Source organism: Mesorhizobium sp. WSM4844 (assembly GCF_055811775.1).
The window spans coordinates 1-55413 of sequence record NZ_JBVVQB010000036.1; the positions used below are offsets into that span (position 1 = coordinate 1).

At 62.4% G+C, this 55413-nt stretch carries 56 protein-coding genes, 1 tRNA gene and 3 pseudogenes (1 of these 60 only partly in view); 24 read left to right on the forward strand and 36 right to left on the reverse strand.

Translation table 11 applies throughout. From position 1 onward, the window contains the following. Window positions 1-150: 150 nt before the first annotated feature. Both AC0L2A_RS24070 and AC0L2A_RS24075 read right to left on the reverse strand, forming a co-directional pair. Window positions 151-366, reverse strand: coding sequence for a hypothetical protein (locus AC0L2A_RS24070; RefSeq protein WP_473515448.1), 216 nt, complete (start codon window positions 364-366; stop codon window positions 151-153). A 148-nt stretch (window positions 367-514) separates the two neighbouring features. Beyond that, on the reverse strand, window positions 515-1051 hold the full coding sequence (locus tag AC0L2A_RS24075; RefSeq protein ID WP_091593200.1) for a TetR/AcrR family transcriptional regulator: 537 nt from the start codon (window positions 1049-1051) through the stop codon (window positions 515-517). 151 nt (window positions 1052-1202) lie between these two features. On the opposite strand from AC0L2A_RS24075, the gene AC0L2A_RS24080 reads away from it, so the two are divergent. After that, window positions 1203-2456 carry an efflux RND transporter periplasmic adaptor subunit gene (locus tag AC0L2A_RS24080; protein ID WP_473610964.1) on the forward strand — a complete coding sequence of 418 codons (1254 nt, stop codon included), beginning with the start codon at window positions 1203-1205 and terminating at the stop codon, window positions 2454-2456. Then, window positions 2453-5536: an efflux RND transporter permease subunit gene (locus AC0L2A_RS24085; protein ID WP_473610966.1), complete on the forward strand. Its 3084-nt coding sequence runs from the start codon at window positions 2453-2455 to the stop codon at window positions 5534-5536. The genes AC0L2A_RS24080 and AC0L2A_RS24085 overlap by 4 nt, the downstream gene beginning before the upstream one ends. Window positions 5537-5620: 84 nt before the next feature. Here AC0L2A_RS24085 and AC0L2A_RS24090 read toward each other — a convergent pair whose 3' ends face one another. Continuing rightward, on the reverse strand, window positions 5621-6106 hold the full coding sequence (locus AC0L2A_RS24090; protein ID WP_473610967.1) for a L,D-transpeptidase: 486 nt from the start codon (window positions 6104-6106) through the stop codon (window positions 5621-5623). 322 nt (window positions 6107-6428) lie between these two features. Between AC0L2A_RS24090 and AC0L2A_RS24095 the strand changes: the two genes are divergently transcribed. Both AC0L2A_RS24095 and AC0L2A_RS24100 read left to right on the forward strand, forming a co-directional pair. Further along, window positions 6429-6728, forward strand: coding sequence for a hypothetical protein (locus tag AC0L2A_RS24095; protein ID WP_473515452.1), 300 nt, complete (start codon window positions 6429-6431; stop codon window positions 6726-6728). Window positions 6729-6751: 23 nt separating this feature from the next. Beyond that, entirely contained in the window at window positions 6752-6919 is a 168-nt protein-coding gene (locus AC0L2A_RS24100; protein WP_473515453.1) for a hypothetical protein, read from the forward strand. 30 nt (window positions 6920-6949) lie between these two features. Here AC0L2A_RS24100 and AC0L2A_RS24105 read toward each other — a convergent pair whose 3' ends face one another. After that, a complete protein-coding gene (locus AC0L2A_RS24105) occupies window positions 6950-7636 on the reverse strand; it encodes a winged helix-turn-helix domain-containing protein (protein WP_473610969.1) in 687 nt (228 codons plus the stop codon). Window positions 7637-7682: 46 nt separating this feature from the next. Here AC0L2A_RS24105 and AC0L2A_RS24110 point away from each other — a divergent pair, with 46 nt between their 5' ends. Both AC0L2A_RS24110 and AC0L2A_RS24115 read left to right on the forward strand, forming a co-directional pair. Further along, window positions 7683-8465: a response regulator gene (locus tag AC0L2A_RS24110; protein ID WP_473512176.1), complete on the forward strand. Its 783-nt coding sequence runs from the start codon at window positions 7683-7685 to the stop codon at window positions 8463-8465. Window positions 8466-8531: 66 nt separating this feature from the next. Further along, entirely contained in the window at window positions 8532-10616 is a 2085-nt protein-coding gene (locus AC0L2A_RS24115; protein ID WP_473610970.1) for a GAF domain-containing sensor histidine kinase, read from the forward strand. Between the two features lie 130 nt (window positions 10617-10746). Here AC0L2A_RS24115 and AC0L2A_RS24120 read toward each other — a convergent pair whose 3' ends face one another. The 6 genes from AC0L2A_RS24120 to AC0L2A_RS24145 all read right to left on the reverse strand — a co-directional run bounded on the left by AC0L2A_RS24120 (window position 10747) and on the right by AC0L2A_RS24145 (window position 16014). Then, window positions 10747-11157 (reverse strand): hypothetical protein, encoded by a 411-nt coding sequence (locus AC0L2A_RS24120; protein WP_091593207.1) that lies wholly within the window; start codon window positions 11155-11157, stop codon window positions 10747-10749. 265 nt (window positions 11158-11422) lie between these two features. After that, the gene (locus AC0L2A_RS24125; RefSeq protein WP_473515456.1) at window positions 11423-12709 is read right to left on the reverse strand and encodes a flavin monoamine oxidase family protein; all 1287 of its coding nucleotides are present in this window, start codon (window positions 12707-12709) and stop codon (window positions 11423-11425) included. A gap of 132 nt (window positions 12710-12841) precedes the next feature. After that, complete coding sequence (locus AC0L2A_RS24130) at window positions 12842-13900, reverse strand: dipeptidase (RefSeq protein ID WP_473610971.1); 1059 nt, start codon at window positions 13898-13900, stop codon at window positions 12842-12844. A gap of 245 nt (window positions 13901-14145) precedes the next feature. Next, on the reverse strand, window positions 14146-14445 hold the full coding sequence (locus AC0L2A_RS24135) for a GNAT family N-acetyltransferase (RefSeq protein WP_023797123.1): 300 nt from the start codon (window positions 14443-14445) through the stop codon (window positions 14146-14148). Window positions 14446-14448: 3 nt separating this feature from the next. Further along, window positions 14449-15072 carry an alpha/beta hydrolase gene (locus tag AC0L2A_RS24140; protein ID WP_473493779.1) on the reverse strand — a complete coding sequence of 208 codons (624 nt, stop codon included), beginning with the start codon at window positions 15070-15072 and terminating at the stop codon, window positions 14449-14451. 9 nt (window positions 15073-15081) lie between these two features. Continuing rightward, on the reverse strand, window positions 15082-16014 hold the full coding sequence (locus AC0L2A_RS24145; RefSeq protein WP_473610973.1) for a VOC family protein: 933 nt from the start codon (window positions 16012-16014) through the stop codon (window positions 15082-15084). Window positions 16015-16246: 232 nt separating this feature from the next. Between AC0L2A_RS24145 and AC0L2A_RS24150 the strand changes: the two genes are divergently transcribed. Further along, window positions 16247-17827 carry an alkaline phosphatase family protein gene (locus AC0L2A_RS24150; protein ID WP_473610974.1) on the forward strand — a complete coding sequence of 527 codons (1581 nt, stop codon included), beginning with the start codon at window positions 16247-16249 and terminating at the stop codon, window positions 17825-17827. Window positions 17828-17876: 49 nt separating this feature from the next. On the opposite strand, the gene AC0L2A_RS24155 is transcribed toward AC0L2A_RS24150, so the two are convergent. After that, window positions 17877-19331: a PRC-barrel domain-containing protein gene (locus AC0L2A_RS24155; RefSeq protein WP_473610975.1), complete on the reverse strand. Its 1455-nt coding sequence runs from the start codon at window positions 19329-19331 to the stop codon at window positions 17877-17879. 292 nt (window positions 19332-19623) lie between these two features. On the opposite strand from AC0L2A_RS24155, the gene AC0L2A_RS24160 reads away from it, so the two are divergent. Continuing rightward, a complete protein-coding gene (locus AC0L2A_RS24160; protein WP_473610977.1) occupies window positions 19624-20544 on the forward strand; it encodes a diacylglycerol/lipid kinase family protein in 921 nt (306 codons plus the stop codon). Between the two features lie 29 nt (window positions 20545-20573). Here the strand turns inward: AC0L2A_RS24160 and AC0L2A_RS24165 are convergent, their stop codons facing one another. Beyond that, the gene (locus AC0L2A_RS24165; RefSeq protein WP_023797117.1) at window positions 20574-20774 is read right to left on the reverse strand and encodes a hypothetical protein; all 201 of its coding nucleotides are present in this window, start codon (window positions 20772-20774) and stop codon (window positions 20574-20576) included. Between the two features lie 182 nt (window positions 20775-20956). Between AC0L2A_RS24165 and AC0L2A_RS24170 the strand changes: the two genes are divergently transcribed. Continuing rightward, window positions 20957-22489, forward strand: a complete 1533-nt coding sequence (locus AC0L2A_RS24170; RefSeq protein WP_091593222.1) for a sensor histidine kinase — start codon at window positions 20957-20959, stop codon at window positions 22487-22489. A gap of 108 nt (window positions 22490-22597) precedes the next feature. Here the strand turns inward: AC0L2A_RS24170 and AC0L2A_RS24175 are convergent, their stop codons facing one another. Together AC0L2A_RS24175 and AC0L2A_RS24180 are read right to left on the reverse strand one after the other, a co-directional pair. Next, on the reverse strand, window positions 22598-23062 hold the full coding sequence (locus AC0L2A_RS24175) for a hypothetical protein (RefSeq protein WP_091593224.1): 465 nt from the start codon (window positions 23060-23062) through the stop codon (window positions 22598-22600). A gap of 11 nt (window positions 23063-23073) precedes the next feature. Then, entirely contained in the window at window positions 23074-23400 is a 327-nt protein-coding gene (locus AC0L2A_RS24180; protein ID WP_091593226.1) for an ElaB/YgaM/YqjD family protein, read from the reverse strand. A 501-nt stretch (window positions 23401-23901) separates the two neighbouring features. Between AC0L2A_RS24180 and AC0L2A_RS24185 the strand changes: the two genes are divergently transcribed. Then, entirely contained in the window at window positions 23902-24222 is a 321-nt protein-coding gene (locus AC0L2A_RS24185; RefSeq protein ID WP_473611003.1) for a response regulator, read from the forward strand. 72 nt (window positions 24223-24294) lie between these two features. Here AC0L2A_RS24185 and AC0L2A_RS24190 read toward each other — a convergent pair whose 3' ends face one another. Together AC0L2A_RS24190 and AC0L2A_RS24195 are read right to left on the reverse strand one after the other, a co-directional pair. Then, window positions 24295-24846, reverse strand: a complete 552-nt coding sequence (locus tag AC0L2A_RS24190; RefSeq protein WP_023797110.1) for an RNA polymerase sigma factor — start codon at window positions 24844-24846, stop codon at window positions 24295-24297. Between the two features lie 3 nt (window positions 24847-24849). Further along, complete coding sequence (locus AC0L2A_RS24195; protein ID WP_473610978.1) at window positions 24850-25053, reverse strand: NepR family anti-sigma factor; 204 nt, start codon at window positions 25051-25053, stop codon at window positions 24850-24852. A 236-nt stretch (window positions 25054-25289) separates the two neighbouring features. On the opposite strand from AC0L2A_RS24195, the gene AC0L2A_RS24200 reads away from it, so the two are divergent. The 6 genes from AC0L2A_RS24200 to AC0L2A_RS24225 all read left to right on the forward strand — a co-directional run bounded on the left by AC0L2A_RS24200 (window position 25290) and on the right by AC0L2A_RS24225 (window position 29059). Beyond that, on the forward strand, window positions 25290-26084 hold the full coding sequence (locus tag AC0L2A_RS24200) for a response regulator (protein WP_287290208.1): 795 nt from the start codon (window positions 25290-25292) through the stop codon (window positions 26082-26084). Between the two features lie 230 nt (window positions 26085-26314). Further along, window positions 26315-26482 carry a DUF1328 domain-containing protein gene (locus AC0L2A_RS24205; RefSeq protein WP_023797107.1) on the forward strand — a complete coding sequence of 56 codons (168 nt, stop codon included), beginning with the start codon at window positions 26315-26317 and terminating at the stop codon, window positions 26480-26482. A 150-nt stretch (window positions 26483-26632) separates the two neighbouring features. Further along, window positions 26633-27682, forward strand: a complete 1050-nt coding sequence (locus AC0L2A_RS24210) for a sensor histidine kinase (protein WP_473610979.1) — start codon at window positions 26633-26635, stop codon at window positions 27680-27682. A gap of 176 nt (window positions 27683-27858) precedes the next feature. After that, on the forward strand, window positions 27859-28041 hold the full coding sequence (locus tag AC0L2A_RS24215; RefSeq protein ID WP_473512184.1) for a hypothetical protein: 183 nt from the start codon (window positions 27859-27861) through the stop codon (window positions 28039-28041). A 367-nt stretch (window positions 28042-28408) separates the two neighbouring features. Continuing rightward, window positions 28409-28735: a hypothetical protein gene (locus tag AC0L2A_RS24220; RefSeq protein ID WP_473610980.1), complete on the forward strand. Its 327-nt coding sequence runs from the start codon at window positions 28409-28411 to the stop codon at window positions 28733-28735. 81 nt (window positions 28736-28816) lie between these two features. After that, window positions 28817-29059, forward strand: a complete 243-nt coding sequence (locus tag AC0L2A_RS24225) for a YMGG-like glycine zipper-containing protein (protein ID WP_027153471.1) — start codon at window positions 28817-28819, stop codon at window positions 29057-29059. Window positions 29060-29181: 122 nt separating this feature from the next. Here AC0L2A_RS24225 and AC0L2A_RS24230 read toward each other — a convergent pair whose 3' ends face one another. The 4 genes and pseudogenes from AC0L2A_RS24230 to xylF all read right to left on the reverse strand — a co-directional run bounded on the left by AC0L2A_RS24230 (window position 29182) and on the right by xylF (window position 34321). Then, on the reverse strand, window positions 29182-30825 hold the full coding sequence (locus tag AC0L2A_RS24230) for a CHASE domain-containing protein (protein WP_473610982.1): 1644 nt from the start codon (window positions 30823-30825) through the stop codon (window positions 29182-29184). 113 nt (window positions 30826-30938) lie between these two features. Continuing rightward, window positions 30939-31728 (reverse strand): annotated as a pseudogene (locus tag AC0L2A_RS24235) (ATP-binding cassette domain-containing protein). A gap of 93 nt (window positions 31729-31821) precedes the next feature. After that, window positions 31822-33140 (reverse strand): annotated as a pseudogene (locus tag AC0L2A_RS24240) (sugar ABC transporter permease). A 140-nt stretch (window positions 33141-33280) separates the two neighbouring features. Next, window positions 33281-34321, reverse strand: coding sequence for a D-xylose ABC transporter substrate-binding protein (xylF, locus tag AC0L2A_RS24245; protein WP_091593248.1), 1041 nt, complete (start codon window positions 34319-34321; stop codon window positions 33281-33283). 266 nt (window positions 34322-34587) lie between these two features. Between xylF and AC0L2A_RS24250 the strand changes: the two genes are divergently transcribed. Then, the gene (locus AC0L2A_RS24250; protein ID WP_091593251.1) at window positions 34588-35835 is read left to right on the forward strand and encodes an ROK family protein; all 1248 of its coding nucleotides are present in this window, start codon (window positions 34588-34590) and stop codon (window positions 35833-35835) included. Between the two features lie 131 nt (window positions 35836-35966). On the opposite strand, the gene phoB is transcribed toward AC0L2A_RS24250, so the two are convergent. The 6 genes from phoB to AC0L2A_RS24280 form a co-directional block, all read right to left on the reverse strand. After that, window positions 35967-36656, reverse strand: coding sequence for a phosphate regulon transcriptional regulator PhoB (phoB, locus tag AC0L2A_RS24255; protein WP_031254097.1), 690 nt, complete (start codon window positions 36654-36656; stop codon window positions 35967-35969). A gap of 16 nt (window positions 36657-36672) precedes the next feature. Beyond that, entirely contained in the window at window positions 36673-37380 is a 708-nt protein-coding gene (phoU, locus tag AC0L2A_RS24260; protein WP_023797095.1) for a phosphate signaling complex protein PhoU, read from the reverse strand. 35 nt (window positions 37381-37415) lie between these two features. After that, window positions 37416-38231 (reverse strand): phosphate ABC transporter ATP-binding protein PstB, encoded by an 816-nt coding sequence (pstB, locus tag AC0L2A_RS24265; RefSeq protein ID WP_091593253.1) that lies wholly within the window; start codon window positions 38229-38231, stop codon window positions 37416-37418. 12 nt (window positions 38232-38243) lie between these two features. Beyond that, the gene (gene pstA / locus AC0L2A_RS24270) at window positions 38244-39857 is read right to left on the reverse strand and encodes a phosphate ABC transporter permease PstA (protein ID WP_473610983.1); all 1614 of its coding nucleotides are present in this window, start codon (window positions 39855-39857) and stop codon (window positions 38244-38246) included. Further along, on the reverse strand, window positions 39850-41238 hold the full coding sequence (pstC, locus tag AC0L2A_RS24275) for a phosphate ABC transporter permease subunit PstC (RefSeq protein WP_473512191.1): 1389 nt from the start codon (window positions 41236-41238) through the stop codon (window positions 39850-39852). The genes pstA and pstC overlap by 8 nt, the downstream gene beginning before the upstream one ends. A 119-nt stretch (window positions 41239-41357) precedes the next feature. After that, entirely contained in the window at window positions 41358-42362 is a 1005-nt protein-coding gene (locus AC0L2A_RS24280) for a PstS family phosphate ABC transporter substrate-binding protein (protein ID WP_091593258.1), read from the reverse strand. An 815-nt stretch (window positions 42363-43177) separates the two neighbouring features. Between AC0L2A_RS24280 and AC0L2A_RS24285 the strand changes: the two genes are divergently transcribed. The 3 genes from AC0L2A_RS24285 to AC0L2A_RS24295 all read left to right on the forward strand — a co-directional run bounded on the left by AC0L2A_RS24285 (window position 43178) and on the right by AC0L2A_RS24295 (window position 45461). Further along, window positions 43178-43504 carry a hypothetical protein gene (locus AC0L2A_RS24285; RefSeq protein ID WP_473610984.1) on the forward strand — a complete coding sequence of 109 codons (327 nt, stop codon included), beginning with the start codon at window positions 43178-43180 and terminating at the stop codon, window positions 43502-43504. 316 nt (window positions 43505-43820) lie between these two features. Beyond that, the gene (locus AC0L2A_RS24290) at window positions 43821-44036 is read left to right on the forward strand and encodes a hypothetical protein (protein ID WP_473610985.1); all 216 of its coding nucleotides are present in this window, start codon (window positions 43821-43823) and stop codon (window positions 44034-44036) included. A gap of 540 nt (window positions 44037-44576) precedes the next feature. Further along, the gene (locus tag AC0L2A_RS24295) at window positions 44577-45461 is read left to right on the forward strand and encodes a hypothetical protein (protein WP_473610986.1); all 885 of its coding nucleotides are present in this window, start codon (window positions 44577-44579) and stop codon (window positions 45459-45461) included. A gap of 464 nt (window positions 45462-45925) precedes the next feature. Here the strand turns inward: AC0L2A_RS24295 and AC0L2A_RS24300 are convergent, their stop codons facing one another. The 5 genes from AC0L2A_RS24300 to AC0L2A_RS24320 form a co-directional block, all read right to left on the reverse strand. Further along, a complete protein-coding gene (locus AC0L2A_RS24300) occupies window positions 45926-46822 on the reverse strand; it encodes a glutathione S-transferase family protein (protein WP_091593264.1) in 897 nt (298 codons plus the stop codon). A gap of 27 nt (window positions 46823-46849) precedes the next feature. Then, window positions 46850-47431, reverse strand: a complete 582-nt coding sequence (locus AC0L2A_RS24305) for a VOC family protein (protein ID WP_091593265.1) — start codon at window positions 47429-47431, stop codon at window positions 46850-46852. 215 nt (window positions 47432-47646) lie between these two features. Next, window positions 47647-47721 (reverse strand) — tRNA-Glu (locus tag AC0L2A_RS24310). Window positions 47722-47811: 90 nt separating this feature from the next. Next, window positions 47812-48219: a VOC family protein gene (locus AC0L2A_RS24315; protein ID WP_473610988.1), complete on the reverse strand. Its 408-nt coding sequence runs from the start codon at window positions 48217-48219 to the stop codon at window positions 47812-47814. Continuing rightward, a complete protein-coding gene (locus tag AC0L2A_RS24320) occupies window positions 48216-48593 on the reverse strand; it encodes a fimbrial protein (protein ID WP_091593269.1) in 378 nt (125 codons plus the stop codon). Before AC0L2A_RS24320 ends, AC0L2A_RS24315 begins: the two co-directional genes overlap by 4 nt. Before the next feature lie 26 nt (window positions 48594-48619). Between AC0L2A_RS24320 and AC0L2A_RS24325 the strand changes: the two genes are divergently transcribed. Both AC0L2A_RS24325 and rpoH read left to right on the forward strand, forming a co-directional pair. Further along, entirely contained in the window at window positions 48620-49687 is a 1068-nt protein-coding gene (locus tag AC0L2A_RS24325; protein WP_473610989.1) for an RluA family pseudouridine synthase, read from the forward strand. Window positions 49688-49894: 207 nt separating this feature from the next. Further along, a complete protein-coding gene (gene rpoH, locus AC0L2A_RS24330; protein WP_023797074.1) occupies window positions 49895-50806 on the forward strand; it encodes an RNA polymerase sigma factor RpoH in 912 nt (303 codons plus the stop codon). A gap of 103 nt (window positions 50807-50909) precedes the next feature. Here rpoH and AC0L2A_RS24335 read toward each other — a convergent pair. Further along, window positions 50910-50999 (reverse strand): annotated as a pseudogene (locus tag AC0L2A_RS24335) (DUF2274 domain-containing protein); the annotation flags it as partial. A gap of 117 nt (window positions 51000-51116) precedes the next feature. Between AC0L2A_RS24335 and AC0L2A_RS24340 the strand changes: the two are divergent. Then, window positions 51117-51710: a hypothetical protein gene (locus AC0L2A_RS24340; protein WP_473610990.1), complete on the forward strand. Its 594-nt coding sequence runs from the start codon at window positions 51117-51119 to the stop codon at window positions 51708-51710. Window positions 51711-51740: 30 nt separating this feature from the next. On the opposite strand, the gene AC0L2A_RS24345 is transcribed toward AC0L2A_RS24340, so the two are convergent. The 4 genes from AC0L2A_RS24345 to AC0L2A_RS24360 form a co-directional block, all read right to left on the reverse strand. Then, window positions 51741-52613: an MBL fold metallo-hydrolase gene (locus AC0L2A_RS24345; protein ID WP_473610992.1), complete on the reverse strand. Its 873-nt coding sequence runs from the start codon at window positions 52611-52613 to the stop codon at window positions 51741-51743. Window positions 52614-52758: 145 nt separating this feature from the next. Next, entirely contained in the window at window positions 52759-53418 is a 660-nt protein-coding gene (locus AC0L2A_RS24350; RefSeq protein WP_077380501.1) for a peroxiredoxin, read from the reverse strand. A gap of 211 nt (window positions 53419-53629) precedes the next feature. Next, window positions 53630-53995 carry a cell division protein ZapA gene (locus AC0L2A_RS24355; RefSeq protein ID WP_023797070.1) on the reverse strand — a complete coding sequence of 122 codons (366 nt, stop codon included), beginning with the start codon at window positions 53993-53995 and terminating at the stop codon, window positions 53630-53632. Between the two features lie 11 nt (window positions 53996-54006). Beyond that, window positions 54007-54279, reverse strand: a complete 273-nt coding sequence (locus AC0L2A_RS24360) for a DUF4164 domain-containing protein (protein WP_023797069.1) — start codon at window positions 54277-54279, stop codon at window positions 54007-54009. 303 nt (window positions 54280-54582) lie between these two features. Here AC0L2A_RS24360 and tkt point away from each other — a divergent pair, with 303 nt between their 5' ends. Then, window positions 54583-55413: the beginning of a transketolase gene (tkt, locus tag AC0L2A_RS24365; RefSeq protein ID WP_473610993.1), read on the forward strand. 1161 nt of this gene lie beyond the right edge of the window; the window shows 831 of its 1992 coding nt (coding positions 1-831); its start codon is at window positions 54583-54585; its stop codon lies beyond the right edge, outside the window.

Here is a 55413-nt window from a genome sequence, read left to right on the forward strand (position 1 = left end):
AAAGAAAGGGCGTTGTCGGTGAAGCTGCCAATCTCCCCCCGTGTGGGGGAGATGTCCGGCAGGACAGAGGGGGGCGCCAAGGATCGCTACAGTCTTCATTCTGCGCCGCTGCATCGCCCGACTGCGCTGGCGGGCGCCGCAGCCGGCCGCCTACTTCCCGCAATGGTGATCGTTGATCTTGTTCAAGGCATTCGCGTCGGGTCCGACCCTGTGGTAGGAGCAGGCTCCTGCGGCTGTCGTGAACAACTGCCGATCATAGTAGCGCGGGCCGCCGAACAGAATGTCGATGATGTTGCCTTCGGCGGGGACGTAGCGATCACGGTCAGGCTGATCATCGCGATCTCCAGCCAAGGCCGCGGCAGACATGCTGCACCCCATTGCGAAAACGAGAGCGCGGATCGCAAAACGTTTTGTTGTCATCGGGGAATGCCTTTCTGGCCGTTCGGCTTCTCACCATACATCCAAAATCGCGAGGCGGACAAAGGTTCCCTGAACGGCACTCCTGCGCGGCAATCTATCCCGCAATCTCCAACAAGGACGATATCAGCAACCGGCGTTCGTCGACCGAAAGAACATCCGAATCGAAGAGATTCATGCTGCGAAGTCCTTCGATGGCGAGGTAGCAGACCAGCAGCGCCTTGAGGTCCGGCGTTTCTCCCTTGAGCCGTTCGAAAACCTGCCGCCTGAACGCTTTTATCGGCGTCAGGAAATCGGGATCCTCGGCGATCGCCGAAAATATCCAGGAAGCCGACGGTTTCGATTCCGCGGCATGTTCGGCCGAAAGCTTGATGTAGGTTGCAAGCGGGCTCTCGCCCGCGACGCCGGCAGTGCGGGCGGCGTCCAGCGCCTGCTCGAAGGCGCGCAGATAATCCTCAACCAGCGCCTGCATCAGCTTCGCCTTGGTCGGGAAATTGTACAGCAAGCCGCCTTTCGACACCCCGGCCCGGCTGGCGACGGCGTCCAGCGACAGGCTGCCGGGTCCTGTCTCGCGTGCCACATCGGCGGCGGCGGCGAGAATTTTATCACGCGAATTTGCTCTGCGGGCTTTCATCAATCGCTCCCCCATACATTAGCCTACGCGGAATTGACAAGACCGTCCAGACGGTACAGTAAGGTCGCCGTCATTTGATATCGGGACCAGTCACAGCTATGTGTTTGGGTCATCCGACTGTTGTGCCGGGCCATGGCCAAGGGGACTGTTCGTGATCAAGCGTTTCATCATCGCCTTCATTCTGCTCGTGGTGGTCTGCGGCGGCATCGTCGGCTTCAACTTGTTCCGCGACAATGCAATGCAGGAATTCTTCGCCACGATGAAGCCGCCGGCGGCGACCGTGTCGACGATGACCGTCAAGCCGACGGGGTGGACGCCGGGCGTCGAGGCGATCGGCACTGTCAGTGCGGTCCGCGGCGTCGACCTGACCGTCGAGACCGCCGGCATCGTCAAGGACATCCTGTTTCAGGCCAATCAGAAGGTTGAAGCCAACGCGGGTCTGCTTCAGCTCGACGATGCCGCAGAGCGCGCCGATCTCGATGCGACGAAGGCGCAAGCAGCGCTCGACCAGACGGCGTTGACACGCGCCCTTGAATTGCAGAAACGCGATGTCGGCTCGGAATCGACGCTCGATTCAGCGCGGGCAGCCGCATTGGCTTCCGCTTCGCGGGTCAACAGGCTGCAGGCGGTGCTCGAGCAGAAGCTGCTGACAGCGCCCTTCAGCGGCACCATTGGTATCCCCAGGATCGATCTCGGCCAGTATCTCTCACCCGGCACTTCCGTAGCCACCCTGCAGGATCTGGAGACGATGCGAGCCGATTTCTCGGTTCCCGAACAGCAGCTTCCGCTGCTGAAGATCGGCCAGACGCTGCGGCTGGGCATTGGCGACGGCGAGCTTCCGTTCGCCGGCACCATCCGCGGTATCGACCCGAAGATCAATCCGACCAGCCGGATGGTGACGGTCAGGGCCGAGGTCGCCAACCCCGAAGGCAAGCTGACGCCTGGCCAGTTCGTGCAGGTGCGCGTCGAACTGCCCGAGGAAAACAACGTGCTGACGGTGCCGCAGACCGCGCTGACCTCCAGCCTCTACGGTGATTTCGTCTACGTGGTGCGTCCGGCAAAGCCAGCCGCGGCCAACGGCGCCGCCCCTGCCGCTGCGGAGCCGGAAGAAAAGCCGGCCACGGACCCCGCGGCCGAAGCGTCCGCGGCAAAACCCGAGGAAAAACCAGCTGCTGCGCCGGCCGAACCGACGGCGGGAGAACAGAAGCCGCAGCTCGTGCTCGCCCAGGTGTTCGTCAAGCCAGGCCGCCGCAACGCCGGCCTGGTTGAGATCCTGGAAGGCATCGCCCCCGGCGACGAAGTCGTTACCGCCGGCCAGAACCGCCTTTCCAACGGCATGTCCGTTGCCGTCGACAACACCATCGATCCGACCAAGCCGGCAAACCAGCAGGCAGCCCAGAAATGAGCTTCTCCGACATCTTCATTCGCCGTCCGGTCCTTTCGACCGTGCTCGCCTTGATGATCCTGCTTCTGGGTTTCCAGGGCATCTTCAGCCTCTCGATCCGGCAGTATCCGGAGGTCGAAGAAACGGCCATCACGATCACCACAGCCTATCCCGGCGCCAGCGCCGACCTGATCCAGGGGTTCATTTCCGCGCCGATCGCCCGTGCCGTCGCTTCGACCGAAAACATCGACTATGTCACGTCGGCAAGCCGGCCGTCCTCCAGCACCGTGACGGTGCAGATGAAACTCGGCTCCAATCCCGACGTCGCGCTGAACGAAGTCCTGTCGAAGGTACAAAGCGTGCGCGGCGACCTGCCGGACGAGTCCGAAGACCCGGTGATCGTCAAAGGCACCGGCGAGCAGTTCGCGATGATGTATATCTCGATGCAGAATCCGAACATGACGCCGGAACAACTCACCGAATATATCGAGCGCGTCGTGCGGCCGCGCATGTCGACGGTCGAGGGTGTCGCCGACGTGCAGATTTTCGGGGCCGCCGAATATTCGATGCGCGTCTGGATCGACCCGATCAAACTGGCGGCGCGCGGCGTGACGGCGTCGGACGTGCTGACCGCCATCAACGCATCGAATTTCCTGTCGGCACCCGGCAATACCGAAAACGAGTACGTCGCCTCCTCGATCACCGTCCGCTCGACGCTGCAGACGCCGGAGGCTTTCGCCGCTCTTCCGCTTCGTTCCACAGACGGCAATGTGGTGAGGCTGCGCGACGTGGCGCGCGTCGAGCTCGCCGCGGCGAACACCGACACCAGGGTTACTTTCAACGGCAAGCCCGGCATCTTTCTCGCCATCTTCCCGACGCCGGCCGCCAATCCGCTGACGACAGCGGAGGCCATCCACGAAATCGTGCCGACGATCCAGGAGACGCTGCCGCAAGGCATGACGATCGAGATCGTCTACGATTCGACCGAGCAGATCAGCGCCTCGATCGAGGAAGTGTTCAAGACCATCGGCGAAGCGGTCGCTATCGTCATCGTCGTCATCCTGCTCTTCCTCGGCTCGTTCCGCTCGGTGCTGATGCCGATCGTGACCATTCCGCTGTCGCTGATCGGCGTCTGTTTCCTGCTGTTTTCGCTAGGCTATTCGATCAACCTCTTGTCGTTGCTGGCCATGGTGCTGGCGATCGGCCTCGTCGTCGACGATGCCATCGTGGTGGTGGAAAACATTCACCGCCATATGGAGGAAGACGGCTTGTCGCCGATGCAGGCGGCCTTCAACGGCATGCGGGAGATCTCGTCCGCCGTCATCGCCATGACGATAACGCTGGCCGCCGTGTTCGCGCCGCTGGCCTTCACCGGCGGCCTGACCGGCGCACTGTTTCGCGAATTCGCGGTAACGCTTGCCGGCTCGGTGGTGCTTTCGGGTGTCGTTGCCCTCACCGTCACGCCGATGATGTCAGCACGCATCCTGAGGGCCGGCTCGCACAGCCGCTTCCAGCGTATTGTCGACAACACGTTCAGGCGCGTCGAAAACGTCTATGAGCGGCTGGTCAGCGGCTCGCTAAAATATCGTCCGGTGACGCTGATGATCGTCATCGCACTGGTCGCCACGACCGGCTTCATGTTCACCAAGACCGCCAGCGAACTGGCGCCGGAAGAAGACCAGGGCTTCTTGCTGTCTCTTGTGAACGCGCCGCGCTACGCGACGTCGGACTATACCGAGACCTATGTGAACCAGATTCTCGGGCTGATGAACGATATCCCCGAAACCAGGGCGCGGTTCTCCGCCGTCGCCTTCGGGGGCCCGACGAACAGCGCCTTCGTCGGCTTCGCATTCAAGGACTGGGCCGAGCGCGAGCGCAGCTCGAAGGAGCTTCAGGAAGACATCACGGGTCGCCTTACCAAGGTGGCGGGCGTCGAGGCTTTCGTCTTCGCCCCACCGACGCTGCCCGGCTCCGGCGGCGGCCTGCCGGTCACGATGGTGGTGCGCTCGACCGGCGATGCCTCGCAGGTGTTCGAGGCGGCCGAGGACATCAAGAACAAGGCGCAGGCCTCCGGTCGATTCCTCGCAGTGCAGAATTCGATGTCCTTTGACGCACCGCAAGTGACGGTGACGATCGACCGCGACCGCGCCGCGGCGCTCAACCTGCCGATCGCCGACATCGGCCGGACGCTGACCCTTTTGGTCGGCGGTGCCGAAGTGGCGCAGTTCGACCGCGAATCCAACAGCTACGACATCATCCCTCAGGTGCCGCAGAACTTCCGCGACAACCCTGAAAAGCTGGCCGAGTATTTCGTCCGCAGCGCGTCGGGCGAGATGGTGCCGCTCTCGGCAGTGGTGAAGATCTCGACGAACGCCTCGCCGGCCGTGATCGAGCAGTTCAACCAGTTGAACTCCGCCACGATTTCCGCTCTGCCATTGCCCACCCTGACCACCGGCGACGGGCTGAGGACCATCGAGGACATCGCCCGGGAAAGCCTGCCCGACACGTTCTTCATCGACTATACCGGGCAGTCGCGACAGGAGAAGGAACAGGGCTACACGATCATCATCGCCTTCGCGGCAGCCGTTCTCGTCATCTATCTGGTGCTGGCGGCGCAGTTCGAAAGCTTCCGCGATCCGTTGATCATCATGATGTCGGTGCCGCTGTCGATCTTCGGCGCAATCGTGCCGCTCAATCTGGGGCTGGGAACGCTCAACATCTACACGCAGGTCGGGCTGATCACGCTGATCGGCCTGATCACCAAGCACGGCATTCTTCTGGTCGAATTCGCCAACCAGCAGCGCGAGCTGCACGGGATGCGGCGGCGCGATGCGATCGTCGCCTCGGCCAGGGTGCGGCTGAGGCCGATCCTGATGACGACCGCGGCGATGGCGCTCGGGGTGGTGCCGCTGATCATCTCCAGCGGCGCGGGTGCGGCGGCGCGCTATTCGATGGGCCTGGTGATCTTCACCGGCATTCTGGTGGGAACCATGTTCACCCTGTTCGTGGTGCCGATGTTCTACACCTTCATCGCCAGCAAGGACCTGCCGCATCACGCCGAGAAGCCGGACCCGAAGCTGATGCCGGCGCCGGTTGATTGATTGACAAAAGGCCGGAATTTCCGGCCTTTTTCTTGGGCAGAAATGTCCTACCGCAACGTATTTGGAAGCGGATCGTCTAGCTTTCTATTTGACGATGAGGATCCTGGTGTTGGCCGGGCCGAAAATATCGACAAGCTGGTAGAAGTCGGCGGCATTGTCCGGATGCAGCCGCACGCAGCCATGCGAGGCCGGCTGTCCCAAGCGCTTGACGAAATTGGTCGCATGCACGGCGTAGCCACCCTTGAAGAAGACCGAATGCGGCATCGGCGCGTTGTCATACTTCCTCGAATACCACATCTGGTGCATGCGGGTCGGCTTGAACGAGCCGATCGGGGTGACATGCCCCTTGCCGCCGGTCGAGACTTTCCACGCGAAGGTCGGCCGCCCGTCGACGAGGACTTCCATCGTCTGCTGCGAGAGCGAAATCCGCGCCACGATCTGATTGGCGGCCCGATTGGCGGCCCCATTGGCGGCATCGGCGACGCCGTTGCCGGCGCCGAACAAAAGAGCCGCGCCCGCGGTGACGGCGGCGGCGATGTTGATGAGCTTGGCGGAAATGGCCGTGTGCATGTTGTCCCCTGTCTGCCGGGCATGGCCGGCTCCAATTCGATGACTGGCTTGTCGTCGGGTCACGTTTCGAATTGATTTCGCACGGCGGATTTTTCTGTTTCGAATCTGTTTCCTCTGGTTAACGGCCGCAGGCCCATTCCGAGGCGTTTGCAAGGGTGAAAGCAAGAACAGGACGGTCTGCCCGGTCGAGCCCAGACCGGAAAAGCTACTGCCATCTCCTGGCGGAAGCGCGGTCTTCCCTCACATGAAAGAAAGCTCGAAACCAATCGGCAACAAAGCGCGGACTCGAGCGGCATGATGTTGATACAGGCCACCGGCAAAGTTGACCCAACGAAAACAGCCGGCACAAACCAAGATGAACATGCAATCGAACGTGATCTCCTGGTTCAGGATAAGCATAGAAGCAGCGTTGATTTGCATGCCGCACTGTTTTCGCCACGGTCTGGATCGTGTCCAGCCTGCGCATAACCGGCTCAAGGCCCTCTGGCGGGTCGGTTTTGGGCTGAAGAAGATGCGCGGCACCTCCGGCAACTTGCAGCCGAGAGGACCGAAGGCCCGCGCCGCGACGGGGGGCTCCGCAGGCGGCGCGGGCACTTCGGGGTTTTCCCTGAAGCGAACCTGAAACCAAATTTGGGGACGAAAACGATGGACGCGAAATTTGCAGCTTCGGTGCTTTCCGCACTGCTCTACGCACAGGGCCTGCTCGGCTTTGCCGGCCTCGCCACCGTGCTTCTCAGGGATCGTGCCCATGCGAGTGAATTCGTCGCGGCCAGCGAAATGCCGTCAGGTCCATCTCTTCTCGTGGTGCGCTGAACGCCTGGGCCTGCGGTGAGAGCCCCAGCCTCAGTCGGCGAACTGCGTCGGCGGGTCGAACCGGTAGCCCGCACCCCTTATGGTGGTGATGGTTTCGGTGTCGAGCTTGCGGCGCAGTCGCACAATGCGCGAATCGATCGAGCGATCGAAGGCATCGGCATTTTCGGCTGGCGCGGCGGCAATGATGTCGTCGCGCGTCAAGACCTTGCGCGGACTGGCCAGGAACAATCTGAGCAGCGCCACCTGGCCCGGCGACAATTGTTCTTCCGTGCCGGAGCGATGCATGACCATGGCCGACCGGAGGTCGACCGTCGCGTTCTCCAGCACGACCAATTCCCCGGCGTTCCGGCCGCGCCGTGCCAGCAAGCCGCCGATACGGGCGGCGAGTTCCCTGACGTTGAGCGGGCTCTCGACGACGTCGGCGGCGCCGAGCTCGAGCGCCAGCACCTTGTCGACGAGATCGGCCGGCGGGCAGATCAAGATGAAATCCGGCCCGCCCTCGCCGCCATGGCGCTTGAGCATATCACGCCCTTCCGCCTGGCTGAGGCTGTCGCCGACGACGACGACATCGATGCCGTTTCCGGAAAGCAAGGATTCGGCCTCCCACGGCTGCCGCACTGCGCGCACGTCATGACCGCGCCGTTCGAGATGGTCGGCGAGATCGGTCGCGACCACTTCGGCGACGGAAACAAGCGCGATGATGGATCGTGCAGCCATTTTTTTCCACCCTGCAACCGGCAACCCAAGATGAGTGCTGGACATGATGTTTATACCCAATCTACTTTCCGCTGAAAGCGGGAGCGAAAACATAGTGCGGGCACGAATTGTCGTCGTCGAGGACGAGCCGGATCTGAGGGACGCGGTCGCCGAGTATCTCGGCGCCAGCGGCTACGATGTCGCTACGGCCGAGAGCGCCAGCGCTGCTCGAACCTTGCTGGAAACGCAGTCGTTTCAACTGGCCATCCTCGACATCGCCATGCCGGGCGAGGACGGCCTGTCGCTTGGCCGCTGGATGCGCTCGAAAACGCCGATCGGCATCATTTATGCCACTGCCGCCGGCACCGCGCTCGACCGCATCGTCGGGCTGGAACTCGGCGCCGACGACTACATTGTCAAGCCTTACGAATTGCGCGAGGTGCTGGCTCGGGTCCGCAGCGTGCTGCGCCGCGTGCCGCCGCCGGCCGAGCCGCAGGCCGCCAAGGCCGAAACAACTGCCAACAACCGCCGTTCCATGAGCTTCGGCCCTTTCCATGCCGATCTCGACGGTCGGTTCGTCACCGGCGCCAATGGGACGGTCATCGACCTGGCCAAGAGCGAGTTCGACGTGCTGGAGGTCTTCCTGACGCGTGCCAACCGCTTGCTGACGCGTGCGGCGATCTCCGAGGCGATCGGCTTCGTGGAAGATCCTGACTCCTCACGCGCGGTCGATATCCGCATCATGCGGCTGAGGAAGAAGATCGAGGCGGACCCGGCCAATCCGAAATTCCTGCGCACAGTCCGCGGCGAAGGCTATATCTTCTCGCTGCCGACCGGCGAAGGCAACTGAGCGGCGCGACCAACCACTCTCGGTGGCACGACTGTGAAATGACGGCTGACCCCATGACGGTTGACCATGACGGCTGAAGCACGCAGCGATAGGCACGGCGTCAGGCAGGGCACGGCGATGGCCGCTGTTCACATCGTTCGCCGGCTTCACGAAGCTGGCGACTGGCAGCGCGACATGGGCAGCATCCTTGAAACGCTGTGCGGGGCCATGGATTGCCAGCGCGGCATCCTGTTTCGGCTGCGCGAGCTGCCCGGCCAAGGCTTTGCCCAATCGGTGGCGGCCTACTGGATCGACCCCCGATATGGTGGCGAGTTGGCATCGCCGACGGTGATCATGCAGTCGGTTGTCAATTCGGACCCACTGCTGGAACGGTTGGCGGAGGACGAGCGGCAAGGCAAGATCTTCGCGGGACACACGCGCAACCTCGAAGGCTTTCTGAGAACCGACTTCGAAAAGCAGCACATCAAGTCGTTCCTGTCGGTGTCGGTCTTTGCGCATGGCCATCTGTGGGGCACGCTGGCGGTCAACGACTGCGTGAACGAGCGCGAATGGACCAACGAGGAAGAGGCAACGCTGCACATCGTGGCGCTGGCCATCGGCGACGCCATCGAACGATCGCTTTCCGATGCCCACGCCAGCGAAGTCATCCGCCGCACCATGCTGCAGGCCTCGCTCGACGCCATCATCGTCATCGACGAGACCGGCTCGATCATCGAATTCAATCCGGCCGCCGAAAAGATGTTCGGCTACCAGCGCAGCACCATCCTCGGCAAGGACCTGCTCGACACCGTCGTTCCGGACTATTATCGCAAGGGCTATGTGTCGGGCGCCGAATACATGTCGGGCCGCGGCGCGCCGATGGTCGGGCAGCGGATCGAGACCGTCACCCAGAACGCTGCCGGCGAGGTCTTTCCGATCGAATTGACGGCAACCGAGATGCGGGTCGCCGACCGCCGCCTGATCTTCGGCTCGATCCGCGACCTCCGCGACAAATTGCGTGCCGAGGAGGAGATCGGCCGCCAGCGCGAAAAGCTGCACCAGAACGAGAAGATGGCGGCGATGGGCTCGCTGCTTGCCGGCGTGTCACACGAGCTCAACAACCCGCTTGCCGTGGTCGTCGCCCAATCGACTTTGTTGCACGAGTTCGCTTCAGACCCGCAGACCAAGGTGCGCGCCGAAAAGGTGCGCGCCGCCGCAGAGCGCTGCGGCCGCATCGTCAAGAGCTTCCTCTCGATGGTCCGCCTGCATCCGGCGTCGCAGGCCGAGACTGACCTCAACCAGGTGGTCCGCGCGGCGCTCGAAGTGACCGCCTACGGCGCCAGGTCGACCGGCATCATTATCGACACCGATTTCGCCAGCGGCCCGCTGCTGGCCATGGCCGACGCCGACCATGTGACGCAAGTGGCCGCCAACTTCCTCATCAACAGCCAGCACGCTCTGGCCGGCATCGGCGGCGACCGGCTGATCAAGGTTCGCACGTTTCGCAGCGATCGCGGCAATCCCTGTTTCTCGGTCGAGGACAACGGGCCGGGCGTGCCGGAAGCGATACGTTCTCGCATCTTCGAGTCGTATTTCACCACCAAGCCGGTCGGCGTCGGCACCGGCATCGGCCTGTCGATCTCGAAATCGATCATCGAACGGCACAATGGCAATGTCTGGTTCGAGGAAGTTCTGCCGAGAGGCGCCCGTTTCGTCGTTCAGTTGCCGGCGATCGCCGGCGGCGCGGCCGCCGCCGGCGAAAGCCCGTCGCGCTCGAGCGGATTGCGCCATGCCCTGATCATCGACGACGAGCCGGATGTCGCCGCCTCGCTGTCCGACATTCTGGAGTTGATGGGCATCAAGTCGCGGATCGTGCCGGCCTGGGCGTCGGCCGCCGCGACCTTGTCGGGCCATATGTCGCCGGACATCGTCTTTTCCGATCTGCGCATGCCCGGCACCAGCGGCATATCGATCTATCGCGAACTGCTCGCCGAAAAGCCTGATCTGGCGCGGCGCTTCGTTCTGGTCACCGGCGACCTGATCGGCGCGAAAGCCGAAATCGAGGCATTGCCGGCGCCGCAGCGGCCGCAGATCCTGGAAAAGCCGTTCAGCACGCTGGACGTGCGCGGGGTGCTGTCGGCCATCGCCGAGCAGGCCGCATTGGGCAGCTAGGACTTCGGACCGGTGGAAATCGATTTTTGAAAAAATCCGATGCTCAACAAAGGGCTTTCCAGAGAAAAAAGACTCCCGGCCGAGGATGCGGCGGGAGCCTGCCTGGAGCGCTGGAGGGGTCGCTCGGGCATCAAAAAACGTTCGGGATATCGGTCAGCGGCGCGGCATTGGCGATCACGCGAACCGCGCGGGCCTTGTGAATGCCGGATTGCTCGGCAATGACGCGCAGGCAGTCCGCACTCTCGGCGCCCCAGGCCTGCCCCTTGCAGACAAAATCGATCTCCGGCATCGGCAGCCGCGCGGTCTTGGTCGTGGTCGGCGCGCCCTTGACGATGTTTGCCGGCGGGTTCAGCGAAGCAAAGGCGGGACCAACCGTCGGCGCGAACGCCATGCCGACGAATGCGGCGGCGCCCAGCACCACGAACAGCGCCATCGGATGGTCGTTGGCGCGCTGGCGCAGCGCCAGCTTCGGCCGCCGGTCGTTGCGCTCCGGCGCCTGCAGGCGGCGGTCATTGCCGGCAGTCCGGATTTTCGTATACATCGTGCTTCCCTTCGTCGATCTTCTTTTTCTGTGGAAACGAACATAGCCGCACCCTGTAACGTACGAACGACGCACGCAAACTGACCGTGTAACAGCTTTGAAACGGGAATTCGGCGGGCGGTCATGCAGGGGCGATGGCGTTCGTTGCCGAACTGTTTTCGTCCAGATGCGTGTTCACGGGATCAAATCGCGCCGCCGCTCTGGCCCGGCGACGTCCGGTCGTCACCTTGAGACGCCCCCGCCTGCGACGATGAGGCGCTGGTGATTACTGCGGATTAAATTCCCTCAGGATTTTCTGTGCCGCAATGCGCCCAGCCACGATTGCGCCTTCGACATAGCCCGGAAACGACGGCGACAATTCCGAGGATGCGAAATACACCGGCGGCGCGCCGGCCAGGATGGTTTTTTCGGCCTCGGTGGCGCTCGTATCGATGATGAGATCGGCGTAGCCGCCACCGCTCCAGCGATCGTCGGTCCAGTCGCGACAGCTGAAGTCGATGAAGTCGTCCGCGTCCGTGCCGAGCGCCTGCCTCAGCCGCGCCATAACCTCGGTGCGCAACGCGGCATCTCCCAGTTCCCGCCAGCGGAGGGCAAGCGGCCCGCCGACGAAGACGACCAAGGCAGGGTGGCCACAATCCTTGCTGACGTCACAGGCAAAAAGTGCCGGCGGATCGCGCCACATCACCATGCCGCTCAGGCCCTTGGCGCGCCAAAAGGCGGTGGCATAGCGCAGCTGTATTTTGATCACCGCGCCGCTTTGCCAGACGCCGAGAGCCTTTTGCAAGACAGTCGGCAGCGGCGGCGCGAAGTCCAGCTTCGAAGCCATCATCGGCGGCATGGCGATCAGCGCTATTCGAGCCGTGATCGAGCCCGTCCTCGACGCGAGACGAACGCCTCCCGGTCTGCGGTCGATCGTTCTGACCGGCGTGTTCAATCGCAGGCGGTCGCCGAGATCGCCAGCCAGATCATCCGCCAGAGACTGCATGGTTTCGAGCACGAAATACTGCAGTTCCGACACCTCGTTGGTGATACGCCGGTCATTGTCGATGAGGTGCCAAAGCGGCAGTTTTTCGAGCGCTTGGCACCACAAGCCCTCGATCATCGAGCGGAAAGCCGCCTTGGCCTCGCCGGGATCGTTCTGGCGATCGAGCCATGCGGCGACGGTCAAGCCGGCGATAGCCGGATCGCCCGGTGCGATCGCGTTCATGCGGTCGCGGATCGACATCGAGGCGTGGTAGATTCGCTCGACTTGCTTTGCGCCGGTCAGCGGCTGGGCAACGAACTCGCCCTTAGCATAGGTCTCGACCAACGTCTTGCCGCGCGTTCGCACCAGGGCCATCAGTTCCGGCATGTCCTCGCACAGGAACTGACCGCCGCTGTCGATCCGCTCGCCAAGCCCGTTCCACTGGGACTCGACCCGCCCGCCGACGCGGCCGCGCGCCTCGAGCAGCGCAAGATCGATGCCGGCCTTGCTCAATTCATGCGCGGCTGACAGGCCGGTAAAGCCGGCGCCGACGATGGCGACATCGGTTCGCACGGTCTGGCGCTTCAAGAGCCGGCCCTGAAGGTCTCGAAGTCCGCTATCATCCGCGGCTTGTGCTTCGGAGACAACGGTCCTGTCGAGATCATCAAACCCCGCTCGATCGAATTGCAGGTTGCTGGCTGCTCCGCCGGGCGACCCGCTTTAGCCAATGGTCTTTTCCAGCATGCTTATCCAGTTGCGGTAGGCGATCTTCTCGATCAGCGCGCGACCGAAGCCGCGCGCGGCGAACGCGTCGAGCAGCTTCGGCAGGCCGGTGACGTCGCCGACCACAGCCGGGATCATGGCGCCGTCGAAGTCGGACCCGAGCCCGACGCCGTCTTCGCCCAAAGCCTGCAGCAGTGAATCGACATGGCGCACCATTACGTCGAGACTGGTATCGGCATTCATCCTGCCGTCTTCGCGCAAAAACCCGGTCGCGAAATTCAGCCCGACCATGCCGCCCGAGTCGCGGATCGCGCCGAGCTGCCATTCGGTGAGGTTACGCGAATGGCCGCAGATCGCATGGACATTGGAATGGGTCGCGACCAGTGGTGCGTCGCTGATCTCGGCGACGTCGCGAAACCCCTTCTCGTTGAGGTGCGAAAGATCGACCATGATGCCGAGCTGGTTGCAGGCCTTGACCAGCGCCTTGCCGGCATCGGTCAGGCCAGGTCCGGTGTCGGGCGTCGACGGGAACCGGAACGGCACGCCATGGCCGAAAGCGTTCGGGCGGCTCCAGACGATGCCGAGCGAGCGCAAGCCGGCCGCATGCAGCACGTCGAGCATGGTCAGTTCGGGGTCGATCGCCTCGACGCCTTCGATATGGAACACCGCTGCGATCGACCCTTGCGCCATCGCGTTTCGCACATCGCCGGCGCTGCGGCAGACGGTGAGCGCCGACGCTCGTTCCAGCCTGAACAGGATCGAGGCCATGGCGATGGTGGAAGCAAGCGCGTCGGCGCGCGGAATTTCGGGCGGCAAGGGCTCGATATCGCTTGGCGCGGGAGGAACCGCACCGCGCTTGGATTTCTCGACCGGCGGCGGAAAGATTGCGAACATGCCGCCGGCAAAGCCGCCCTGTTTCGCACGCGGCAGGTCGATGTGGCCACCCGATGTTCCCTCGATGAACAGCTTTTCGACATCCGCGTCTTTCGACTGATAGAGCCTGAGCAGCGTGTCGTTGTGGCCGTCGAAAACGGGAACAAGATCGGTTTCGGTCATCAAGGGATCATTTCGGTTCGATTGGTCGGGCGGGCAATATCCTACTTAGGCAAGGCAATACCCACTAGGCAAGTCGAGCGCGGTCTTGCCTTCTCCCCTTGTGGGAGAAGGTGGATTGGCGCGTAGCGCCAAGACGGTTGAGGGGTGCTGCACGGAGTGCTGTTGGTGCCAAGCTGGAACACCCCTCATCCGGCCGCTTCGCGGCCACCTTCTCCCACAAGGGGAGAAGGGGGAGCCACGACCGACTATTGCTTCAGCACGTCGGCCCATTCCTGGTGACGCCGGAACTGGGCGTTGGCGAACGGGCAGAGCGGAATGATCTTCTTGCCCGCCGCGCGCGCGTCCTCGACGGCGCGGGTTACGAGCCTGAGTCCTGCGCCCTGGCCGCGAAACGCATCCGGCACTTCGGTGTGGTCGATGATGATCTGGTGCTCGCCGACCTTGGTAAAAGTCATCTCCGCCTCGGCGCCGTCAGGCCCGCGCAGGAGATAACGGCCCTTGGAACCGCGATCCTCCAGTTCGACCTCCGGCAATTGGTCAGGCATTGCTTACGCTCCTTCTGCCGGCGTAGCGGACAGGAACCGCCGCGCCGCCTCGATCTCGTTCGACTGCACCTCATGGCCGCCGTCGTGCCACTCCACTGTGACATCGGCGCCATCGGCGCGCAAATGGGCTTCCAGCCGCGACGTCAGGTTGGGCGGACAGATCGGATCGCGCCTGCCTGCTGTGACCAGGATGCGGCGGCCGGCCAAGCTGCCCTTCACCTCCGGTTCGAATGGAATCAGCGGATGCATCAGCACCGCCGCATCGAACAGAGAGGGCGCCGCGAACATCACCGAGGCCAGGATGTTGGCGCCGTTGGAATAGCCGAGGCCAAGCACCGACGCGGGCTTTGCCGCCTCGATATGCGCCTTGACGAAGCCAATCATCTTGTCCGTCGCCCGCGCCAGGTCGTCCATGTCGTAGACGCCCTCGCCGGTGCGGCGAAAGAAGCGCGCAGCACCGTCTTCCGAGACATCGCCGCGCGGCGAAACGATGGTCGCCTGCGGCGCGAGATCACGCCCGAGCGACAGAAGCTGGTTCTCGTCGGCCCCGGTGCCGTGGAAGACGAAGAGCAGCGATCCATCAGGCGAACCCGGCAGTGTCTTGTAGGTGTAAGCGTCCTTGCTCATGACTTATCCTCAGTCTTCCAGCTTTTGCAGATGTTGCTCGAGATATGGCCTCAGATGCTGGTGCTGCGACGGCAGCTTCAGCGCCTCGCCGAGATGGGCTGCGTCCTCGTCGCGGTCGAAGCCCGGCTCGTTGGTGGCGACTTCGAACAGCACGCCGCCCGGCGTGCGGAAATAGATCGCCCAGAAATAATCGCGGTCGATCACCGGCGTCACCTGGTAACCGGTGTCGATCAGCGCCTTGCGCACTTCGAGCTGCTTGGCGCGGTTTTCGACAGCGAAGGCGACGTGGTGGACCGAGCCGGCGCCGAGATCGGCAAAAGCGGCGCCCGGCAGCGATTCGATATCGACGATGTCGGCGCCGTTGCCGTCCTTCAGCGCCAGCCTTTTTACAGTTCCGGACGTGTCGACTTCCTCATAGCCCATGAATTTCAGCAGCTCTTCCGTGGCGCCGCCATCCCTGAGCCTGAGCGACACCGAGTGAAAGCCGCGGATCGCCTCGTCGGACGGAACATCGCCCTTCGCCCATGGCGCACGGGTGTCGGCCTTGTCCTCGACCAGCGCAAACCCGTCGCCATCGGGACCGGCGAAGCCAAGGCGCTTGTCGCCGAAGCTCTCTTCGCGCGACAGCCCGGCGACGCCCTCATCGGCAAAACGCTTTTCCCAATAGGCAAGCGTGCCTTCGGGCACCGAATAGACCGTGGTGCCGACCTCGCCAACGCCGTGGCGGCCCTTGCCGATGTTGGGGAACGGAAAGTAGGTCATCACCGAACCGGGCGTGCCGAGCTCGTCGGCATAGTAGAGATGGTAGACATCCGGCGCGTCGAAATTGACGGTTTTCTTGACCCGGCGCAGGCCGAGCTTTTTTGTGAAGAACTCGTTGTTCTGGCGCGCATCCCTGGCCATCGAGGTGACGTGATGCAGACCCCTGATCTGGTTGAGCATTTTCCTGCTCCTTCCTTGTCCTGTGCGGCCCATGCCGCGGTCCACGCCAATATGAGGAGCCGCCAGCCGGCGGCAAAGGCCGCAAACACAGAATAGACTGTGCTCTATAAGTGAACAATAAAGCGACTTTTGTTCACCATTTTGCGAACACCTGAGGCTTGTGTCGCAACAAAAATTCGGCTCCCGTGATCGGCAGGTATTCGCGACAGGTTTTCAATGAAGGACACCCGCATTGGTCAGAAAAGACAGACGCCCGAATGTTCTCCTGATCACCTGCGACCAGTGGCGCGGCGACTGCCTGTCGGCGGCAGGCCACAAGGTGGTGCGAACGCCGAATGCCGACGCGCTCGCCGCCGAGGGTGTGCTGTTTCGACAGCACTTTGGCGGGGCGGCGCCCTGCTCGCCGGCACGCGCCTGCCTCTACACCGGCCTTTACCAGATGAACAACCGCGTCTGCCGCAACGGCACGCCGCTCGACGCCCGCCATGGCAACATCGCGCTCTCGGCACGCAGTCTCGGCTATGATCCGACGCTGTTCGGCTATACCGACGTGTCGCCCGATCCGCGCACGCTGACGCCAGGCGACCCGCGGCTGAAAAGCTATGAAGGCGTGCTGCCCGGCTTCACCGTGCGCCAACTCCTGCCGGAGCACCAGAAACCGTGGCTGTCATGGCTCAAGACGCGCGGTATCGATAGCAGCGCCGGTTTTCCCGATATCCATCGCCCAGCGGACGAAATCGTTGGTGCCACGACGGACGGCGCAGTGACCACCTCACCGCCCGTCTACTCGAAGGACGAGACCCCAGCCGCCTTCCTGACCGGCGAATTCGTCCGCTGGCTTGGCGAACAGGAGCGCGGTACACCGTGGTTCGCGCATCTTTCCTTCCTCAGCCCGCATCCGCCCTTCATCGTGCCGGAGCCTTACAACAGCATGTATGGCCCTGCCGACGGAACAGCCTTCCGCCGCGCCGCGAACTGGCAGGCCGAGGCGCAGAGCCACCCCTACCTCGCCTATGAACTTGACCAGCAGCAGCGGGCAAATTTCCGCCCCGGCGCCGAGGGCAAGGTGCGCGATTGGGGCGACGGCAATTTTGGCCGCATCCGCGCGCTTTATTACGGCATGATCTCGGAAGTCGACGCGCAGCTTGGCCGCATCTGGCAGGCGGTCAAGGCGGCGGATGCCTGGGACGACACCATCATCGTGCTGACCTCTGACCATGCCGAGATGATGGGCGACCATTTCATGCTGGGCAAGGGCGGCTTCTTCGACGGCAGTTTTCATATTCCGCTGATCATCCGCGACCCGCGTCGCCGCAAGGCGGCCGGCGCCAGCGTCGACCGCTTCACCGAAGCGGTCGACATAGCGCCGACATTGCTCGATCTGCTTGGCGAGGTATTCCCGCCGCATCTCGACGGACAATCGCTGAAGCCGTTCCTGGATGCCGGGGAGCCGGGCAACTGGCGCGAGGCCGCGCATTGGGAGTTCGATTTCCGCTCGGTTGCCGACAGTGATGCCGAGCGCCATTTCGGCATCGGTCCGCGCCAGTGCAATCTGGCCGTCATCCGCACGAAACAATTCAAATATGTACATTTCGGCGGCGGCCTGCCGCCGCTGCTGTTCGACCTGGAGAAGGATCGGGACGAACTGACCAATGTCGCTGCCGATCCGGCCTATCTGCCGGTCCGGCTGGAGCTTGCCGAAAGGCTGCTTGCCTGGCGGGCCGAACATCTCGATCAATCGCTGGCGCTTGCCGAACTGACCGAGGATGGGGTTGCCGGCCACGTCGCAGGCCTGCCACCTTTCCAGTCATGAAAAGACCCGCGCCGTTGCCGGCGCGGGTCTTTTTCGTCGTTGGCGCAAGCTAGCGCATGATCATGCGCTGGGTGTCGCGGTTTTGCGTATATGTGGCCTTGTCATAGGGGGCCTGCGCCTCGAGCTGCTCCTTGGTGAAGTTCGTGTAAAGATAGCGTTTGCCATCCTTGTCGGTCATGAATTTCAGGTTTTCCATGCCGATTGCCACTTCCTTCTCGCCAACCCCGAGGAAACCGCCGACGTCGATGATGACGGCGTCGACCTTCTTGTCGCCCGTCAGCACGACGTCACCAATCTCACCGAGGTTGACATCGTTGGCGCCATAGACGGTGGTTCCAACCAGGTCCTCGGAGCGGATTTTGTCGACCGGCATTTCGGTCAGCGCCGACTTGTCGATCGCCGCGGTCTGCGTCTGGTCGGGGGTTGCGTCAGGCGTTGCTGCAGCCGGAGCCTCGGCCGTCTTGTCCGCCGGTGCCGGAGCAGTGGTGTCAGGCATTGCCGCCGGGGCCTCGGCCGTCTTGTCTGCCGGTGCCGGAGCAGCGGGTTCAGGCGTTGCCGCCGGAGCTTCCGCGGTCTTCTCCGCCGGGGCTGGAGTGACAGCAGGGGTGGTGGTCACTGGCGCCGGCGTCGCCGCGTCAGTCGATGCGGTTGTCGCCGGGGCGGGATCATAAGGCCTGCGGTCGAACTCCGGCAACGCCTCCAGGTCTTCCTTCGTGGTCTCGGCCACCAGCCAGCGATCGCCATCCCTCTCCGCCCACTTGGCCTTGTCGAACTGATAGGCGACATTCTTTTCGCCAACCTCAAGGAAGCCGCCGACGCCAATGATCAGCGACTCGGCCTTGCCATCCTTGGCCAGGACGATGTCGTTCACGTCGCCGATGTTTTGTGCATCGTCGCCGGTGCCGTTGTAAACGGTTTCACCGATGATGTTGGTGGCAAGGTTCCCGTCAGCGTGCTTCATGGGTTCGGCCGGAGCCGGTTCGGCCGGAGCCGCCGGAGCGTTCTGTGCGGTGGTGTCGGTCGAGCCAGAAGGGGCTGGAGGAGCCGTAGCCGTGGTGTCGGTGGCCGCAGGAGCCGGATCGTATGGCGTGCGGTCGAAGTCCGGCTGAGCCGTCAGCTCATCCTTTGTGGTTTCGGCAATCAGCCAGCGGTCGCCACCCCGTTCGGCCCATTGCAGCTTGTTGTAGTCGAAAGCGACATTCTTGGCGCCAACGCCAAGAAAGCCGCCGACGCCGATGACGACGGATTTCGCCTGACCGTTTTCATCGAAGACGACATCACTGACCTCACCGATGTTCTCGGCATCGTCGCCGGTGCCGTTATAGACGGATTCACCAATGATATTGGTCATCAGGCTGCCCTCGGCCCGCGCAACGGGAGCCGCCGGAGCGGTCTCCTGGACCGCCGGGTCCTGGGTAGGCGCCGGTGTTGTGGCTTCCTGCGCATACGCACCAGTCGCAATCAACGCTGCCAGTGCGGTGGTGGATAAAAGGGTGCGGATCATCGTAATCTCTCCTCGTGCGTTATTTCTTCACGCCACAAGCCGCCGGTGGAGATTGGTCGCGGCGTTACACATTCACAACGTCGTGACCGCGCGGTTGTTCCGACACCATGGCGAGCGTTCTGCAAAAACCACCCGAATCGCGCTCAATTATGCGTTTGGCCGGGTGAGATTGGCTCCTGTATTTTCGTTAGAGCTGCGGAACTTTTTTTCAACCGCCCCGTTTCGGCCCATGGCTCGGTCTGTTACGGCCGATGATTATCCAATGGTAGCCAAGAAAAATCGGAGCGGGGGAATGCGATTTGCGGCGGTGCTGAACCAGGAGGGCGGCACCCTGCGAACGGTTGATCTCTCCGCCTTCACCGACCGAATGCGCCAGACATTGGAGGCCGCAGGCCACCGCATCGATATCGAAATCGTTGCCGGCAGGGACATTGTCGCAACGCTGGACCGCATCGCTTCCAGGCATAGTGTCGACATTGTGCTGGCCGGTGGCGGCGACGGCACCATTTCGGCCGCGGCGGCTCGGGTGATGGGCAGCAAGAAAGCGCTTGCCATTTTACCGGCTGGCACGATGAACCTGTTCGCGCGCGGGCTCGGCATTCCACAAACCCTTGACGCGGCCGTGAAATCCTTTGCCGACGGTGAGGTTATTGCAGTCGATATGGCAACCGCCAACGGCAAGCCATTCGTGCATCAATTCTCGATCGGCATGCATGCCAGGATGGTCCAGCTTCGCCAAGCCATGGAGTATGGCTCGCGGTTGGGAAAGATGCGGGCCTCGGCAAAGGCTGCCTGGGCGGCGATCAACAACCCTTCGGCGATGAAGGTGACGCTGACCATCGGCGAGGCCGAGATCGTGACGCGCACCACTGGCATCGGCATCACCAACAATCTGTTCGGTGAGGGTCATCTGCCCTATGCCGACAATCCCGCCGGCGGCGTGCTCGGCATCTATGTCACGGTGGCGCGGCGGCGTGGCGAACTGGTCAGGGTCGTCTTCGACATGGCGCGCGGCAAATGGCGCGACAGCGAGCATGTGGAGATCCACCAGGCTGACCGGGCCGTTTTGAAACTCCACTCGGCTGCGAAGAAATTTCGCGCCGTCATGGATGGCGAACTGGTCAGGCTTGACCGCGAAACGACGATCGAAATTCATCCTGGTGCGCTGAACGTTCTCGTCCCGGCGCGCGCCGTCCAAGCGAGGGCAGCGTGATGCATCCCGGCACAGTCGATCGGAAGGCTTCAGCCTCTGGGAATCTCGCCCTGCTCGTTCCTGGGAAGCTCGCCCTGTTCGGTTGTCGGCGTCCGGTCTATCATGTTGCCGTAGATCTCGGCGATGCCCCAGGCGATAAACGCCAAAAGCAGCGCAGCGATCAAGATACGGAAAGTGTGCCACCCCCAGCGTCCCTGCCGGGCTTTGTCTTCAGGAACGATCTTGGGCATGATCGGCCTCCATTTCGGTTGGCGCTGGCATTTCGTTTGGCGCTGGCATGTCGGTTGGCGGCTGGCGGCGCGGCTGGCAAAATGTGGTTGGGTAACGGTTCCTCAGGGCGAAGGTTCCGGTTTCAGGGCCCGGCAACTGGGCCCAGCGCGGATGGCTGCAAGCCGATGCATCTGGGGGACTTGTGGATAGCAGGGTAGTGACAAAGCCGAATCTGCCGGTCGATGTCCTTAGCGTGGTAACGGCGCAGGATCGGCTTGCCGTGCTCCATGATCTCGATGCAATCGACACGGCGGCCGATCCTGACTTCGACACTATCAGTGGGCTCGCCGCCGCGGTGATGCAAACACCTGTCGCGCTGGTGACGGTCGTCGATGTCGAGCGGCAGTGGTTCAAGTCCTGTGTCGGCCTGGACGAGACCGAGGCCGCGACCGATACATCCTTCTGCGCCCACACCATTGCTGCCGGCGACCAGCCGATGGTGGTGACGGATGCGACCATGGATTCACGCTTCAACGCCAGCCCGCTGGTCACTGGCGAGCATCATTTCCGTTTCTATGCGGGTGCGGCGATTGTGGTGGCCGGCGCCCGGATCGGCACGCTCTGCGTGCTCGACCGGAGGCCGCGCGGGTCGCCGTCTGCCGCGCAGCTCGAACAATTGACGGCGCTCGCCAGCCTCGCTGCCAGCCTGTTCGCATTGAAGGACGCCACCCGCAACGCCGCCAGCGCCGCTGCGGCACTGGCGCGCGAGGAAAAGCGGCGCGGCATTGCGCTCGATGCCGCATCGCTCGCGAGCTGGGCATGGGATATCCATAGCGATATGATCGAATGCGATGCCCGATTGTCCGAGCTGTTCGACCTGCCGCGCTCGACCCGGCTGAGAGCACGCGATATCCTCGCCGCCATCGACCCGCGTGACGCCTACCAGACCGAGACGCGCTTTCGCGACGTGCTGAGCGGCGGCGACGATTATTTTGGCGAATACCGCGTGAAGGGCCTCAGCCCCCCGCGCTGGCTCGCTACGCGCGGCCGGGTCATCGAGCGTGACGGCGACGGCAAGCCGACGCTGATCTTCGGCGTCAACTACGACATCACCGAACGCAAGCTCGGCGATGAGCGGCAGCGGCTGTTGCTGCGCGAGCTGAACCATCGCGTCAAGAACACGCTGGCCACCGTCCAGGCGCTGGCGACGCAGACAGTTCGCCATGCCCGCCAGCCGAGGGATTTCCTCGACGCCTTCAGCGCCAGGCTTCAGGCGCTGGGCGCCGCCCACAGCCTGCTGTCCGACCGCGAGTGGCGCGGCATTGGCATCCGCGAACTCGTGCAGATCGAGGTCAAGCCGTTCGACACCGCCGATCAGCCGCGCATGACGATCTCAGGCGCCGATCTGCTGCTTTCGCCTGACCAGGCAGTCGGGCTTGGCCTGATCCTGCATGAACTGGCCAGCAACGCGCTGCAACACGGAGCGCTGTCGGCGGCCTCGGGCAAGGTCGATCTCGACTGGAAGGCACAGGTTAGGAAAGGCGCTCGGCGCCTGGTCCTGACCTGGCGCGAAAGCGGCGGGCCTGAAGTTGCCTCGCCCGAACGCCACGGCTTCGGCTCGATCCTGATCCGCCGCAGCCTGGCCAAGGTCATCTCCAGTGAAGTGACCCACGAATTCCGGCCGGAAGGCGTATTCGCCGAAATATCGATGCCGCTGGAGGATCTGCCGAAGTGACGGCTCGACCATGGATCTCGAACCAAAGGTCCATGTCAGCGAAAAGTGGAACCCGGTTTTTCGGATCATTGCCAACACGATGCCAACCCGAAGAAGAACCACTTCGAGCTATTTCGCTTCGCCGGCATCCGGATCGTCGGCATCGGGCTTTGTGTTCTCGCGGTAGATTGCGTAGGCGGCGAGTGCAATCGCCGGGGCGAGTATCGTGCCCAAGCCGCCTTTCCCCTTGAGTAGCGCCGGCAGCACGGCGAGCGCTGCCGTGATGCCGACCGCCTTCATATCGGCATTGCGCCTCCGCGCCCGGCGTCGGGCGCGCGCGCCAGCCGACAGCTGATGGATGAGCAGGAGGAGCCCTGCGATCAGCAGGAAGCCGACCCCGAAACCAAGGCAGGCTGCCATCGGCCCATAGCGACCCGCCACCCAGACATAGGCCGCTCCGACGAGGAAACCGAGGCCGCACAGTGCGGCAAGTGCTGCGAGCGCATAGACGATCGCAGCCGTGCGCGCGCGGCGCACGGCTGCAACGACTTCACCCGAGGCAAGAGCCGAGATCAACGATGCCAGCATTCCCATCTGGGCTGAGACTAGCGGCGTGCGAGAAGCGCAAACAGAAAGCCGACGCCTGCCGCAATTGCCAGCGACGTCACCGGCTTTTCGCGCACGCTCGCCACCACTTGAGCTTCGATATCCTTGGCGTTGCTGCGCATATTTTCAAAGGCTGCTTCGCCTTGGGCGCGCAATTGCTCGACCCCTTCCGCAGCAACCCGACGAGCAGCCCCGTAACCGTGTTGGCCGGTCTCGGCCAGCTGTTCGGTGAGTTTCTGAATGTCGACTTTCAGCTGCCTGATGTCTTCTTCAAGGTCCGAATTCGGCCGGCTTTCGTTCGGGGACTTTCCTGCGGCAGTCGCCATTGCTTGACTCCTTGCGTTTGCTCGGGTCGAAACGTTCGACCCACCCCAAGGTTCCGAAATCGGAACAACTGCCATGAAAGGGTTTTTGCGCAGCCGAGTCCAGCCCGGCACGTCTCCGGCAGCCGCTCAGATCAGCGGTCGGCGACCTTCGCTCAACCCTTCCCAGCGGGCGAGTTCTGGGCAGTTCTCACCCGAATACCGGCGGGCGAACAAGGAACGGCCGTTCTGGCCAGACATTTCATTCCCTCTTCGAAGCGGGCCCGCTTGCGGAAGGCGGTAGCGAACGCCCTGCAGGCGACGAGGTTCCGACATCTGCGGCGGCATGCCTTTTTTAAATGACAGGATGCGAAATAACTTTAAATGACAGGAAGCCAAATAGAGATCATGACTCCTCTATCCCTTGCGCTCCCTGTTCCCTGCGCTCCACGGAGACATTGCCACGTGCCACCCTTGCTTGACGGATTGCGGATTCTTGTTCTGGAGGATGAATTCCTGATCGCCATGGATGTCGAGCAGCTTTGCCGCGACTATGGCGCCGGCGATGTGATCGTCGCCCGCGATCTGGCTGAGATCGATCGGAAGAGCGTTGCCTCGCAATTCGACGCTGCCATCGTCGATCTCATGCTGGGCGGCGCTTCGACACTCGATTTCGCTTCGCGGCTGCGCGAATCGGGTGTGCCTTTCGTCTTCGCCTCGGGCTATTCCGACATGGACGAAATCAGGGTGTCCTTTCCGGATGTCAGATTGGTCACCAAGCCTTATTCGGGAGACGATCTCGTGCAGGCAGTGGCGGCGGCGTGTGGGCGCGGCCCTGTTGTTTGATGTCCGCAAACCGGAGCCCGATTACCGGGCCCGACATTAATTACAGGGTCCCACATTACCGGTGGTGCGTATTCAGGCGGCGTTCGACCCCGTCACCTGAGCCGAGATCGCATCCGGGCCAAACTCGTCGTCGCCGGAAATCTTCAGGATTTCCTGCAGCCGCGTGCGGGCGCGGCTGACGCGGCTCTTGATCGTTCCGACCGCACAGCCGCAAATTTCGGCGGCTTCCTCGTAGGAAAAGCCCGACGCGCCGATGAGAATGATGGCTTCGCGCTGGTCCTCTGGCAATTGCTCGAGCGCGCTCCGAAAGTCCTTGAGGTCGAGCTGGCCGTGCTGGGCCGGATGGACGGCTAGTCTGGCGGTCATGATGCCGTCGCTATCCTGCACCTCGCGGCCGCGCTTGCGCATCTGCGAATAGAATTCGTTGCGCAGGATGGTGAACAGCCATGCCTTGAGATTGGTGCCCGGCTCGAAGCTCTCATGCTTGTCCCACGCCTTCACCAGCGTCTCCTGCACCAGATCGTCGGCCTTGTCGGCGTTTTGCGTCAACGACACGGCAAAGGCCCGCAGGCTCGGAATCGAGGCGAGCAAATCCGTCTTGAAGCTCTGGGACACGGCCGCCATGCCTCAATCCTTTTTCCGTGCAGGTGCAGGTTGGGCCTGTTCCAACTGTCTGAGCAATTGTGCGAAACGATCCGGCACGCTATCGGAGACCAGCTCGTCGTAATATTGTTTGAGTTTGCGGCCGATTTCCGAGTTTGGCCCGAGCGGGTCGCCGGAAGCAGCCCGGCGCCGGTTCGTTGCAGCGCCAGCCGTGTTGTCTTTCCTCATGTCGTCATTTCGCCCTTTGTTCCCAGTACCCTGCCGCCCTTCAATACGCGACGCAAAGCAGGCGGCCCCCTCGTCTGGTTGCCCGTCCCGATCTCAAACGCCTTCGGCGTACATTAGTTCCAAGCCCTCGGAACTTTTTGGGAAAGCCGGCGTTTATGTTTTCAGGGTTTATTCTCGGGGCTTGTCATCAGCTTGGCCTGCAATCTATGCAATTACGTCAGAGGGAGACGTCCATCATGAGCCTGTCCGCAACCATCGCTCCACACCTGCCGTTCCTGCGCCGCTTTTCGCGGGCCGTCTCCGGATCGCAGGAGAGTGGCGACGCGCTGGTCGCCGCGATGCTCGAAGCCATCATCGCCGACGTCGACATCTTTCCGAACGCGTCGAATGACCGCATCGCGCTCTACAAGGTCTTCGCCAGGCTGTTCACCTCGGTCGCCATCCGCGTTCCGCAGGAACACCCGCAGTCGGCGTGGGAACAGCGCGCCGCCGCCAATCTGAACGCGATCTCACCCCGCCCCCGCCAGGCCTTCCTGCTGGTTGCCGTCGAAGGTTTCAGCGAAGACGAGGCGGCGGAGATCCTCGACGTCGACGATCAGGAGTTCTCCGAGCTTCTTGCCGAGGCCAGCAACGAGATTTCCCGCCAGGTGGCAACCGATGTCCTGATCATCGAGGACGAGCCGCTGATCGCCATGGACATCGAGCAAATGGTCGAGAGCCTGGGCCATCGCGTTGTCGGAACGGCGCGTACCCATGCCGAGGCGGTGGCGATGTTCGCCAAGACGCGGCCGAAGATGGTGCTGGCCGACATCCAGCTTGCCGACGGCAGCTCGGGCATCGAAGCGGTCAACGAGATCCTGTCGACCACCCCGGTGCCGGTGATCTTCATCACCGCTTTTCCCGAACGCCTCCTGACCGGCGAGCGGCCGGAGCCGGCCTTCCTCGTCACCAAGCCGTTCAATCCGGAGATGGTCAAGGCCCTGATCAGTCAGGCGCTCTTCTTCGACCGGCAGGCGAAAGCCGCTGCATAGGGCCGGGCAGCCCGGCCCTGAGCGGCCCTTTCCACAGTTTCACTGATCGCCCGTTTTCCACAGATGAGTGACGCTGGCCGCTTGCGGCCGGCACACGCCACTTGCAACTCACCTGCGCATGACGATCCAATTCGAGCGGGAAAGCTTTCCGGGGCTCGTCTTTTTCGGGAAATGCTGGAACAAACGGCAGCGAAAGACGTTTTTGGCATACTATTTGAAGGAGATGGACCATGCTTTACTGGGCCCTCGTATTTCTCGTCGTTGCGATCATTGCAGGCGCTCTTGGCTTCGGCGGAATCGCCGGCACCTCGGCTGGTATAGCGCAGATATTGTTTTTCATCTTTCTCGCTTTCCTCATCATTTCGCTTATTGCGGGCTTGTTCAAACGCGCGTCGTGAACTGCGATCGAACACTGGGAGCCGCACCCCTCAAGCGGTTTCCAGCTACCGCCGGGCGGTGTCCTTAGCCGGACGTCGCTCGGCGGACTTCTTTTTGGAACCCAATTTTCCGTCAGCCGTTCAGCCTGCATTGGGCGGGTGAAGTGAACGATGCAATCCAGAGCCGGAGACATGAGAGACAGCGGACGGAGCGATGAGATCATCGCTCTGCAGTCCGCTGAGAGTGGAATGCAGCTTGGCCGGGCCCTTCTCCATGCGCTGCACAATGCCGGCATTTCGGTCCTCTATCAGGATCGCGAGATGAAAACCGTCTGGGCCCGCAACATGCGCCCGCCCTGGATTTCCGACACGGAGGTTTCCGACACTGGCGACGGCAACGGCATCCTGCCGCTTGCGCAGGCGGAGCGCATCGGCGCAGCCAAACGCAAGGTCGTCGCATCCGGCAATCCGGAACATCTTGAGCTCAGCATTCCCGCCGACGATGGCGTCCGCTGGTTCCAAATATGGATAGACGCGGATCATGACGACGGCGGCGCCGTGCAGGGCGTCGTCACCACAATGGTCGAAACGACCGAGCAGAAACGTCGCGAGCAAACCCTGAAGACGCTGCTGCGCGAGGTCAGCCACCGGTCGAAGAACCTTTTGGCCATCATCCAGAGCATCGCGACCCAGACCAGCCGTTATTCGGACACGCTCAGTGATTTCCTGACGCGCTTTCGCGGCCGGCTGCAGTCGCTTGCCTCATCCCAGGACCTGGTGACCTCGTCCAACTGGCGGGGAGCGGCACTGCGCGAACTGGTGTCCGGCCAGGTCGGTCGCTATGGCGCCGACCCTGTGCGCAGCCTGCGTTTTCGCGGTGCAAACCCATACCTCAATCCCAATGCCGCCCTGCATATCGGCTTGGCCATGCACGAGCTTGCCGTCAATTCTGTCAGCTACGGCGCTCTGTCGCGAGCCGACGGCTTCGTCGAGGTGACGGCCGATCTGACGGCCGCTTCCGCTGGCGAGACCGCGCTGTCGCTGACATGGGCCGAGGCCATCGGAGCCAATGACAATCAGCCCAGCGAGAAGCGATTTGGCAGCGTCGCGCTCGAGCGCGTCGTGCCTGCGTCGTTGAACGGCACGGCGAAACTTGAAATCAGCGGGGATCGTCTCGAATACCATCTCGTCGTTCCTCGCAGCAATTTCGAGACGGATTGAACGGGCAACAGCCGAGCCCAAGAGAACTGGCCGAGGGGTTGGGGTCAACAGGGGTGGGATTGATACCGGCCGCGCCGGCTTTAACCATCTGTTCACCATAAGGTTCGATGCTGTTTTTCTCAGGCACCACTCCGCATGACGTTTTCGATCGCAGTTTGCTGCGCAGTACGGGAGAAATGGCTTTGACGGTTGCCGACATCAACAGGCTGGAACAGGCCGCACGCGTTTCGATGAGCGGGTTTCAGGATCCCGAAGCATCTGCAATGCGGTCGCCCCGTGCTTCCCTGCCGATCCCCGGCCTCGCCGCAATCGGGCTGGCTGCAGTGGCCGTCCTGGCCGCCGCGTTCCAGTTGGTCTGATGCATGCCGCATGCCCGCGGGCTTGAACCAGGGCAATCGCATTTGGATTCTTGCGAAGATGGACCCACCGGATTCTTGCGAAGAGGACCCCCACCCTAACCCTCCCCACAAGGGGGAGGGAACGCCGCCGCGCCTTCCCCTTGGCACTGAGAGGCAGCCAATTTTGCCGAGGTCAGCGCCAACGGAAGTCTCCCTCCCCCTTGTGGGGAGGGGTTAGGGGTGGGGGTCCATCGTAGAGCGAAAGCCTTGGCTTTCCACCTGCGATAGCCCTCTTGCCTGTCGTCGGCCTGTCCTCCAAGGTCGCGCCAGCCCGCATCACCGGAACTTTGGCGGATGTGGCCCGTTCTATGGCGGGAGGACCGTCGCCATGGAACATATCGCTGCCGTGCTGCTGGTCATCGGCTGTTCGAACACGATGACCGAGTGCCGCGAATTGCCCGTATCGGTGAGCGTTTTCGAAACCGCTCAGGAGTGTACAGCCGCGCGTCCGTTTGCCATGGGCGATGTGCAGGGTCAGGCTCCGCGCATCATTGCCAAATGCCTTTCCGTCGATCCGGCACTTGAGGATGATTACGACCAGATCGTCTGGAACGTGCGCGCAGACGGCACGCTCGACGCTTCCGTGGAAATTTCCGACCTCGAGCTTGCCTCGAGCGGCGCGCGCCCCGAAAAAGATTCTCTTAGCCAACAATGAAATCGAGCAGGGCAAAACGCTTTTTCGCGTGATAAATGACGGGCGGAGCCACAAGTGAGGACAAAGGCGAGGAGTGACCCTATGCGGAAGATGATTATTGCCATGGTTGCCGCGATCGCGGTCAGCGGTTGCAGCACCACCGAGCAGGACGTCGGCGTCGGCGCCGGTGTCGGCGCTCTGGCCGGCGGCCTGATTGACGGCGGCAAGGGTGCGCTGGTGGGCGCAGCCATCGGTGCCGGTACCGGCCTGCTGGTGCGCAACCTGCGCAATGGCTATTGCCAGTACCGCGACAACCGTGGCCGTCTGTTTACGGCTCGCTGCTGATCCGTTTCAAACGCAAGAGGCATTGGAAGCGGAGAACGGATGAGCCTGTCTCTGTTTACATGTGCTTCATTTGGGGCGCTTTATTTGGGCGCTTTCGAAAACGGCCGGTTTGCGGCAGCGTTTCAGTCCGACAGCGGGATCCGGATTTCCACGCTCAACCCGCTGTCGTGAAAATCGCGATTGATCGTACCGCGCAATTCGCGCGTCACGTTCAAATCGATCAGCTTGGTGCCAAAACCGGTTTTGACAGGTGCTTCGAGTTTCTTCTGGCCGGCTTCGCGCCAGTTGAGAACCAGCGTCCGGCCGCTCCTGTGGCCTTCGACCGCCCAGTCTACCTTGAGCGACCAGTCGCCATTCCTGGTATTGGCCGAATTGCCGGTTTCGCCATATTTCAGCGCGTTCGTCGCCAATTCGTGAAAGGTCAGGCCGAGCGCTTGCGTCGTCGTCTCGTCGAGCAACACCTCTGGCCCCGACAATATCCCGTCGGGAAGCTCCTTGCCGAACACCTGGCCAAGCTCGATGCGCAAGAGATCGCCAAGATCGGCCTTCTGCCAGCGCGAGCGCGTCAGCATGTCCTGGGATGCCGCCATCGCTTGCAGCCGGGCCGAAAAGGAGGACGAGAACTCGTTGACGTCGGTGGCGTGCGACGCCGTCTGGCGCGCGATCGCCAGCACCCGCGTGATTGAGTTCTTGATGCGGTGCTTCATCTCCTGCAGCATCAGGTCTTTTTCGAGCAGGCTTTTTTCCGTCGTCTCATGAAGCAGCGAGACCGCGTCATAGGCCCGCTCCTGATATCGGGCCACCAGCGCGATCGTTCCGGCGAGCAGCAGTCCGAACAGGCCGAGCATCACCGGAATGGCGCGCGAGGAAGGTTGCGAGAAGGCGCTTGTCGGCCTGAACAGGACCGTCCATGGACGTCCGGCGATGGTGAGTTCGCGAGTAACCAGCAACCTGTCGCCGAAGCTCGACGCCGGCGGCGTTTCCGACTGGAACAAAAGATGGTCGGCATCCACCTTGCCGTCATAGATTTCGATGTTGACCGGCAGCAGCGGCGTCCGGCTGAGCGCGGTCTGGAACAGGTCGCGGGCGCGGAACGCCGCATAGAGAAAGCCTGTTGTCGACGATCTCGACGCATCGATGCCGTCCGCCGCGGTTTCGATGTTGAGCCGCACGAAAACCAGGAAGCCGGTGAAGGTCTGCGCAGCACCTGTTTCCTGGCCTAGCTGCACGCGCCCGCTTGCGTGCTGCTGATTGTCGGCCATCGCCCTTTCGATCGCCTCGCGCCGCACCGGTTCGGTGAACATGTCGTAGCCGATGCCGGATTGATTGGAAGGATCCAGTGGCTCGAACAGCGTGATGGGCGCACGCCATGGCAGCGTTGTCGTGGCCGGATAGATCGCATCGCTGACGCCATAGTCGTGCTGGATGGCACGCTCGACCGCTGCCTCGTCGCCGGCTCTCACCAGCCGGAGAAAGCCGATGCCGCGCAGGCCGGCGAAATTGTCGTTGATACCCAGCGCATCGAAGAACGCCTTGAACTCGCTCCGCGAAATGTCACCATTGCGAGCCTCGAACAGTGCATGTGTCGATCGCAGCATCGACAGATGCAGGTCGATGCGGCTATCGATCCGGTTGAGGGCGTCGTCCGCCGTCGCCTCGAATTTGATGCGCGCCGCTTCCTGCGTGGCGAAATAGGCGAATCCCGCCATTGTCAGGCTGATCAGCGCGACGGCGATGAAAGCGACGATCGGGAAGAACTTCTTCAAGCTGCGGCTGCGACCCATGGTTCCCCATCTTATGGGCAAGTCCCCGTGGCAACACAATGGCGCGGCCAAACCATCATGGCGGCTGGCATATCACATGACAGGTAGTTGGCGCTTCAGGCGGCGATCTTCAGCGCGCCTGGTCCCGGAATGGCGCCGGGCGGGCACTTGCCCAGAATGATCATGCCGAGCACCTCGTCCTGGGTCACGTCGCCGGTGCGCGCCGTTCCAACGACCCGGCCATTCTTCATGACGCAGACGCGGTCGGCAAGCTCGAACACATCGTGGATGTCATGGCTGATCAGGAAGATGCCGATGCCGTCGGCCTTGAGCTGCATGACCAGTTCGCCGACCTGCGCCGTTTCCTGCGGCCCCAGTGCCGCCGTCGGCTCATCCATGATCAGGATGCGGGCGTTGAACAGGATGGCGCGCGCGATCGCCACCGACTGCCGCTGGCCGCCAGAAAGCTTGACCACCGGGTCCTTGAAGCGCTGGAAGCGGGGATTGAGCCTGCCCATCACCTTGCGCGCCTCGGCCTCCATGGCGCCGTCGTCGAGCGTGCCCCAGCCGGTCATCAGCTCGCGGCCGAGGAACAGGTTGGCGGCGGCGTCGACATTGTCGGCGAGCGCCAGCGTCTGGTAGATCGTCTCGATGCCGTATTTCTTGGCGTCGCGCGGATTGGCGATCGAAGCCTCCTCGCCATTGACGAAGATCTGGCCCGAATCGCGCTTGTAGGCACCGGACAGGATCTTGATCAGCGTCGACTTTCCCGCACCGTTGTGGCCGAGCAGCGCCACGACCTCGCCCGGGAAAAGGTCGATCGACGTCGACGGCGCGAATGCCGCCGAAGGCAATCGAGATGTTGCGCATATCGATCAGTGGCGTGGGAGCAGTCGTGTCAGCCATGATCGTTCCTTTCCATGGTTTTGCCGAGCATGATGCTGGACCGAAACGGATGTCCACTTTTCGCTGACGCGGACCTTCGGCTCGGGATCATGCTCAGACCCGCTTGCGGTAGACTGTGTCGAGCCAGACGGCGACGACCAGCACGGCGCCGACGACGACGCTCTGAAGCGGCGAACGATGCCGAGCAACACCATGCCGGACTGCAGCGACTGCATCAGAAGCGCGCCCAGCATGGCGCCGAGCACCGTGCCGGAGCCGCCGGCCAGCGACGTGCCGTCGATGACGGCTGCTGCGATGACCAAGAGTTCGTCCAGCGTGCCCAGCGCATTGGTCGCCGCATTGAGGCGGGCCGAAGCAATTGCCGCGCTGATCGCGGCCAGAACGCCCATGATCATGAACACTTTCATGGTCACCCAGCGCGTGTTGATGCCGGCGAGTTCCGCCGCTTCCGGGTTGCCGCCGATGGCAAAGACGTAGCGGCCGAAACGGGTGCGCCGGGTGATGAAGGTCATGACGATGCCGACTGCGACCGCGATCAGCACCGGTATGGCGATGCCATGGGCGATGAACAGCCCGCCTTCGGGGATGGTGATGCCGTTCCGCTGGGCGTATTGGCGCACGATGCCGATCGGCCAGGGATAGGAATTGGCGATCCAGGCGGCGCCGAGGATGGCGGCGCAGGCGACAACACCAAGCAGGCTCTCCGCCCAGACCGGGCGCAACGGAAACTTGAAGCGCTTGCGCTGCGACCGGCCGTTGAGCAGCATCAAGGCGACGGCCACACAGGCGAGAATGCCGACGATCCAGCTCGCGGTCGCCCCGATCGAGCCACGCGGCCCGCCACCCATCAGCTGGAACGTGGCATCGAGCGGCGCGACGGTGCGCCCGCTCGTCATCAGCCACGCCATGCCGCGCCAGATCAGCAGGCCGCCCAGCGTCACGATGAAGGCCGGAACCTCGAGATAGGCGATGATGAAGCCCTGAAGCGCGCCGATCATGAGGCCGAGCGCCACGCCGGCGGCCAATGCGATGACCCATATCCAGGGATTTCCAAGCTGGAATCCCATGACGCGGATGAGGAATTCTGCCTGCGCAACGCCCATCACCATGCCGATCACGCCTTCGACGGAGCCGACCGAAAGATCGATGTTGCGCATCACGATGACCAGCACCATGCCGGTCGCCATGATCGCGACCGAGGAAGTTTGCACCGACAGGTTCCAGAGATTGCGCGGCGTGAGGAAAAGCCCACCCGACAGGATGTGGATTCCAACCCAGATGATCAGCAGCGCGCCGACCATGCCGAGCATGCGTATGTCGAGCTCGGTTGCCTTGAGGAAGCGGCCGAAGGGGCTGAGCTCGGATTCACGCGCCCGATCGGCAACCGGCGTGTTGGAAGTCGTGTCGGTCATGATGTCCTCCCACCGTTGCCGTCTGCCGCGGATGCCGGAAGCAGCCTAGAAATTACCCGCGAGACGCGGAAAAACAACTCTTTTGAAAAAAACGCCGCGGCGTGAAGCCGCGGCGTTTCAGGTTTTTTGGCGAAGGCGGATCAGTTGCAGACCGGGACGGTGCCCGCCGCTACGCCGGCGCAGACCTCTTCCTGCTTGATCCAGCCGGCGTCGATGACGACGTTGAGATTGTCCCTGGTGATGGCAATCGGCGTCAGGAACAGCGACTTGACGACATTGCCGCCCGGCGTGGTGAAATCCTTGACGCCGGCAATGTCTGTCATCGGCTTGCCGTCGGCCAGCTGCGAGGCGATCTCGGCGGCGTTCTTGCCGAGCTCGCGCGCGTCTTTCCACACCGATACGGTCTGTGTGCCGAGCGCGATGCGGTTCAGCGCGGCATGGTCGCCGTCCTGGCCCGAAACCGGGACGGATCCGGCCAGGCCTTGCGCCGTCAGCGCCGCGACGACGCCACCGGCGGTGCCGTCATTGGCGGCAACCACCGCATCGACCTTGTTGTCGTTGGCGGTCAGGAACTGTTCCATGTTCTTCTGGGCGTTGGCGGGAAGCCAGCCGTCCGTATAAGCCTCGCCGACATTCTTGATCTTGCCGCTGTCGATGGCATCCTTGAGCACTTCCATGGAGCCGGCGAACAGAAAATCGGCATTCGGGTCGGCGCCGGAGCCCTTGATGAAGACGTAATTGCCTTCCGGCGCCACCTTGAACACTTCGCGGGCCTGCATGCGGCCGACTTCCTGGTTGTCGAAGGTCAGATAGAACACGTCCTTGTTCTCGATCAGCCGGTCATAGCCGACGACCGGAATGCCTTCGTCCAGCGCCTTCTGCACCGCCGGACCGATGGCCGAGGCATCCTGCGCAAGGATGATCAGCGCGTTGGCGCCCTGCGAGATCAGGCTTTCGACGTCGGTCAGCTGCTTGCCGGGATTGGACTGTGCGTCAGCGGAGATATATTTGTCGCCGGCGGCCTCGATCGCCGCCTTCATGGCCGCTTCGTCGGTCTTCCAACGCTCTTCCTGGAAGTTCGACCACGAAACGCCAATGACCTTGTCCTTGGCCTGCGCGGCCGACGCGAGCGTCAGCGACATGGCGACCCCCGCCAGAATGGCGGCTGCGAATCTCTTCATGATATTCCTCCCTGCGCCGCGTAGGGCGCGACCAACTGGCCCGAAGGCCGGCACAAAGGCTCTATTTTTTCGAGCCTCGAAAAAATACTGGTCCAACGCCGAAGCACTGTCAACACCAATTCTGATGGATTTTGACGTCCTGTCGGGCTTTTTTTCGAGGCTCGGAATAAATAATGACAGCCCCCTCCGCTTCTGCCAGTATTTGTCGGACATTACCGACGGCTTCCGATTCATGAGCGGCCGCGGCATTAGGGAGGACGTAAAAAATGTCGGTGGGAATCCGTCATGACGATCTGCGCCGGCGCAACCGGGCGATGGTGATTTCGGCCGTGCGCCGGGCAGGCCAGCCGTCGCGGACCGAGATCGCCGCGACCACCGGCCTCAGCCATTCGACCATATCGGCGATCTCTGCCGACCTGATCCAGGAAGGCATCCTGGCCGAGAGCAAGGCGAGCGAGACGGTTTCGCTGAAACGCGGCCGGCCGCAGGTCGGCCTCAGCCTCAATCCGCAAGCCGCTGCGGTGTTGGCCGTCGTGTTGTCGCTGAATTTCCTGTCGGTCGCCGTCATCGATTATGCCGGACAAGTGGTCGCCGAGGAACAGCGCCGGCTGGACACGCTGACCATGTCGCGCGACGCGCTGATCGGCGAATGTGTCGCCATCGTCCGGCGCCGGCTCGAAGATCCCGACCTCGATGTCCAAAGCGTCGCCCGCATCGCGCTGGCGATCCAGGGCATCACCGATTCCCACGCGCGCGCCATGTTGTGGTCGCCGATCACGCCGCAGACGAACATCGCCTTCGCCGACATTCTGGAACGGGAGTTCGGCATCCCGGCGATCATGGAGAACGACTGCAACATGATGGCCGTGGCGCTACGCTGGCGCCACCCGGATCGCTACCGCGACGATTTCATCGCCATCCTGCTCTCGCACGGCATCGGTATGGGGCTGGTGCTGAAGGGCGAGTTGTTCACCGGCACCCACTCCTCGGGCGGCGAATTCGGCCACATGATCCATCGGCCGGGCGGCGCGCTTTGCCGCTGCGGGCGGCGCGGCTGCGTCGAGGCTTATGCCGGCAACTACGCCATCTGGCGCAACGCAAGGCTGTTGAGCGAGAACGCCGAGCCAGTCGCCGATGTCAGCGACGCCGAGATGCGGGCACTGGCGGCCCGGGCGCGCGAGACGGACGGACCGGAGCGCGAAGCCTACCGCAAGGCCGGCGAGGCGCTCGGCTTCGGGCTCGGCAGCCTGTTTGCGCTGATCGATCCGGCGCCGGTGGCCATGGTCGGCGCCAGCGCTGCCGCCTTCGACCTGATCGAGCCGGCGCTGCGCGAGGCTATCGCCCAGACCGCCGGCGGCCAGCATTCGGGTTCGATTTCCTTCGACACCGAGCCGAACGAGTTGCCGCTGATCCGCGAAGGCTGCGCCATGCGGGCGCTGAGCTTCGTCGATCAGGAGATTTTCGCGCCGAGCATCCAGGCACGAGCCGGCTCGGTCGGAAAGAACGTGGCTTGAATCCGAAGGCAGGGACTCCCGGGTCGCGACTTGGGGTGTGTTGAGATACAGGTCAGGCCGAGTCGAGAATGGTGGGTTCCGAGAACCGGAGCGGAGCGTACTTTTGGGTACGCCGGAAGCGCAGGTATCAGCTAGTCTTCCCTGATCGCATAGCCGGCGCCGCGGATGGTGCGGATGACATCGGGCATGCGACCATTGTTGACCGCCTTGCGCAACCGGCCGACATGGACGTCCACAGTGCGTTCGTCGATGTAGATCGTCTCGCCCCAGACATTGTCGAGCAACTGGCTGCGCGAGAAGACCCGACCCGGGTGCCGCATCATGAATTCGAGCAGCCGGAATTCGGTCGGCCCGAGCCGGATCTCGCTCTTCTTGCGATAGACCCGGTGCGATTCACGATCGAGCATGATGTCGCCGACCTTGAGCACGCTGGACAGCACTTCCGGCTTGGCGCGGCGCAGCAGCGCCTTGACCCTGGCCATGAATTCCGGTGTCGAGAACGGCTTGACCAGATAGTCGTCGGCTCCGGTCGAAAGGCCGCGCACCCGGTCGCTCTCCTCGCCGCGCGCGGTCAGCATGATGATCGGCAGCCGCTCGGTTTCGGGGCGCACCCGAAGCCGCCGGCAAAGCTCGATGCCGGAAACCGCCGGCACCATCCAGTCGAGCACCAAAAGATCGGGCACGTTTTCCTGCAGCCGGATTTCGGCCTCGTCGCCGCGCGTCACCACCTCGACCTGATAGCCTTCGGATTCAAGATTGTAACGGAGGAGGACGCCCAGCGGCTCTTCATCCTCCACCACCATGATGCGCGGCGCGATCATCGGCCGGTCACTCCTGTCATGTCGCCGGCGCCGACATCGTCGTTTCGTCGAGCTTCGGGCGATCCGCCGGCAATTGCTGCCCGGTCACGACAAAGTAGGCGTTTTCGGCGATGTTGGTGACGTGATCGCCGATACGCTCGAGATTCTTGGCGCAGAACAGAAGGTGCGTGCAGGCGGTGATGTTGCGCGGATCCTCCATCATGTAGGTCAGGAGCTCGCGAAAAACCGCCGTGTATTTCACGTCGATCTTCTGGTCGTCGGCGCGCAGTTCCTTCAACGCGCCGGCATCGCGCGACACATAGTGCTCGACCACGCCGCGGAGCTGCACAAGAACGAGATCCGCCATCGCATCGATACCGTGCGACAGATTCCGCGGCGTCGCGCTCTGCCCGACTGCGCTGACCCGCTTGGCTATGTTCTTGGCCAGGTCGCCGATGCGCTCGAGATCGCCCGCCATGCGGATTGCGCCAACCACGGCGCGCAGATCCTGCGCCATCGGCTGCCGCTTGGCGATCAGCGTGATGGCGCTGTCGTCGAGTTCGCGCTGCCGCGCATCCATGATGGCGTCGTCCGAGACGACGCGCTGCGCCATCGCATTGTCCGACGCAAGCAACGCGCGGATCGAGGCTGCGACCATTGCGGCGGCGAGCTCGTCCATGTCGCGGATCAGCCGGTCGATGTGCTCCAGTTCCTCGTCGAAAGATGCGACGGTGTGTTCACCCATGGTGCTGTCCTCGTGTTCGAAATTCGCCGGACCGCTCAGCCGAACCGGCCGGTGATGTAGTCCTGGGTGCGCTTGTCGTCGGGGTTGGTGAACATCTTGTCGGTCGCGCCCTCCTCGACTAGGTAGCCGAGATGGAACATCGCCGTGCGTTGCGACACGCGCGCCGCCTGCTGCATCGAATGGGTAACGATGACGATCGTATAGTTCTGGCGCAGTTCGTCGATCAGTTCCTCGACGCGGGCGGTGGCGATTGGATCGAGCGCCGAACAGGGCTCGTCCATCAGGATCACTTCCGGCGACACGGCGATGGCGCGCGCAATGCACAGACGCTGCTGCTGTCCGCCGGACAGACCGGTTCCCGACTCGAGTAGGCGATCCTTGACCTCGTTGAACAGGCCGGCCTTCTTCAGGCTCGATTCGACGATGCCGTCCAACTCGGCCTTGGTCCTGGCCAGGCCGTGAATGCGCGGACCGTAGGCGACGTTTTCGTAGATCGACTTCGGAAACGGGTTCGGCTTCTGGAACACCATGCCGACGCGAGCTCGCAGCTCGACGACATCGATTTTCGGGTCGTAGACATCCTCGCCGTCGAGCGTGATCTTGCCGCTCACCCGCGCGATATCGATGGTGTCGTTCATTCGGTTCAGGCAACGCAGGAACGTCGACTTGCCGCAGCCCGATGGGCCGATCAACGCCGTCACCTGATGCTCGCGGACATCGAGATCGACGTCGAACAGTGCTCGCTTCTCGCCGTAGTGAACGGAGACCTTTTCGCCCTTCATCTTGATCGAAGGGGCGTTGGTTGCGCTGCTCAGTTTCTGCTCGACGCCGGCTTCCGTCATGATGTTCATATCCTCTACTCCTTACCAGCGCCGCTCGAAGCGCCTGCGCAGTATCACCGCGATGGCATTCATGATGACCAAAAACACCAGCAAAATCAAAATCGCCGCCGAAGTCTTCTGCTGGAACCCCGCTTCCGGGAAATCCGCCCACATGAATATCTGCACCGGCAGGATCGTTGCGGGATCGGTGAAGCCGCCGGGAATGTCGACGATGAAGGCGACCATGCCGATCATCAGCAACGGCGCGGTTTCGCCGAGCGCATGCGCCATTCCGAGGATGGTGCCGGTCATGATGCCCGGCATCGCCAGCGGCAGGACGTGATGGAACACGGTCTGGACCTTGGACGCTCCGATGCCAAGCGCCGCCTCGCGGATCGACGGCGGCACGGCACGCAGCGAAGCGCGCGAGGCGATAATGATGATCGGCAGGGTCATCAGCGCCAGCACCATGCCGCCGACCACCGGGGCTGAGCGCGGCATGCCGAAGAAATTCAGGAATACGGCAAGTCCAAGCAGGCCGAAGACGATCGAAGGCACCGCCGCCAGATTGTTGATATTCACTTCGATCATCGTCGTCAGCCGGTTCTTGGGCGCAAATTCCTCAAGATAGATCGCCGCTGAAACGCCGATCGGGAAGGCGATGGCGAGGGTTACGATCATGGTCAGGAACGATCCGACGACCGCGCCCCAGACACCGGCCAATTCCGGCTCGCGGCTTGCGCCGGTGAAGAAGAAGATCGAGTTGAACCGGCTTTCGATCAGGCCGGCGCTCTTCAGCGTGTCGAGCCAGACGATCACCTTGTCCGAAATCTTTCGCGATGCTTCCGGCGTCTCGATGACGCGCAGGAATGCCTGGCCGCTCGCGGCGGGCGCCGTGCTGTCCAGCGCCTCGATCACCGTGCCTTTTGCGATCACCGTGCCGTTGGCCGCAGGCGACAGCGCGGTCAGCTTGACCGTGCCGCCATTGAACGCGACCAGCAGCGACGACGCGCCGCTCGTCAGCGTAAACATGCCGTTTTCGCCCTCGGTCGCACCATGGCCGCGCGCCAGCGCCAGCATGGCATCGTCGCCGAAGGTCAGATCGATGTCGCCGCTGGTTCCCGAAGGCGTGACGCTTGTCGAAATCGCTTCGTCCGAACCGACGTCGGCAAGCAAACCCTTGAGATAGAGGTCGGCAAAATCGTCGAGTGGAACCGCATAGTCCACCGTTCCTCCGAGCATCCCCGGATCAGCCGCAATATCCTTGCGCAGGAACACGCCTGTGCCGGTGGAAATCAGCCCGCGCAGCAGGCGCTTGTCCTGGCGGCTCGTCACATCCGGAAATTTTGCCGTAAGCGCTTCCTGAGCGATGGCGTCGTAGTTCACTTCATCGAGTTTCGCCGGGTCGACCTTGGCCGCTGAAAGATCGATCGGCAGCGTCACATAGTTCTGCCGCAGCGCCGGAATCGCCTGCGTGACGATCGTCGACAGGAGCAGCACAAGGAACAAGCCGGCCAACGCGACAGCTGCAGCGCCGAGCCATTTGAACCACGTTTCGGTGCGGTAGCGGCCCTTCAGCCGCGCCTTCGCGGCGTCGTCGGTATGAATGCTGACCGGCCGTCCGACGGCGCCGAATGACGAGATCGCATCAGTCATATTGCTCTCGGTATTTCTGGACGACGCGCAAAGCGACGATGTTGAGGGTAAGCGTGATGCAGAACAGCACCAGGCCGAGTGCGAAGGCTGCAAGCGTCTTGGCGCTGTCGAACTCCTGGTCGCCCACAAGCAGCGTCACGATCTGCACGGTCACGGTGGTGACCGCTTCGAGCGGATTTGCTGTGAGGTTTGCCGCCAGCCCCGCCGCCATGACCACGATCATCGTTTCGCCGATTGCGCGGCTGACGGCAAGCAGCATCGCCGAAACGATGCCCGGAAGGGCAGCGGGAAGGACCACCTTGCGGATGGTTTCCGACTTGGTCGCGCCGAGGCCGGCAGAACCGTCTCTCAGGGATTGCGGAACGGCGTTGATCACATCGTCGGAAAGCGAGGAAACGAAGGGAATGATCATGATACCCATGACCACGCCGGCGGCGAGCGCGGATTCAGATGCGACGTTGAGGCCCAGGCTTTCGCCGATACCGCGGAAGTAGGGCGCAACCGTCAGCGCGGCGAAGAAGCCGTAGACGACGGTCGGAATGCCGGCGAGGATTTCCAGAACCGGCTTTGCGACCGCGCGGACGCTTTTGGAGGCGTAATCCGAAAGGTAGATCGCCGCCATCAGCCCGATAGGCGCAGCCACCAGCATGGCGATGAAGGTGATGAGCAACGTGCCGGCAAAGAGCGGCACCATGCCAAAAATGTCCTCGTTGACCGCCCCGGCCTCCGCTCCCGCGCCGGTGAAGGCGCTCTGCGGCGACCAATGCGTGCCGAACAGGAACTTGTAGAACGGCACCTGTTGGAAGAACCGCAGCGACTCGAAGATAAGCGACAGGACGATGCCGATCGTCGTCAGGATCGCGACCACCGAACAGGCGATCAAGAATGCGCGAAGAACGCGCTCGACCACGTGGCGCGCCCGGTAGGCCTGTGCGATGCGTGAATAGGCCCAGTAAAATCCGGACGCGGAAAGCACGAGTGCGACGGTCCAGATGATCCAGGTGCTGGTCGCATGGACCGATTTGTAGAGGGCGGCGGCCGCCTCTTTCGTGGGGTCGGCGAAGCCGACAAGCCCGCCAAAGGCCATCGCGCGAGCGTCGCGGATGAAAGCTTCGACCTGCGGGACGCCCATTCCCGACAACTCAGAGGCGAAGCGGTCGGCAATGATCGACGATTCAATTCCCGGCGTCACCAGCGACCACAACACGATCGCAAGCAGCGCGGGACCGGCAGCAAAAAGCGCCAGAAACATGCCATGCTGGCCAGGCAGCGAATGCAGTCGCGCGACGTCGCCATTGACGCTGGCAATAGCGCGGGTCCGGCCGAGCCAATAGGCAGCAGCGGCCAGAACCACCAGAAGAACAACGAGATAACCGACCATGATTCGGGACGTCCCCTCGACCGCCGGTCATTCACCGGCTCAAAGCACGGGACCTAAGATCCCGCGCTTTGTGCTTTAGGATATGAGGGGTCAGAGCGGTAGGCTCGGACCCCGAAACATCAGGAGCCCATGCCCTTCAGGGCCTTGGCGTTTTCGGCCGACTTGGCGCGCTCGGCGTCCGGCAGCGGGATCAGGCCCTTGTCGGCCAGATAACCATCAGGACCCCATGCAGCATCCGAGGTGTACTCGGCGATGAACTCCTGCATGCCGGGGATGACACCGACATGCTCTTTTTTGGCATAGACAAAGAGCGAGCGGGAAACGCCGTAATCGCCGGATGCGATGTTCTCGAAAGTCGGCTCGACGCCGTCGACCTTGTGGCCCTGCAGCTTGTCGGCGTTCTGGTCAAGGAACGAGAAGCCAAAGACGCCGAAGGCGTTGGGGTTGGCTTCCAGCTTCTGGACGATCAGATTGTCGTTTTCGCCGGCCTCGACAAAAGCGCCGTCTTCGCGGATCTCGCCGCAGCCCTTTTCGTTAGCCGCCTTCACTTCTTCCTGGCATGCCGCATCCATGACGAGCTCGACGAACGCATCGCGCGTGCCGGATGTCGGTGGCGGGCCAAGCACCTCGATCTTTGTCGCGGGAAGCGATGCATCGACGTCCGACCAGTTCTTGTAGGGGTTGGGGACGACCTTGCCGTCAACAGCGACGTTCTTGGCGAGCGCCTTGAAAACCTGTTCCTTGGTCAGATCGACGACAGTCCCTGCCTTCGAGTTGGCCAGTACGATGCCGTCGAAGCCGACCTTGATTTCGACCGGCGTCACGCCGTTTGCTTTGCAGGTCTTAAGCTCGCTATCCTTGATGGCGCGCGAGGCATTGGTGAAGTCGGCGGTATTTTCGCCGACGCCCTGGCAAAACAGCTTCATGCCGCCGCCGGTGCCAGTCGACTCGACGACCGGGGTCTTGATCTTTCCGCTCTGGCCGAGCTTTTCAGCGACAGCCGTCGTGAAGGGGAACACTGTGGACGAACCAACGATTTGAATCTGGTCGCGCGCGGCGGCATAACCAGCCGACGCGGCGAGCGCAAGCGCCGCGGCCGACGCCGTAAGGAGGAATTTCTTCATGTGGCCTGCTCCTGTTCGGAAAAATGGTCTCTCGGCGCCATTCCTTCGGCGCCCGCTGAGGCCATAGCCCCCGATTATTACAGTCACATGACAGTTTGATGTCAGCCCGGTAACCGCCGCACAGCCCTGTCAAAAGGAAGGGCCGCGGGTCTCGCCGGTACAGCCGTGGTTTGCCGCTGGAATCAGCAGCTTGCGCGAATTGCGGCCGGCATTTGCCTGGACGGGCGAACAATTGGCGCCGAAAAAGAAAATCCGGGCGGGAGCGCGTTGCATGCGGCCAAGGAGGTCATGGCCGTGCCATCGCCGAAGCAGGTCCGTTGGGGTAAATCTGACCCTGCTTCTTGCCGGCGGTCGCTGCTCCCGCCCGTAACTGGAGGAGCGGAACTCGAATGCGCTTATTGTTCCAACCGGACGCATGCTTTGGTATGGTGCGATCGCACCATAGTCTTGTCGCAACGCGTCGCCGAATCGGCTGGACCCGACAGGCTGACGTGGCTATCCCGCGCGTGGATTTCCCCGTCCGCGGACCTTTTCGAGCAAGGCGCCGCCTGGGGCTAATGGGCTTAGGGCTGATGGGCTTGGGCAGGCAATCGTCCATGCCCGACCCCCAATCGCGCCAAAGTCGCGCCAGGGACGCTGCGGCACTTTGATTTTTGCGCATGATCCCCAGCGAAATCGATTCCGATTCTCCGGGTCATGCGCTAGCCTTGCCCGCAGTGTATTCCGACGGTTGTCGGTAGAACCGAAGCCGCGTTATAGATCCCGCAAGGGTGTTGCCGATGTTGCGACGGATCCTGCCTTTTTTCGTGTGCCCGATGCTGCTGCTAGGGGGCGGCTGCTCGCGCAGCTACGACGGCACCGTCGTCATTCCAAGGCCGCTCGATGTCCGGCGGTTCTGGGACCGGCCGCAGCAGCAGGCGCAAGCCGAACAGCCGCAGTTGCTGCAGACCGATGTCTTTCCTGCGGCGCCCGAAACGCCGGAAACAGCCGCGGCCCGCAAAATCGGCACCTCCGTGGCGCCGAGGAGGAAAATCGCCAGGATTGCCAAACAGCCGCCGATGCCGTCATCCGAGCCGGCGAAACCGCTCACCTGCAGGAACGTCAGCCAACCCGGAAAACGGGTCCGCATGGTCTGCGAATAGCCAGCCGGCATTCAAGCGCTGGCAGCTAAAAGATGCGCGCCCCGAAAAACGTTGCTGCGCAGCTGCCGGTTCGGTCCGCGCAGGCCGACAGCTGACTGGTGGGTTTCGGGCTGCCTGATCGGCGCTGCCGGCAGCCGCGTTGAACCTTATCCGGCCTTCGACGTTAAACAGCCATTGCAACGCCGCGCGTCGCTTTGGACGCACAACACACGCTGTAGCGTTTTGATTTGGCGCATGGTCCTTTCCGAACCGAAGGCAGCGGAGCGGAGATCGATCCCGATCCCTGGGCGCTGAATGGTCAAAGGAGACCGAACACATGTCGATCCACTTCACTGTCTCGGACGTGACCAGAAATCTGCTTCACTCGCTGAGACTGGACCATGAGCGCGCGCCGAGACCCCTCAGCCCTGAGCAAAGTCTTTTGCTGGAATGCTATCTGGCCGGTCAGATTCCGGAATCGGCCTGGAGCGACTACGTCTTCGAGACGCCGGAATTGGCACGCCATGTCGATGCGAGACGCGGGCAACACTGATATCTGGTGAACCGGTCCGCTCGCTCGAGGTGACGCCACCGAACAACGCTTGGCTGAATCGGCGGCCCGATCAGCGTGCCGTTGCGCTTGAAGCTGAGGGTGCCCGACGACAATAGCCCTCGAGACAAAAAGGCCGGCACATGGCCGACCTTTCCTTCCACCTCGACCGCGCCAGTACATCCGTGGTCACGGGTTGGAGGTGAATTGCCGACCAGTAGATAGGGATTTGGTTAACGAATCCTTAACCGACGGGAACTGCTCGTCGACGTGTCGTGGCCAATCTGATTTGCGTCTTCGTGATCAGTGCGGAAAGTCGTCTTTAAATGCGGCACATATTATTAATCGTTGTACACCAACGTGTTAGCGTATGAGGCATATCGAAGTAACCAATGCATGTCGCGCAAAAGCGTGCCCTCGTGCCTGACCCGAAGGTGCGCAGCGTTTTTGCGATAACGACATGCATAAAAACAAGAACTTAAAGCGCGTCGCATTGGATCCGTTCAGCCGAAACGCGCTTTAGCCTATTCTGGAAGTCGACTTATGGCCGTGCTTGGCGCTCTCCCTCCTGGCGTTCGCTGTCGACCAATTCGCGAAGCTGATTGGCAAGGAGTGGTCGACTGCCTGTGCCGGGGGTTTCCGAAGCGTGACCGGAGTTACTGGATACAGGCGCTGACCCGTTTGGCGCAGCGGCCTCCCGTCGCCGAGTTCCCACAATACGGCTTGGCCTTGGAGAAGGCCGATCGGATCGTCGGCGTTGTGCTGACCCTGTATACCCGTTATCCCGGGCAGGAAGGCGACGAAGTCCGCTGCAACCTTTCAAGCTGGTCCGTCGACGCAGAATTCCGTCCCTATGGCGCCAAATTGGTCACGACGATTCTCAAGCGAAGGGACGTGACCTACACCAATATTTCGCCGGCGCCCGCAACGTTGAAAGCCAACTGGGCACTCGGCTTTCGCCCCTTCACCACCGGACAATTTGCCTTCTTGCCGGCTTTTAGTTCGGCGCAGCGGTCATGTCGCGTGCTTGAAGCTCGTCCCGATCTTGCGGAAATGGCGATGATGTCCGACAGCGAGAGATACATACTCTCGGAGCACTCAGCACTTGGCTGCCGGTCATTGATTTGCATTTGCGACGGAGCAGCGTTTCCTTTCGTATTGATGCCGCGCCGGATATTGCGCGGTCTTATCCCATCCTATCAGATCGTCTATTGCCGCTCTCTCGCGGATTTGAGCCGGTGCGCCGGTGCCATCGGGCGCTTTCTCTTGCGAAGCGGCATCCTGCTTTGCGTCGTCGACGCCAGGGAGCCGATTGGAGGTCTGTTCGGGTGGTACCGCGCCAATAGCGGGCTGAAATATTTTAGGGGTCCCAGACCACCCTCGCTTGGAGATCTGTCGTTCACCGAGCTTGTGATGTTCGGTCCCTGAACGACAAGCGCAGCATCAGTCATGCCGCACCGCTTCGCAGCTGAAATGCCAAAAGCGAACCCCCGCCTCCCGGGGCGAGGGTTCCATTTTTGAAAACGACGATCTGTTACTGAACAGGGGCTGTCTGAGCTGGCGGGGTTGCGGGTGCCGGCGTCATCGTGTCGGCTGGAGGCGGCGGCAATTGGCCAGCGGTCGTCGCCTGCGTTCCTCCCGATTGAGTTTGGTCACACGCCGCCAGGGCAGCAAGCGCCAGGCCGAACGCGGCGAATAAGGGTAGTTTGCGGGTCATATACAGTCCCTTCCATGGACGCCACCCGCAGGCCTGATCATCAGGACCGCTGCCTCCAGGTCAACCGTCGCTTCGTCGTCGACGCTTCAAACATTCTTACGTCCCGTAAAAGGCGGCGGGCCTTCGGGCTCGGTTTAGATCGGCCTGGGCAAGCAAAACCGTGAGAGTGAAAGCCTCACGCCCCGGCCTGCGACTTCACATGGGCGATATAGCCGCGCACGTCGGCCGCCGGCTCGGCATAGGCCTTGCCGAGCTTCTTTTCGATCGCCGTCATGTACTCCTTCGCCCATTGGGGCAGCGCGTAGTCGATGGCGGCCAGGAATTCGAGCGTCGCCGCCAGGCGGATGTCGGCGATCGACGGGTTCTTGCCGCCGATGAACGGCTTGCCGTTCCTGAAGAAGCTGTGAAAGACCTCCAGCGGCTCGGCTATCGCTGCTATAGCGGCCTTCTGGGCTTCCGCCTTCTTGTCGGGATGAGCGTCGCTGTGGCCGACCTCGCCGGCATATTGCGGGAAATTCAGCGCAGGATAGGTGGCGCGCGCGACATAGGGGTAGAGCGTGCCGATCAGATAGAACATGGCGCTGTCGATCATCGCCCGCTTGGCCGGCGCCTTGGGATATAATTTCTCCAGCCCGTGCTTGTTGGCGAGATACTGCATGATGGCGCAGCTTTCCCACAACACGCCCCTGGGCAGGCCCTTGTCCTCGATCATCGGCGTCAGATGGGCCGGGTTTCGCGCCATATACTCGGGCGAGCGCGTGTGGCCCCATACGTCGGTCTCGGAATGGTCGAGCCCGGCCGCGCGCGCAAACACCCGTACGCTCATATTGTTGACGCTCGGCTTCAGCATGCTGAGCATCAGTGCTGATTTCGCCTTGGTCTTCCGCGCCGATTTCGCGGACGCCTTGTCTGCAGCTTTTGCGGCGGCTTTCGTTGCCGACTTGGCGGAAGCGCCTGACGCCTTGGCCGCAGGCGTTGTCGCCTTGGCCGCAGGCTTTGTCGCCTTGGCAGCTGGTTTCGTGGCGGCCTTGGCAGCCGGCTTCTTCGCACTTTTCGTGGTCGTCTTTGCCATTGTGTTCCTCCCTTTTTTGGCCTGTCGTCAGAATGGATTTTTCGGCGCGCGGTCCTCCGACAAGGTCGCACGGGAGCGCTCGACCAGCGCCTGGATCGCGTCGGCGAGATGCACTTCGGCGATTGCGTAGTCGCCGCGAGCGACGCGAAGCTTGTGCGCCTGCATCAGCACGTCGGCATGGGTAAATCCCGCCGGCGGCTCGAAACGGTAGGAAGCGAGCTCGATCAGCAGGCCGAGCGGATCCTCGAAGTAGATCGAATCCATAAAACCGCGATCCTTGACGCCGCTGTGCTTGATGGCGCGCTCGTCGAGCCGGGCGACCGCCTGCAGGAAGGTGACCCGCGACACCGCAAACGCAATGTGATGGACGCAGCCCGGATCGGTCGGCGTGCGCCGTTTGACCGGCGTGCGGCTCTCGTCGGTGAAGATGGTGATCAGCCGGCCGTCGCCCGGATCGAAATAGAGGTGGCTTTCGCTGGCCTTGTCGAGATTGGGCTGCTCGAAGATGAAAGGCATGCCAAGCACGCCCTCCCAGAAATCGATCGAAGTCTGGCGCCCGGCGCCGACCAGCGTGATGTGATGGACGCCCTGAGATTGCAGTTTCTGCATTGGCCTTCCTCCCATGATCTCCGCGTCCCAGGAAGAGCGTCGATCTATTCGCTGCGCGACAGATTCGTCCCCGGCGGCGTTCTGCGCACCGTCCTGGGCCCTTGGCCCCTGGCTACATGACGCGATGCTAATTCAATTGAAGGGGCCGCGCCAGAAGCGGCGAATCTGGCCGTGACAGACGGCGGGGCCAGCATACGGAAAAGTTTTGAAATCCTTGGTACGCCCAAGGGGAATCGAACCCCTGTTCCCGCCGTGAGAGGGCGGTGTCCTGACCGCTAGACGATGGGCGCGTTCAAGAACCGGCGATATAGGCTGACGGCTGGGAAAAAGCAACTGGGCTTCTGGCAGTCAATGATCCCAGGAAAATATCCGTTGCAGGCCTATCGTTTTGGCTCAATCAAGTCCCAGAGATTTCCATGGAGATCGGCGAAAACCGCCACAGTGCCATAGGCCTCGCGGCGGGGCGCCTCGCGGAATTCAACGCCCTTTTTGAGCATTGCCGCATGGTCGCGGACAAAATCGTCGGTTTCGAGAAACAAAAAGACGCGTCCGCCGGTCTGGTTGCCGATGCTATCCCTTTGCGCATCATCCGACGCTTCGGCCAGCAGCAGCTGCGCGCCTTGTCCGTTCGCCGGCGCCACCGTGACCCAGCGCTTGCCGTCGCCGAGATCGACGTCCTCGGTCAGCAAAAAGCCCAGCCTGTCGACATACCAGGCGATCGCCTCGTCGTAATTGGCGACGACAAGCGCGACGGTGGCGACGCGGCGATTTTCGGCGAAACCAGTCATTTATTGCGGATCGAAAAGCGGCCGATGATGCGGCGCTCAGTGATGTCGTAGACAAAAATGGCGCGGCTGCCGTCGGCAAGCTCCGCATCGATGGAGACGCGGTTGCCGGAAAGCGACTGGCTGATGACCCTGGCGCCGACCGGCATCACGATGTCGCCGGTCAGCGGCTCGCCTGATGGCACCTGGATGTCGCCGGCAAGGGATGGGGCTGCCGGTGGCGCGGTGCGCGTTTTGTAGACAAGGGCTGCAATCACCACCATAAGGGCGAGGAACAGCAGGCCGAGATTGATGGCGACGAAGCGGACGAGCTTCTTGCGCACCTTTTCGACTTCGGGGTCGAGCGGCTTTTCCTCGTCTTCATCGGCAGCAGCCATGGCAAACCATTCCGGAACGATTTTCGATGAGCGCTCATAACGAAGAGACCCCGATATTGATAGAGGATGGATTGACGGGCGGATCGCCAGACGGGGGAACAATAGTGCTGGAAGCAGGTCCCGATGCGGCCGGCCAGCGGCTCGACCAATGGCTGGCGGGCGAGCTCGGTCCGGACATGTCGCGCAGCCGGGTGCAGATGCTGATCCGGCAGGGCGCCGTCAAGGTCGGCGGCCAGCCGGTCAACGAGACCAAACGCAAGATGGCGGCCGGTGACCGCGTATCGATCGACATGCCGGAGCCGGAGCCGGCGGAGCCGCAAGGCGAGAACATCCCGCTCGACGTCCTCTATGAAGACAATGAATTGATCGTTATCGACAAGCCGCCAGGGCTGGTCGTCCATCCCGGCGCCGGCAACTGGACCGGCACGCTGGTCAACGCGCTGATCCACCATTGCGGCGACAGTCTTTCCGGCATCGGCGGTGTGCGGCGGCCGGGCATCGTCCACCGCCTGGACAAGGAGACCAGCGGCGTCATGGTCGTGGCCAAGACCGACCGCGCCCACAAATCATTGTCGGAGGCCTTTGCCGACCATGGCCTGACCGGCGATCTCAAACGCGCCTATCTGGCGCTGGTCTGGGGCATTCCGATGAGACCGACAGGCACGGTCGACGAGCCGCTCGGTCGCGCCGCCGACCGCGTGCGCCGTGCCGTGGTGCCACAGGGCCGCGACGATGCCCGCCACGCCGTCACCCATTTCACGGTGGTCGAGCGCTTTGGCGAGCAGCAAAAGGAGTTTGCCACGGCAAGCCTGGTCGAATGCCGGCTCGAGACCGGCCGCACCCATCAGATCCGCGTCCACATGGCTCATATCGGCCATCCGGTCGTCGGCGATCCCGATTACGGCCAGGCCTTTCGCACCAAGGCGAACCGGCTGCCCGAGCCGCTGAAAGGCCAGGTGAAGGCCTTTCCGCGACAGGCATTGCATGCCCGCCTGCTTGAATTTCGGCATCCGACTACCCATTTACCGATGAGGTTCGAGGCGCCGCTACCGAGCGACATGGAGGAACTCGTGGACGGCTTCCGCAGACTCTGAACCAGCTTCATCCATTCAAAACCAGATCGGCAAAAACCTGACCCGCGTTGTTCACTTTGGCGTGACACACTGTTTCGTGTTGAACCAAATGCTGTCCTTTCTGGTTTTGTTCCTGTATACATCCGCTGTCGCGAACGAGCCTTTTGGCGTTCGTGACATATGCCCGCCGCGTTAGGGGGCACCACTCCAAGAGAGAGGGGCGCTATCATGGCCCAGTCACTACCCAGTATCGTTTCCGGCGAAGGCGGCCTCAGCCGCTACCTGGAAGAAATCCGTCGCTTTCCGATGCTTCAGCCGCAGGAAGAGTACATGCTCGCCAAGCGTTACGCTGAGCACGAGGACACCACGGCTGCGCACAAGCTCGTCACCAGCCACCTTCGGCTCGTCGCCAAGATCGCCATGGGCTATCGCGGCTACGGCCTGCCGATCGGCGAAGTGATCTCGGAAGGCAATGTCGGCCTGATGCAGGCCGTCAAGAAATTCGAACCGGAGCGCGGCTTCCGGCTCGCCACCTACGCCATGTGGTGGATCAAGGCCTCGATCCAGGAATACATCCTGCGCTCGTGGAGCCTGGTCAAGATGGGCACCACCGCCAACCAGAAGCGCCTGTTCTTCAACCTGCGCAAGGTGAAGGGCAAGATCCAGGCGCTCGACGACGGCGACTTGAAGCCCGAGCAGATCGCCGAGATCGCCACCCGCCTCAACGTGTCGGAAGCGGAAGTGGTGTCGATGAACCGCCGCCTGTCGGGCGACGCCTCGCTCAACGCGCCGATCCGGGCGAGCGAGGGCGAGTCCGGTGAGTGGCAGGACTGGCTGGTCGACGACCACGAAAGCCAGGAAGAGGCGCTGATCGAGCAGGACGAGCTGGAAAACCGGCGCGGCATGCTGTCCGGCGCTCTTGCCGTGCTCAACGAGCGCGAGCGGCGCATCTTCGAGGCGCGCCGCCTGGCCGAGGAGCCGCTGACGCTGGAAGAGCTGTCGGCCGAGTTCGACATCAGCCGCGAGCGCGTGCGCCAGATCGAGGTGCGCGCCTTCGAGAAGGTGCAGGACGCGGTCAAGGCCGCAGCCAAGCGCCAGATGCAGGCGCTGCGCACCATCGAGGCGCAGCCGGCGGCGTAAAACCTCCGGCGGAAACAGATAGCGGCGGCGTCAGGTAACCTGGCGCCGCCTTTTTTGTGGGTCCTCCGACTGCGGGGAACTGTCCCTTGGTGTCATATTCCAGCTAGGGTTGCCGGTTCCGCCGCGCCAGCGCGAACGCCCGATCCGTCGCCATAAACCGCTCAATCATCAGTGTGATCAGCCTGGCCGGCTCATAGCGGCATTATAGCAATTTTCCCCAAGCCCTGGAAACCGCAACGCTGCAAATTGTGGCGGCAATGTTCCGGCGCCGACACGGGCTTCCGTCGCGAAATTTCACGAGGCGGCACTTGTGGCAAGCGGGCGCGACAACGGGCCGCCGGGGCTGCGCTGGGCAGTTGAGCTCGCCTGTTTGGAAACCAAAGGCAGTATGACGATGACGATTTCTCCGTTTCTCACCGCTCTCGAATCCGAAGGTCCTCCAGCCGACCGAGCGAAAGACATGAACCTGTATGGATGGCTAATTGGAAGCTGGGAAATGGACACGGTCCACTACCGCGATGACGGCACAATCCAGAAATGGGATGGAGAATGCCATTTTGGCTGGGTGCTCGAAGGCCGCGCGATTCAGGACGTCTGGATCAGGCCCAAGCGCCCTGCGCCATCCACGATGTATGGCACGACTTTGCGCATCTTCGATCCTGGGATCGATGGCTGGCACATCATATGGAATGACCCGCTCAACCGAGATCACTCGCGCCAGATCGGGCGGGCCGAGGGTAAGGACATTGTCCAACTCGGCACTGATTCGCGCGGTCTGAAAACTCGATGGCGTTTCACCGAGATCACTGCCAACAGCTTCCATTGGATCGGCGAAGAAAGGTCTTCCGAGAGCGACCCTTGGCAAATCACATATGAACATTTAGTCCGCCGAACAAAACCCTGAAGCTAGACTGGCTGGCCTCTGCGCCGCCCCTCAAAGGCAATCGAGCGGAAATTTCAAATAGCGGCGGCCGTTGGATTCCGGTTCCGGCAGGCGCCCGCCATTCATGTTGACCTGCAGCGCGTGCAGGATCAGCCTCGGCATCGGCAGCGTCCTGTCGCGCGCCTCGCGCAACGCAACGAAATCGGCCTCCGTCCTGCAAGCGGCAACATGGGTATTCCCGGATTTTTGTTCCGCGACCGTACTCTCCCACAAGGGCTCGCGCCCCTCCGCCTGGTAGTCATGACCGACGAACAGACGTGTCTCGTCCGGCAGCGCGAGGATATTTTGGATCGAGCGCCAGAGTTGCGCGGCACTGCCGCCGGGAAAGTCCGCTCTCGCCGTGCCGCTGTCCGGCATGAACAGCGTATCATGGATGAAAGCGGCGTCGCCGATCACATAGGTGATCGAGGCCAGCGTGTGGCCCGGCGAAAAAAGCACCTTAGCCGGAACGCCGCCGACCGAAAAGGTCTCGCCGTCGGCAAACAGCCTGTTCCACTGGGATCCGTCGGCAGGAAACCCCGGCCAGTTGTAGATTGCCTTCCACAGTTTCTGGACGTCGACGACCTTCTCGCCGATCGCGGTCGGCGCTCCTGTCTTCGTGCTGAGATAGTGTGCCGCCGAGAAATGGTCGGCATGCGGGTGGGTGTCGAGGATCCATTCGACAACCAGCCGTTGATCTCTAATGAAGTCGAGCAGGGCGTCGGCATTTTTCGTGGCAGTGGCGCCGGACTTCTCGTCGAAATCCAGGACCGGATCGATGATTGCGCATCGTCGCGTCTGCGGGTCGGCAACGACATACTGGATGGACCCGCTCGGCTTGTCGTAAAAGCCTGCCACCTGCAGCCTGGCCGATGTCGCGTCCAATCCCGGCTCCCTCAATACCCACCCGGCAGGAATGGTTTTCCCTGCCGGGGTAAAAGAAGAGCATGGTCATTCGCCAGCGCCACGCCGTCAAGCACCGCATGCTTCGCCGAGGCAAAAAAGCCGAAAATCCTTCCGTGCCGCCTTCTCAGGCAGAGGGCTGCTTGGTCTTCCGGAGATACGGCAGGATCGTCTCGAAGGCGCCGAAACGCTTGACCGCATCCTCGTTGGAAACAGCGGCGGTGATGATGACGTCCTCGCCCTGCTTCCAGTTCGCCGGCGTCGCCACCTGGTGCTTGGCGGTCAACTGTATGGAATCGATCGCACGCAGGATCTCATCGAAGTTACGGCCGGTCGTCATCGGATAGGTGAGAACCAGCTTGATCTTCTTGTCGGGGCCGATGACATAAACTGAACGCACCGTAGCGTTGTCGGCGGGCGTGCGGCCTTCCGAGGTTTCGCCGGCGCCCGCCGGCAGCATCTCGTAAAGCTTGGCGACCTTGAGGTCCTTGTCGCCGATCAGCGGGTAGTTCACCGATTGGCCGGTCGCCTTTTTGATATCATCCTGCCATTTGCCATGGCTTTCGACCGGATCGACGGAAATCCCGATGATCTTGACGTTGCGCTTCTTGAACTCGCCTTCCAGCCCGGCCATCGTGCCGAGCTCGGTCGTGCAGACCGGCGTGAAATTCTTCGGATGGCTGAAAAGCACCGCCCAGCCGTCACCGATCCATTCGTGGAAGTTGATCGTCCCTTGCGTGGTTTCGGCCGTGAAATCCGGCGCGGTGTCGTTGATACGAAGGCTCATGATGCGTCCCTACCCTGTGATTGCAGCCGGCATGGACCATCCACCGGCCCTGCTTCCGCCTTTTTACCACTGCGGCGTCATCCTTCATACGCCTGTTGCACCGGTACCGGGGCCGGCGACGACAACTTTTTCGCCTTTTGTCGTAAACAGCAGCATTTCGCGCCCATTGATGCCGGCGCAATAGGGCGTTGGGCGCGACAGTAGTGGAAATCTAGGCCTTGTTCACCGCCAGCGTCGTGGCCAGATCTTCCATGCGCTGGGCGAGCGCGCCAAGCGCTTGGGTCAGTACGGAATCGTTCTTGTCGGCCTTGGTCAGCGCATCGTCACGCGTCTTGCGCAGCGTCAGCACTTCGCTTTCCATGCCCTTGACGCGTTTTTGCAGTTCCGAAAGCTCGTCCATGACCATGATGCCGGCCATCACGGTCAGCCGTTGGTCGCCGATTTCGCCGAATGAGTCTTTCAGATGCGAGACATAGCGGTCGAAGCGCTCGGCAAGGTCAATCAGATGCTCTTCCTGGCCTTCGTCGCAAGCCATGCGATACTGCTTGCCATCGATGGAAACCGTGACTTGTGCCATTGGGCCAGCCCCTATCTATCCAACACGGCGCGGATGGTTTCCATGGCGGTCACCAGCCGACGCGACACTTCCTTGTTGGCGTCTTCCAGCCGTTCGGCGCGCGCTTCGGAATTGTCGAGTTCCTGCGCCAGCCGCGAGCGGTCGGCGTTCATGCGCTGCACCTCCGCCTCGGCTTCCGTATAGTCGCGCTCGTGCTCGAGCTTGGCCGCGACGGCGTTTTCCAGCCCCTCGATGGCCTTACCCAGCCTGGCGATGACTTCCTTGAGTGTCGTTTCCCCGGTCATGGCTTTCGTCCTGCGCCCTGCCCATCACCGAATCATCCACGTTCAGAACGCGTTATGTCTGAAACATTACGCGCCGTGTGAAGCCAACGTCAATAAAGCTCTCGCGACTGTCCCCTGCTAACGCTAATTTAGGCCACCAAAGCCCTTCTGGCGCCATCGCAAGTCCGGCAAAAGCGCCGGTTTACTGACCAACAAGATCGGCAAAAACGCGCCGGTTTGTTGACTAAAAAGCCGCGCCTGCTATGTGTCGCGCACCCCTTTCCAGGGCTCTCCCAAGGCCCGAACCCCGACACTGGAGGAAGCATGACCTCGCGTGAACAACATGACCGGATGGCCAATGCGATCCGTTTCCTTTCCATGGACGCCGTCGAGAAGGCCCAGTCCGGCCACCCCGGCCTGCCCATGGGCTGCGCCGACATCGCCACGGTGCTGTTCACGCGTTTCCTGAAATACGATGCGAAGAACCCGCATTGGCCCGATCGCGACCGCTTCATCCTGTCGGCCGGCCACGGTTCGATGCTACTTTATTCGCTGCTTTATCTGACCGGCTACGAGGACATCACCCTCGACCAGATCAAGCATTTCCGCCAGGTGGGGTCGAGGACGGCAGGCCATCCCGAATATGGCCATGCCGCCGGCATCGAGACGACGACCGGCCCGCTCGGCCAGGGCCTTGCCAATTCGGTCGGCTTCGCGCTCGGCGAGCGCATCATGAATGCCGCCTTCGGCAACGACCTCGTCGACCACTACACCTATGTGCTGGCTGGTGACGGCTGTCTGATGGAGGGCGTTTCCCAGGAAGCCATCGCGCTTGCCGGACATCTCAAGCTGAACAAGCTGATCGTCTTTTGGGACAACAACAACATCTCGATCGACGGCCCGGTGTCGCTGGCCGACAACACCGATCAGGTCGCCCGCTTCCAGGCGTCCGGCTGGAACGCCAGCCACATCGACGGCCAGGATCCGGAAGCGATCGCCTATGCCATCGAGGCGGCGCGCCATTCCGACAAACCGACGATGATCGCCTGCAAGACGACGATCGGCTTCGGCGCGCCGACCAAGGCTGGTACCAACAAGGCACACGGTTCGCCGCTCGGCGCCGAGGAAATCGCCGGTGCGAGAAAATTCTTCGGT

Excerpts from the sequence above, each read along its gene's own strand:
- AC0L2A_RS24070 (WP_473515448.1), bottom strand. The coding sequence starts at position 366 with ATGTCTGCCGCGGCCTTGGCTGGAGATCGCGATGATCAGCCTGACCGT.
- AC0L2A_RS24075 (WP_091593200.1), bottom strand. The coding sequence starts at position 1,051 with ATGAAAGCCCGCAGAGCAAATTCGCGTGATAAAATTCTCGCCGCCGCC.
- AC0L2A_RS24085 (WP_473610966.1), top strand. The coding sequence starts at position 2,453 with ATGAGCTTCTCCGACATCTTCATTCGCCGTCCGGTCCTTTCGACCGTG.
- AC0L2A_RS24090 (WP_473610967.1), bottom strand. The coding sequence starts at position 6,106 with ATGCACACGGCCATTTCCGCCAAGCTCATCAACATCGCCGCCGCCGTC.
- AC0L2A_RS24100 (WP_473515453.1), top strand. The coding sequence starts at position 6,752 with ATGGACGCGAAATTTGCAGCTTCGGTGCTTTCCGCACTGCTCTACGCA.
- AC0L2A_RS24105 (WP_473610969.1), bottom strand. The coding sequence starts at position 7,636 with ATGGCTGCACGATCCATCATCGCGCTTGTTTCCGTCGCCGAAGTGGTC.
- AC0L2A_RS24110 (WP_473512176.1), top strand. The coding sequence starts at position 7,683 with ATGTTTATACCCAATCTACTTTCCGCTGAAAGCGGGAGCGAAAACATA.
- AC0L2A_RS24115 (WP_473610970.1), top strand. The coding sequence starts at position 8,532 with ATGACGGCTGAAGCACGCAGCGATAGGCACGGCGTCAGGCAGGGCACG.
- AC0L2A_RS24120 (WP_091593207.1), bottom strand. The coding sequence starts at position 11,157 with ATGTATACGAAAATCCGGACTGCCGGCAATGACCGCCGCCTGCAGGCG.
- AC0L2A_RS24130 (WP_473610971.1), bottom strand. The coding sequence starts at position 13,900 with ATGACCGAAACCGATCTTGTTCCCGTTTTCGACGGCCACAACGACACG.
- AC0L2A_RS24135 (WP_023797123.1), bottom strand. The coding sequence starts at position 14,445 with ATGCCTGACCAATTGCCGGAGGTCGAACTGGAGGATCGCGGTTCCAAG.
- AC0L2A_RS24140 (WP_473493779.1), bottom strand. The coding sequence starts at position 15,072 with ATGAGCAAGGACGCTTACACCTACAAGACACTGCCGGGTTCGCCTGAT.
- AC0L2A_RS24145 (WP_473610973.1), bottom strand. The coding sequence starts at position 16,014 with ATGCTCAACCAGATCAGGGGTCTGCATCACGTCACCTCGATGGCCAGG.
- AC0L2A_RS24155 (WP_473610975.1), bottom strand. The coding sequence starts at position 19,331 with ATGATCCGCACCCTTTTATCCACCACCGCACTGGCAGCGTTGATTGCG.
- AC0L2A_RS24160 (WP_473610977.1), top strand. The coding sequence starts at position 19,624 with ATGCGATTTGCGGCGGTGCTGAACCAGGAGGGCGGCACCCTGCGAACG.
- AC0L2A_RS24165 (WP_023797117.1), bottom strand. The coding sequence starts at position 20,774 with ATGCCCAAGATCGTTCCTGAAGACAAAGCCCGGCAGGGACGCTGGGGG.
- AC0L2A_RS24175 (WP_091593224.1), bottom strand. The coding sequence starts at position 23,062 with ATGGGAATGCTGGCATCGTTGATCTCGGCTCTTGCCTCGGGTGAAGTC.
- AC0L2A_RS24180 (WP_091593226.1), bottom strand. The coding sequence starts at position 23,400 with ATGGCGACTGCCGCAGGAAAGTCCCCGAACGAAAGCCGGCCGAATTCG.
- AC0L2A_RS24185 (WP_473611003.1), top strand. The coding sequence starts at position 23,902 with ATGGATGTCGAGCAGCTTTGCCGCGACTATGGCGCCGGCGATGTGATC.
- AC0L2A_RS24190 (WP_023797110.1), bottom strand. The coding sequence starts at position 24,846 with ATGGCGGCCGTGTCCCAGAGCTTCAAGACGGATTTGCTCGCCTCGATT.
- AC0L2A_RS24195 (WP_473610978.1), bottom strand. The coding sequence starts at position 25,053 with ATGAGGAAAGACAACACGGCTGGCGCTGCAACGAACCGGCGCCGGGCT.
- AC0L2A_RS24200 (WP_287290208.1), top strand. The coding sequence starts at position 25,290 with ATGAGCCTGTCCGCAACCATCGCTCCACACCTGCCGTTCCTGCGCCGC.
- AC0L2A_RS24205 (WP_023797107.1), top strand. The coding sequence starts at position 26,315 with ATGCTTTACTGGGCCCTCGTATTTCTCGTCGTTGCGATCATTGCAGGC.
- AC0L2A_RS24210 (WP_473610979.1), top strand. The coding sequence starts at position 26,633 with ATGCAATCCAGAGCCGGAGACATGAGAGACAGCGGACGGAGCGATGAG.
- AC0L2A_RS24215 (WP_473512184.1), top strand. The coding sequence starts at position 27,859 with ATGGCTTTGACGGTTGCCGACATCAACAGGCTGGAACAGGCCGCACGC.
- AC0L2A_RS24220 (WP_473610980.1), top strand. The coding sequence starts at position 28,409 with ATGGAACATATCGCTGCCGTGCTGCTGGTCATCGGCTGTTCGAACACG.
- AC0L2A_RS24225 (WP_027153471.1), top strand. The coding sequence starts at position 28,817 with ATGCGGAAGATGATTATTGCCATGGTTGCCGCGATCGCGGTCAGCGGT.
- xylF (WP_091593248.1), bottom strand. The coding sequence starts at position 34,321 with ATGAAGAGATTCGCAGCCGCCATTCTGGCGGGGGTCGCCATGTCGCTG.
- AC0L2A_RS24250 (WP_091593251.1), top strand. The coding sequence starts at position 34,588 with ATGTCGGTGGGAATCCGTCATGACGATCTGCGCCGGCGCAACCGGGCG.
- phoB (WP_031254097.1), bottom strand. The coding sequence starts at position 36,656 with ATGATCGCGCCGCGCATCATGGTGGTGGAGGATGAAGAGCCGCTGGGC.
- phoU (WP_023797095.1), bottom strand. The coding sequence starts at position 37,380 with ATGGGTGAACACACCGTCGCATCTTTCGACGAGGAACTGGAGCACATC.
- pstB (WP_091593253.1), bottom strand. The coding sequence starts at position 38,231 with ATGAACATCATGACGGAAGCCGGCGTCGAGCAGAAACTGAGCAGCGCA.
- pstA (WP_473610983.1), bottom strand. The coding sequence starts at position 39,857 with ATGACTGATGCGATCTCGTCATTCGGCGCCGTCGGACGGCCGGTCAGC.
- pstC (WP_473512191.1), bottom strand. The coding sequence starts at position 41,238 with ATGGTCGGTTATCTCGTTGTTCTTCTGGTGGTTCTGGCCGCTGCTGCC.
- AC0L2A_RS24280 (WP_091593258.1), bottom strand. The coding sequence starts at position 42,362 with ATGAAGAAATTCCTCCTTACGGCGTCGGCCGCGGCGCTTGCGCTCGCC.
- AC0L2A_RS24285 (WP_473610984.1), top strand. The coding sequence starts at position 43,178 with ATGCTGCTGCTAGGGGGCGGCTGCTCGCGCAGCTACGACGGCACCGTC.
- AC0L2A_RS24290 (WP_473610985.1), top strand. The coding sequence starts at position 43,821 with ATGTCGATCCACTTCACTGTCTCGGACGTGACCAGAAATCTGCTTCAC.
- AC0L2A_RS24295 (WP_473610986.1), top strand. The coding sequence starts at position 44,577 with ATGGCCGTGCTTGGCGCTCTCCCTCCTGGCGTTCGCTGTCGACCAATT.
- AC0L2A_RS24300 (WP_091593264.1), bottom strand. The coding sequence starts at position 46,822 with ATGGCAAAGACGACCACGAAAAGTGCGAAGAAGCCGGCTGCCAAGGCC.
- AC0L2A_RS24305 (WP_091593265.1), bottom strand. The coding sequence starts at position 47,431 with ATGCAGAAACTGCAATCTCAGGGCGTCCATCACATCACGCTGGTCGGC.
- AC0L2A_RS24315 (WP_473610988.1), bottom strand. The coding sequence starts at position 48,219 with ATGACTGGTTTCGCCGAAAATCGCCGCGTCGCCACCGTCGCGCTTGTC.
- AC0L2A_RS24320 (WP_091593269.1), bottom strand. The coding sequence starts at position 48,593 with ATGGCTGCTGCCGATGAAGACGAGGAAAAGCCGCTCGACCCCGAAGTC.
- AC0L2A_RS24325 (WP_473610989.1), top strand. The coding sequence starts at position 48,620 with ATGAGCGCTCATAACGAAGAGACCCCGATATTGATAGAGGATGGATTG.
- rpoH (WP_023797074.1), top strand. The coding sequence starts at position 49,895 with ATGGCCCAGTCACTACCCAGTATCGTTTCCGGCGAAGGCGGCCTCAGC.
- AC0L2A_RS24350 (WP_077380501.1), bottom strand. The coding sequence starts at position 53,418 with ATGAGCCTTCGTATCAACGACACCGCGCCGGATTTCACGGCCGAAACC.
- AC0L2A_RS24355 (WP_023797070.1), bottom strand. The coding sequence starts at position 53,995 with ATGGCACAAGTCACGGTTTCCATCGATGGCAAGCAGTATCGCATGGCT.
- AC0L2A_RS24360 (WP_023797069.1), bottom strand. The coding sequence starts at position 54,279 with ATGACCGGGGAAACGACACTCAAGGAAGTCATCGCCAGGCTGGGTAAG.